Origin of the sequence: Streptomyces sp. NPDC005899, assembly GCF_040629645.1 — a bacterium.
Lineage (GTDB): Bacteria > Actinomycetota > Actinomycetes > Streptomycetales > Streptomycetaceae > Streptomyces.
Genome location: NZ_JBEXWB010000005.1, coordinates 1 through 55769, shown reverse-complemented (window position 1 = coordinate 55769; position 55769 = coordinate 1). Strand labels below are relative to the sequence as shown.

The 55769-nt window shown below is 68.8% G+C and carries 55 protein-coding genes, 4 tRNA genes and 1 pseudogene (1 of these 60 running past the window's edge); 35 read left to right on the top strand and 25 right to left on the bottom strand.

Annotated features, from left to right (window positions below; translation table 11 throughout):
* From nuoK to ABZ371_RS01545, 8 genes are all read left to right on the top strand, one after another.
* Positions 1–42 carry the 3' portion of an NADH-quinone oxidoreductase subunit NuoK gene (gene nuoK, locus ABZ371_RS01580; protein ID WP_358672562.1) on the top strand. The gene continues 372 nt to the left of window position 1, outside the view, so the window shows 42 of its 414 coding nt (coding positions 373–414); the start codon falls outside the window, past its left edge; the stop codon is at positions 40–42.
* On the top strand, positions 39–2039 hold the full coding sequence (locus ABZ371_RS01575; protein WP_358672561.1) for an NADH-quinone oxidoreductase subunit L: 2001 nt from the start codon (positions 39–41) through the stop codon (positions 2037–2039). The genes nuoK and ABZ371_RS01575 overlap by 4 nt, the downstream gene beginning before the upstream one ends.
* Positions 2040–2065: 26 nt before the next feature.
* The gene (locus ABZ371_RS01570; RefSeq protein WP_358672568.1) at positions 2066–3616 is read left to right on the top strand and encodes an NADH-quinone oxidoreductase subunit M; all 1551 of its coding nucleotides are present in this window, start codon (positions 2066–2068) and stop codon (positions 3614–3616) included.
* The gene (locus ABZ371_RS01565) at positions 3613–5160 is read left to right on the top strand and encodes an NADH-quinone oxidoreductase subunit N (protein WP_358672560.1); all 1548 of its coding nucleotides are present in this window, start codon (positions 3613–3615) and stop codon (positions 5158–5160) included. Before ABZ371_RS01570 ends, ABZ371_RS01565 begins: the two co-directional genes overlap by 4 nt.
* 135 nt (positions 5161–5295) lie before the next feature.
* A complete protein-coding gene (locus ABZ371_RS01560; RefSeq protein ID WP_358672559.1) occupies positions 5296–5760 on the top strand; it encodes an MscL family protein in 465 nt (154 codons plus the stop codon).
* Positions 5761–6085: 325 nt separating this feature from the next.
* Positions 6086–6949: a zinc metalloprotease HtpX gene (gene htpX, locus ABZ371_RS01555; RefSeq protein WP_358672558.1), complete on the top strand. Its 864-nt coding sequence runs from the start codon at positions 6086–6088 to the stop codon at positions 6947–6949.
* Positions 6946–7338: a YccF domain-containing protein gene (locus ABZ371_RS01550; RefSeq protein ID WP_358672557.1), complete on the top strand. Its 393-nt coding sequence runs from the start codon at positions 6946–6948 to the stop codon at positions 7336–7338. Before htpX ends, ABZ371_RS01550 begins: the two co-directional genes overlap by 4 nt.
* Positions 7339–7491: 153 nt before the next feature.
* Positions 7492–7764 carry a GlsB/YeaQ/YmgE family stress response membrane protein gene (locus tag ABZ371_RS01545; protein ID WP_307125491.1) on the top strand — a complete coding sequence of 91 codons (273 nt, stop codon included), beginning with the start codon at positions 7492–7494 and terminating at the stop codon, positions 7762–7764.
* Between the two features lie 223 nt (positions 7765–7987).
* Here ABZ371_RS01545 and ABZ371_RS01540 read toward each other — a convergent pair whose 3' ends face one another.
* Positions 7988–8521, bottom strand: coding sequence for a methylated-DNA--[protein]-cysteine S-methyltransferase (locus ABZ371_RS01540; protein WP_358672556.1), 534 nt, complete (start codon positions 8519–8521; stop codon positions 7988–7990).
* A gap of 280 nt (positions 8522–8801) precedes the next feature.
* Positions 8802–9290 carry a YajQ family cyclic di-GMP-binding protein gene (locus ABZ371_RS01535; RefSeq protein WP_014154639.1) on the bottom strand — a complete coding sequence of 163 codons (489 nt, stop codon included), beginning with the start codon at positions 9288–9290 and terminating at the stop codon, positions 8802–8804.
* Between the two features lie 165 nt (positions 9291–9455).
* Here ABZ371_RS01535 and ABZ371_RS01530 point away from each other — a divergent pair.
* A tRNA-Tyr gene (locus ABZ371_RS01530) sits at positions 9456–9537 on the top strand.
* A gap of 175 nt (positions 9538–9712) precedes the next feature.
* On the opposite strand, the gene ABZ371_RS01525 is transcribed toward ABZ371_RS01530, so the two are convergent.
* The 5 genes from ABZ371_RS01525 to ABZ371_RS01505 all read right to left on the bottom strand — a co-directional run bounded on the left by ABZ371_RS01525 (position 9713) and on the right by ABZ371_RS01505 (position 15225).
* On the bottom strand, positions 9713–11092 hold the full coding sequence (locus ABZ371_RS01525) for a tyrosine-type recombinase/integrase (protein WP_358672555.1): 1380 nt from the start codon (positions 11090–11092) through the stop codon (positions 9713–9715).
* Positions 11093–11157: 65 nt separating this feature from the next.
* Entirely contained in the window at positions 11158–11343 is a 186-nt protein-coding gene (locus ABZ371_RS01520; RefSeq protein ID WP_358672554.1) for a helix-turn-helix domain-containing protein, read from the bottom strand.
* Positions 11344–11797: 454 nt separating this feature from the next.
* Positions 11798–13276: an ATP-binding protein gene (locus ABZ371_RS01515; protein WP_358672553.1), complete on the bottom strand. Its 1479-nt coding sequence runs from the start codon at positions 13274–13276 to the stop codon at positions 11798–11800.
* A 3-nt stretch (positions 13277–13279) separates the two neighbouring features.
* Positions 13280–14128, bottom strand: a complete 849-nt coding sequence (locus ABZ371_RS01510; protein ID WP_358672552.1) for a bifunctional DNA primase/polymerase — start codon at positions 14126–14128, stop codon at positions 13280–13282.
* Positions 14125–15225, bottom strand: a complete 1101-nt coding sequence (locus ABZ371_RS01505; RefSeq protein ID WP_358672551.1) for a DNA cytosine methyltransferase — start codon at positions 15223–15225, stop codon at positions 14125–14127. Before ABZ371_RS01505 ends, ABZ371_RS01510 begins: the two co-directional genes overlap by 4 nt.
* Before the next feature lie 101 nt (positions 15226–15326).
* On the opposite strand from ABZ371_RS01505, the gene ABZ371_RS01500 reads away from it, so the two are divergent.
* Positions 15327–16259, top strand: coding sequence for an HNH endonuclease (locus ABZ371_RS01500; RefSeq protein ID WP_358672550.1), 933 nt, complete (start codon positions 15327–15329; stop codon positions 16257–16259).
* Positions 16260–16286: 27 nt separating this feature from the next.
* Here the strand turns inward: ABZ371_RS01500 and ABZ371_RS01495 are convergent, their stop codons facing one another.
* The 10 genes from ABZ371_RS01495 to ABZ371_RS01450 form a co-directional block, all read right to left on the bottom strand.
* On the bottom strand, positions 16287–16718 hold the full coding sequence (locus ABZ371_RS01495) for a hypothetical protein (RefSeq protein WP_358672549.1): 432 nt from the start codon (positions 16716–16718) through the stop codon (positions 16287–16289).
* 13 nt (positions 16719–16731) lie between these two features.
* Positions 16732–16923 (bottom strand): hypothetical protein, encoded by a 192-nt coding sequence (locus ABZ371_RS01490; protein ID WP_358672548.1) that lies wholly within the window; start codon positions 16921–16923, stop codon positions 16732–16734.
* Positions 16920–17189: a hypothetical protein gene (locus ABZ371_RS01485; RefSeq protein WP_358672547.1), complete on the bottom strand. Its 270-nt coding sequence runs from the start codon at positions 17187–17189 to the stop codon at positions 16920–16922. The genes ABZ371_RS01490 and ABZ371_RS01485 overlap by 4 nt, the downstream gene beginning before the upstream one ends.
* Before the next feature lie 141 nt (positions 17190–17330).
* On the bottom strand, positions 17331–19511 hold the full coding sequence (locus tag ABZ371_RS01480; RefSeq protein ID WP_358672546.1) for a cell division protein FtsK: 2181 nt from the start codon (positions 19509–19511) through the stop codon (positions 17331–17333).
* An 82-nt stretch (positions 19512–19593) separates the two neighbouring features.
* Entirely contained in the window at positions 19594–19932 is a 339-nt protein-coding gene (locus tag ABZ371_RS01475; protein WP_358672545.1) for an RRQRL motif-containing zinc-binding protein, read from the bottom strand.
* The gene (locus ABZ371_RS01470) at positions 19929–20546 is read right to left on the bottom strand and encodes a GGDEF domain-containing protein (protein ID WP_358672544.1); all 618 of its coding nucleotides are present in this window, start codon (positions 20544–20546) and stop codon (positions 19929–19931) included. Before ABZ371_RS01470 ends, ABZ371_RS01475 begins: the two co-directional genes overlap by 4 nt.
* Complete coding sequence (locus tag ABZ371_RS01465; RefSeq protein WP_358672543.1) at positions 20543–21403, bottom strand: protein spdB; 861 nt, start codon at positions 21401–21403, stop codon at positions 20543–20545. The genes ABZ371_RS01470 and ABZ371_RS01465 overlap by 4 nt, the downstream gene beginning before the upstream one ends.
* Positions 21400–21744: a hypothetical protein gene (locus ABZ371_RS01460; RefSeq protein WP_358672542.1), complete on the bottom strand. Its 345-nt coding sequence runs from the start codon at positions 21742–21744 to the stop codon at positions 21400–21402. Before ABZ371_RS01460 ends, ABZ371_RS01465 begins: the two co-directional genes overlap by 4 nt.
* Entirely contained in the window at positions 21741–22190 is a 450-nt protein-coding gene (locus tag ABZ371_RS01455) for a Pycsar system effector family protein (RefSeq protein ID WP_358672541.1), read from the bottom strand. The genes ABZ371_RS01460 and ABZ371_RS01455 overlap by 4 nt, the downstream gene beginning before the upstream one ends.
* Complete coding sequence (locus tag ABZ371_RS01450; RefSeq protein ID WP_358672540.1) at positions 22187–22456, bottom strand: DUF6284 family protein; 270 nt, start codon at positions 22454–22456, stop codon at positions 22187–22189. Before ABZ371_RS01450 ends, ABZ371_RS01455 begins: the two co-directional genes overlap by 4 nt.
* Positions 22457–23017: 561 nt before the next feature.
* Between ABZ371_RS01450 and ABZ371_RS01445 the strand changes: the two genes are divergently transcribed.
* The 6 genes from ABZ371_RS01445 (at position 23018) to ABZ371_RS01420 (ending at position 30527) form a co-directional block, all read left to right on the top strand.
* The gene (locus tag ABZ371_RS01445) at positions 23018–23812 is read left to right on the top strand and encodes a GntR family transcriptional regulator (RefSeq protein WP_358672539.1); all 795 of its coding nucleotides are present in this window, start codon (positions 23018–23020) and stop codon (positions 23810–23812) included.
* A complete protein-coding gene (locus ABZ371_RS01440; protein ID WP_358672538.1) occupies positions 23809–24474 on the top strand; it encodes a YdcF family protein in 666 nt (221 codons plus the stop codon). The genes ABZ371_RS01445 and ABZ371_RS01440 overlap by 4 nt, the downstream gene beginning before the upstream one ends.
* Before the next feature lie 743 nt (positions 24475–25217).
* Positions 25218–26927, top strand: a complete 1710-nt coding sequence (locus ABZ371_RS01435) for an AAA family ATPase (protein WP_358672537.1) — start codon at positions 25218–25220, stop codon at positions 26925–26927.
* Positions 26928–27127: 200 nt separating this feature from the next.
* Positions 27128–28123: a hypothetical protein gene (locus ABZ371_RS01430; RefSeq protein ID WP_358672567.1), complete on the top strand. Its 996-nt coding sequence runs from the start codon at positions 27128–27130 to the stop codon at positions 28121–28123.
* A 152-nt stretch (positions 28124–28275) separates the two neighbouring features.
* Positions 28276–29442, top strand: coding sequence for a DNA cytosine methyltransferase (locus ABZ371_RS01425; RefSeq protein ID WP_358672536.1), 1167 nt, complete (start codon positions 28276–28278; stop codon positions 29440–29442).
* A complete protein-coding gene (locus tag ABZ371_RS01420) occupies positions 29439–30527 on the top strand; it encodes a DNA cytosine methyltransferase (RefSeq protein ID WP_358672535.1) in 1089 nt (362 codons plus the stop codon). The genes ABZ371_RS01425 and ABZ371_RS01420 overlap by 4 nt, the downstream gene beginning before the upstream one ends.
* 415 nt (positions 30528–30942) lie before the next feature.
* Here the strand turns inward: ABZ371_RS01420 and ABZ371_RS01415 are convergent, their stop codons facing one another.
* A complete protein-coding gene (locus tag ABZ371_RS01415; protein ID WP_358672534.1) occupies positions 30943–31257 on the bottom strand; it encodes a hypothetical protein in 315 nt (104 codons plus the stop codon).
* Positions 31258–31993: 736 nt separating this feature from the next.
* Here ABZ371_RS01415 and ABZ371_RS01410 point away from each other — a divergent pair.
* Both ABZ371_RS01410 and ABZ371_RS01405 read left to right on the top strand, forming a co-directional pair.
* Positions 31994–32341 (top strand): DUF1330 domain-containing protein, encoded by a 348-nt coding sequence (locus ABZ371_RS01410; RefSeq protein WP_358672533.1) that lies wholly within the window; start codon positions 31994–31996, stop codon positions 32339–32341.
* A 218-nt stretch (positions 32342–32559) separates the two neighbouring features.
* Complete coding sequence (locus ABZ371_RS01405) at positions 32560–32916, top strand: hypothetical protein (protein ID WP_358672532.1); 357 nt, start codon at positions 32560–32562, stop codon at positions 32914–32916.
* Positions 32917–32952: 36 nt separating this feature from the next.
* Here ABZ371_RS01405 and ABZ371_RS01400 read toward each other — a convergent pair whose 3' ends face one another.
* Both ABZ371_RS01400 and ABZ371_RS01395 read right to left on the bottom strand, forming a co-directional pair.
* Positions 32953–33609, bottom strand: a complete 657-nt coding sequence (locus tag ABZ371_RS01400) for an SDR family oxidoreductase (protein ID WP_358672531.1) — start codon at positions 33607–33609, stop codon at positions 32953–32955.
* 34 nt (positions 33610–33643) lie between these two features.
* The gene (locus ABZ371_RS01395) at positions 33644–34912 is read right to left on the bottom strand and encodes a hydrolase (protein ID WP_358672530.1); all 1269 of its coding nucleotides are present in this window, start codon (positions 34910–34912) and stop codon (positions 33644–33646) included.
* A 303-nt stretch (positions 34913–35215) separates the two neighbouring features.
* On the opposite strand from ABZ371_RS01395, the gene ABZ371_RS01390 reads away from it, so the two are divergent.
* The 6 genes from ABZ371_RS01390 (at position 35216) to ABZ371_RS01365 (ending at position 37965) form a co-directional block, all read left to right on the top strand.
* Positions 35216–35288: transfer RNA gene (locus ABZ371_RS01390), tRNA-Thr, on the top strand.
* A 45-nt stretch (positions 35289–35333) separates the two neighbouring features.
* Positions 35334–35406, top strand: a tRNA-Met gene (locus tag ABZ371_RS01385).
* Positions 35407–35495: 89 nt separating this feature from the next.
* A complete protein-coding gene (gene rpmG / locus ABZ371_RS01380) occupies positions 35496–35660 on the top strand; it encodes a 50S ribosomal protein L33 (protein WP_003956487.1) in 165 nt (54 codons plus the stop codon).
* A 103-nt stretch (positions 35661–35763) separates the two neighbouring features.
* The gene (locus tag ABZ371_RS01375) at positions 35764–36216 is read left to right on the top strand and encodes a MaoC family dehydratase N-terminal domain-containing protein (protein WP_358672529.1); all 453 of its coding nucleotides are present in this window, start codon (positions 35764–35766) and stop codon (positions 36214–36216) included.
* Positions 36216–36644: a MaoC family dehydratase gene (locus tag ABZ371_RS01370; protein ID WP_358672528.1), complete on the top strand. Its 429-nt coding sequence runs from the start codon at positions 36216–36218 to the stop codon at positions 36642–36644. The genes ABZ371_RS01375 and ABZ371_RS01370 overlap by 1 nt, the downstream gene beginning before the upstream one ends.
* Positions 36645–36909: 265 nt before the next feature.
* The gene (locus tag ABZ371_RS01365) at positions 36910–37965 is read left to right on the top strand and encodes a UDP-N-acetylmuramate dehydrogenase (protein ID WP_358672527.1); all 1056 of its coding nucleotides are present in this window, start codon (positions 36910–36912) and stop codon (positions 37963–37965) included.
* Between the two features lie 123 nt (positions 37966–38088).
* Here ABZ371_RS01365 and ABZ371_RS01360 read toward each other — a convergent pair whose 3' ends face one another.
* Together ABZ371_RS01360 and ABZ371_RS01355 are read right to left on the bottom strand one after the other, a co-directional pair.
* A complete protein-coding gene (locus ABZ371_RS01360) occupies positions 38089–39102 on the bottom strand; it encodes an adenosine deaminase (RefSeq protein ID WP_358672526.1) in 1014 nt (337 codons plus the stop codon).
* A 122-nt stretch (positions 39103–39224) separates the two neighbouring features.
* Positions 39225–40451: a pyridoxal phosphate-dependent aminotransferase gene (locus ABZ371_RS01355; RefSeq protein WP_358672525.1), complete on the bottom strand. Its 1227-nt coding sequence runs from the start codon at positions 40449–40451 to the stop codon at positions 39225–39227.
* A gap of 214 nt (positions 40452–40665) precedes the next feature.
* Between ABZ371_RS01355 and ABZ371_RS01350 the strand changes: the two genes are divergently transcribed.
* From ABZ371_RS01350 to ABZ371_RS01305, 10 genes are all read left to right on the top strand, one after another.
* A tRNA-Trp gene (locus ABZ371_RS01350) sits at positions 40666–40738 on the top strand.
* Positions 40739–40844: 106 nt separating this feature from the next.
* Entirely contained in the window at positions 40845–41132 is a 288-nt protein-coding gene (secE, locus tag ABZ371_RS01345) for a preprotein translocase subunit SecE (RefSeq protein ID WP_358672524.1), read from the top strand.
* A gap of 74 nt (positions 41133–41206) precedes the next feature.
* Complete coding sequence (gene nusG / locus ABZ371_RS01340; RefSeq protein ID WP_358672523.1) at positions 41207–42100, top strand: transcription termination/antitermination protein NusG; 894 nt, start codon at positions 41207–41209, stop codon at positions 42098–42100.
* Between the two features lie 176 nt (positions 42101–42276).
* The gene (rplK, locus tag ABZ371_RS01335) at positions 42277–42711 is read left to right on the top strand and encodes a 50S ribosomal protein L11 (protein ID WP_003967000.1); all 435 of its coding nucleotides are present in this window, start codon (positions 42277–42279) and stop codon (positions 42709–42711) included.
* A gap of 82 nt (positions 42712–42793) precedes the next feature.
* Positions 42794–43516: a 50S ribosomal protein L1 gene (rplA, locus tag ABZ371_RS01330; protein ID WP_069171193.1), complete on the top strand. Its 723-nt coding sequence runs from the start codon at positions 42794–42796 to the stop codon at positions 43514–43516.
* A 166-nt stretch (positions 43517–43682) separates the two neighbouring features.
* Positions 43683–44600, top strand: coding sequence for a hypothetical protein (locus ABZ371_RS01325; RefSeq protein WP_358672522.1), 918 nt, complete (start codon positions 43683–43685; stop codon positions 44598–44600).
* Between the two features lie 305 nt (positions 44601–44905).
* Positions 44906–45463 carry a 50S ribosomal protein L10 gene (rplJ, locus tag ABZ371_RS01320; protein ID WP_358672521.1) on the top strand — a complete coding sequence of 186 codons (558 nt, stop codon included), beginning with the start codon at positions 44906–44908 and terminating at the stop codon, positions 45461–45463.
* Between the two features lie 84 nt (positions 45464–45547).
* Complete coding sequence (gene rplL, locus ABZ371_RS01315) at positions 45548–45931, top strand: 50S ribosomal protein L7/L12 (RefSeq protein ID WP_069171190.1); 384 nt, start codon at positions 45548–45550, stop codon at positions 45929–45931.
* A 611-nt stretch (positions 45932–46542) separates the two neighbouring features.
* Positions 46543–50028 carry a DNA-directed RNA polymerase subunit beta gene (gene rpoB, locus ABZ371_RS01310; protein WP_358672520.1) on the top strand — a complete coding sequence of 1162 codons (3486 nt, stop codon included), beginning with the start codon at positions 46543–46545 and terminating at the stop codon, positions 50026–50028.
* Between the two features lie 128 nt (positions 50029–50156).
* A complete protein-coding gene (locus tag ABZ371_RS01305; RefSeq protein WP_358672519.1) occupies positions 50157–54056 on the top strand; it encodes a DNA-directed RNA polymerase subunit beta' in 3900 nt (1299 codons plus the stop codon).
* 89 nt (positions 54057–54145) lie between these two features.
* Here ABZ371_RS01305 and ABZ371_RS01300 read toward each other — a convergent pair whose 3' ends face one another.
* From ABZ371_RS01300 to ABZ371_RS01290, 3 genes are read right to left on the bottom strand one after another with little or no spacing between them, the layout of a single operon-like run.
* Complete coding sequence (locus tag ABZ371_RS01300) at positions 54146–54406, bottom strand: hypothetical protein (RefSeq protein ID WP_358672518.1); 261 nt, start codon at positions 54404–54406, stop codon at positions 54146–54148.
* Positions 54393–54644, bottom strand: coding sequence for a hypothetical protein (locus ABZ371_RS01295; RefSeq protein ID WP_358672517.1), 252 nt, complete (start codon positions 54642–54644; stop codon positions 54393–54395). The genes ABZ371_RS01300 and ABZ371_RS01295 overlap by 14 nt, the downstream gene beginning before the upstream one ends.
* A gap of 13 nt (positions 54645–54657) precedes the next feature.
* Positions 54658–55575: a peptidoglycan-binding protein gene (locus tag ABZ371_RS01290; RefSeq protein ID WP_358672516.1), complete on the bottom strand. Its 918-nt coding sequence runs from the start codon at positions 55573–55575 to the stop codon at positions 54658–54660.
* A 56-nt stretch (positions 55576–55631) separates the two neighbouring features.
* On the opposite strand from ABZ371_RS01290, the pseudogene ABZ371_RS01285 reads away from it, so the two are divergent.
* Positions 55632–55769: pseudogene (locus ABZ371_RS01285) on the top strand (hypothetical protein); the annotation flags it as partial.

Sequence of the window (55769 nt, the reverse complement as noted above, 5' to 3'; positions counted from 1 at the left end):
GCTCCGGCAGGGAAGGCAAAGAAGGCAGAGGCCACCGCGTGACCACCACGACCCTCGCCGTCCTCGTACCCCTCCTGCCCTTCCTGGGCGCGGCCGCCGGGCTCCTCCTCGGAAGGAGCGCCCCCCACTTCGTCCGGCCCCTCGCGGTGCTGCCCACCCTCGCCGCGGCCGTCATCGCCGTCCTCGTCGCCGTACGCCAGGGTGGCGGACGAGCCGTCGACGCCTCGACCGAGCTCACCCCGACCGGTTCGGTCCCCATCGACCTCGCGCTCCACCTCGACGGCTTCGCCGTCCTCGTCGCCGTCCTCGTCGGACTCGTCGCGACCTGCGTCCAGGTCTACTCGACGGCCTACCTCAAGGACGACGCCCGCTACCCCTCCTACGCGGCCCTCGTCTCCCTCTTCACCTCCGCGATGCTGCTCGTCGTCTACTCGGGCGACCTGATGGTGCTCCTGGTCGGCTGGGAGATCATGGGCATCTGCTCGTACTTCCTCGTCGGCCACTACTGGGAGACCCCCGAGGCGCGCGCCGCCTCCCTCAAGGCATTCCTCGTCACCAAGCTCGGCGACGTGCCCTTCCTCATCGGCCTCTTCGCGCTCGCCGCCGACGCCGGGACCTTCCGCATCACCGGCGTCCTGGCCGCCGTCGACAACGGCGGGCTCGACCACCCCACCCTCGTCGCCCTGCTGCTCCTCGCGGGCGTCGCCGGCAAGTCCGCGCAGTTCCCCCTGCACACCTGGCTGCCCGACGCGATGGCCGGTCCCACCCCCGTCTCCGCGCTCATCCACGCGGCCACCATGGTCGCCGCCGGCATCTACTTCGTCGCCCGCCTCCTCCCCGTCTTCGCCGCCTCCGGCGCGGCGCTCGTCGTCCTCGCCGTGATGGCGGCCGTCACCATGATCGGCTCCGGCCTCGCCGCCCTCGCACAGGACGACATCAAACGCGTCCTCGCCTACTCGACCATCGGCCAGCTCGGCTACATGGCCGGGGCCCTGGCCGTCGGTGACCGCGGGGCCGCCGTCTTCCACCTCATCTCGCACGGCGCGTTCAAAGCCGTCCTCTTCCTCGCCGCGGGCGTCGTCATCCACGCCGCGGGGACCAACTCGCTCGCCGCCATGTCCCGGATGGGCAACCTGACCAAGCGCATCCCCGACGCGTACTGGACGATGACGGTCGCCCTGCTCGCGCTCGCCGCCATCCCGCCGTTCGCCGGCTTCTTCTCCAAGGAAGCCGTGCTCGTCGCCGCCGAACACACCGCCCTCGGCGACCGGCACGTGGCCCCGGCGGCGGCCGGCTGGACGATCCTCGTCGCGGGACTCCTCGCCGCGCTGCTCACCGCCGCCTACGCCACGCGCCTCTGGCTCCTCGCCTTCCGCGGCCGCGGCACGGACGTGGCCGACCACGGCAGGCAGCCCGCCGCCATGACCTCGGTCCTCTGGGTCCTCGCCGTCCCCACCATCGCCTTCGGCCTCACGGCCGGAGCCATCACCGACTGGTTCGACGGGCACAGCCTCACCCCCACCCTCGCGACCGCCGTCCTGTCGACCGGCGTCGGTCTCGTCGGCGGACTCGTCACCTACGGGGCCTGGCGGCACACGACGGCCACGACCGCGCGCCCCCCGGTGGGCGCGGTCGCCGCCCACCCGGACGCCGAGCCCGCCCTCGTCGAGGCCGAGGCGATGACCTCCCACACCGCCGTCTACGGGACCATCGCGGGCGCACCCGACCCCTCCGACCCCGGACGGCTCCTGCTCGGCCCCCTGCACCGCCACGCGGTCACCGGATTCCACCTCGACGCCCTCTACACGACGCTGTTCGTCCGCCCCGTCCAGGCCGCCGCCCGGCTCGTCCGCTTCCTGGACCGCGAGGTCATCGACACGTACGTGCGCGGGTCGGCCGGCCTCGCCCGCGGCCTCGGCAACGCGGTCCGCCGCGCCCAGACGGGCAACGTGCAGACCTACCTCGGCGCGCTGCTCGCCGGAACCCTTGTCCTGGCGATCGCCGCCGTCGTCTTTGCCAACGTCAACGCCGGGGCGTGACCGTGTTCGATATCAGCGCATCCGTGATGCAGTTCCTTCTGGCGTTCGTCGTCGTCGCGCCGCTCCTCGGTGCGGCCGCCGCGCTCCTGCCCGCACCCCCGGGGCTCAAGGGGAGGAACCCCGGCCAGGCCGTGCTCCGCCACGGCGTGACCGTGACCGGCGCGGTCCTCGCGGCCGCGATCGTCCTGGCCGCGGGCTTCGACCACGACCACCCGTCGAGGATGCAGGCCACGACGGACATCAGCTGGATCCCGGCACTCGACGTACGGATCCACCTCGGTACCGACGGCATCTCCCTCCCCCTCCTCGTCCTGACCGCGCTGCTGACCTTCCTCTGCGCGCTCTACAGCTACTTCAAGCTCCCCGCAGGCCCCTCGGCGAAGGGCTTCGTCGCGCTCGTCCTCGTCCTCGAGTCCGGCACGCTGGCGACCTTCGCCGTCCTCGACCTGCTGCTGTTCTTCCTGGCCTTCGAGATGGTCCTCATCCCGATGTACTTCCTCATCGCCCGCTGGGGCGGCGACCGGAAGCAGCCCGCCGCCTGGAAGTTCATCCTCTACACGCTGCTCGGTTCCGTGGTCATGCTGCTGGGGCTGCTCCTCATCGGACTGAAGAGCGGCACCTTCGACATGGTGGCACTCGCCACTGACAACGGCCGGGGCCTCACCGCGTCCGTGCAGGTCACAGCCGTGCTGGCCGTCGGCGTCGGCCTCGCCGTGAAGACCCCGATGTGGCCCCTGCACAGCTGGCTCCCCGACGCGCACACGGCGGCGCCGACCGTCGGCTCCGTCCTCCTCGCCGGCGTCCTGCTGAAGATGGGCACGTACGGATTCGTCCGCATCCTGCTGCCCGTCGCACCGGACGGGATGCGGACCTTCGCGCCGTACCTCGCCGCGTTCGCCGTCGTCGGCATCGTCTACGGCTCCCTGGCCTGCCTCGCCCTCGCCCGCCCCGGCGCCAGGGGCGACCTCAAGCGCCTGATCGCCTACTCCTCGGTCGGCCACATGGGCTTCGTGCTCCTGGGCATCGCCACCATGACCCCCACCGGCGTGAACGGGGCGCTGTTCGCCAACATCGCCCACGGGCTCATCACCGGTCTGCTGTTCTTCCTGGTCGGCGCGATCAAGGACCGCCACGGCACCGCGGACCTGGACACCCTCTCCGGAGCCACCGGGGCCGCCCTCTACGGCCGTGCCCCCCGCCTGGGAGGCCTGCTCGCCTTCGCGGCCGTCGCCTCGCTCGGACTCCCCGGCCTCGCCGGTTTCTGGGGCGAGATGCTCACGCTCTTCGGTGCCTTCGACCCGGCGGACGGCCTCAACCGCCCCGCCTTCCTCACCTTCATGTCCATCGGCGCCCTCGGCACCCTGCTCACAGCCGCGTACATGCTCATCGTGGTGCGCCGCGTCTGCATGGGCGCACACCGGGAGCAGCCGCAGCCGGTCCCGGACATCCAGAGCTACGAGTTCGCCGCCTGGACACCGCTCGCCGCCCTCACCGTCCTCGCCGGGCTCTGGCCGGCCGTCCTCCTCGGCCTCACCGACCCGGCCGTGCAGAAGCTCCTCGCAGGAGGCAAGTCGTGACCGTGGCAGCCGACAGCGCAACCGGGGCGGCGAGCCTCGTCCAGTCCGTCGACTGGCTGGCCATCGCGCCCCCCGTCGCCGCGGCCTCGGTGGCACTCGTCGTGCTGGTGGCCGACCTGTTCGTCCCCGAACGGCGCAAGCCGCTCCTCGGCTACGGCGCCGTCGCCGGCCTGGCCGCCGCCCTCGCCCTGCTCGTCCCGCTGCGCGCCGGGGACCGCTCCACCTTCTGCCTCACCGGCACGGCCGGGGCATGCAGCTACACAGCCGACCACTTCGCCCTCGCCATCCAGGCCCTCGTGCTCGGCGGCGCCCTGCTCACCGCCCTGCTCTCGCTCGGGGACACCCGCAGGCTCCCGGCCGGCGAGTTCTGGTTCCTCCTGCTGTCCTCCGCGGCCGGCGCCGCCCTGCTGCCCGCGGCCCGCGACCTCGCCACCCTCGTCGTCGCCCTCGAAGTCGCCTCGCTCCCCGCCTTCGCCCTCGTCGGCATCAAACGCGGCGACCGGCGCTCCTCCGAGGCCGCACTCAAGTTCTTCCTGTCGTCCGTCGTCGCCACCACCGTCATGCTCCTGGGCGTCAGCTTCGTCTACGCGACGACCGGCACCCTGCACCTCACGGAGATCGCCGCCCGCCTCGACGACGTACCCGGCGAGTTCGACACCCTCGCCAAGGCGGGGGTCGTCCTCACGCTCGTCGGCTTCGCCTTCAAGACGGCCGCCGCACCGTTCCACTTCTGGGTCCCGGACACCTACGTCGGAGCACCGCTCCCCATCGCCGCCTACCTCTCGGTCGTCGGCAAGGCCGTCGGATTCTCCGGGCTGATCCTCGTCACCGTGATCGGCTTCCCGTCCTACGCCGACGTCTGGGGGCCCGCCCTCGCCGTGCTCGCCGCCCTCACCATGACCGTCGGGAACGTGGCGGCACTCCGGCAGAGCGCCACCCGCGCCCGCAGCGCCGTACGCCTCCTGGCCTGGTCGTCCGTGGGCCAGGCGGGCTACCTGCTCGTCCCGATCGCCGCCGCGGCGTACTCCAGTGACGAGCAGATCGGTTCGACGGTCGCCTACGCCCTGATGTACGCCGTCGTGAACCTGGGGGCCTTCGCCGTCGCGGCCCTCGTCGCCCGCACCCGCCCGGGCAACCGCCTCGCCGACTACCGCGGCCTGTACGCCACCCGCCCGGCGGCCGCACTCGCCCTGGGCTTCTTCCTGCTCTGCCTGGCCGGCCTGCCGCCGGGCGTCATCGGCCTCTTCGCCAAGGTCACGGTCTTCTCCGCGGCCGTCGACGCCGGGCTCGGCTGGCTGGCCGTGGTCATGGCCGTCAACGTGGTGATCGCGCTGTACTACTACCTCCGGTGGACCGCGGCACTCTTCCGCGCCCCGGAGGACGTGCCCGGCGGCGGCCCCGCCCCCGGCCCCACCGCCGCTCCGCGCAAGCACCGCGTCCCCGCCCCCCTGACCACCGCGATCGTGCTCACCGGGCTCGCCGCCGTCGCCCTCTCGGGGGCGCCGCAGCTGATCCTGCGCTTCGCCGCTGTCAGCCTCTTCTGATCCGGCGTCCGCGGGCCGGATTCCGGCGCACCAAGGCTCCTGGGCCGCCGGAAGATCGGTTTGCCCGCGCCCGCGCGCGCAGGGCAAGGTCTTGCGTGCACGTGTCATCTGAACAGAGCAATGAGGAGCAAAGCGGTGCTGAACGGGTTCAAAGACTTCATACTGCGCGGAAACGTCATCTCGATGGCCATCGGCCTCGCCGTCGGAGCCGCGTTCACCGCAGTCGTCACCGGTTTCAGCAACGCCTTCATCGTCCCCCTGATCGGCCTCTTCACCCGTGGGACCGGTGACTTCAGCAAGGCCGTCTTCACGGTCGACGGCGTGAAGTTCCCCTACGGCCTCTTCGTCAGCGCCGCCATCGCCTTCGTCATCACCGCCGCGGTGCTGTACTTCCTGGTCGTCGTCCCCATGGCCCAGGTGCACAACCGCTTCACGACCAAGGAGGACGAGAAGAAGGCCGACATCAAGGCCGCGCTCCGCGACTGCCCCCGCTGCTTCACCGAGATCCCGGCCATCGCCACCCGCTGCGGCCACTGCACCAGCGACGTCGAGCCGGACCCGGAGGCCCGGGCGCTCGCGAACCTCCCCACCCAGCGCTGACGCGCACGCGGCGACAGGTCGCGCACCGGCGCGGAGGGACGGGAGCGGGCGGACGGGGCGGACCGCCAGGAGCGGACCGGGCAGCCACACGCGCCCGCCCGGCACGCGCTGGACGACCCGCACGGCCCAAGGGCGCGTCGAGCCGGCACCGCCGGGGGAGCCACCCGGGAAGCCTTCCGGGTCCGCCCCTTCGGCCGCCGCCCGGGCGGCCTCGCACAAGGGAACTAGCGCCCGCCGCCTCGCGTTGACCTGTACGGGAGGCTCCACTGGGGAGTGGAGCACCACCGAGCAAGGGTTCCCCTGCTGCACCACTTGGAGGGCGTCCGTGCACCGCCGGCACAACGGGCTGAAGACCGCAGTTCTCCTCGGGGGACTGTCCGCGCTCATCATCGTCATCGGCAGCATCTTCGGACGCACCGGTCTGATCGTCGCCCTGCTCGTCGCACTCGCCACCAACGCCTACGCGTACTGGAACAGCGACAAGCTGGCCCTGCGGGCCATGCGGGCCCGGCCGGTCAGCGAATTCGAGGCGCCGCAGCTCTTCCGCATCGTCAGGGAGCTGTCGACGGCCGCCCGTCAGCCCATGCCCCGGCTCTACATCTCCCCGACGCAGGCGCCCAACGCCTTCGCCACCGGACGCAACCCGCGCAACGCCGCCGTCTGCTGCACCGAGGGCATCCTCCAGATCCTCGACGAGCGTGAGCTGCGCGGCGTCCTCGGCCACGAGCTCAGCCACGTCTACAACCGGGACATCCTCATCTCGTCCGTCGCGGGAGCACTGGCCTCCGTGGTCATGTTCCTGGTCAACTTCGCCTGGCTCATCCCGGTCGGCCGGTCGGACGACGAGGAGGGCCCCGGCATCATCGGGATGCTGCTGGTGATGATCCTCGGGCCGCTCGCCGCCTCCGTCATCCAGCTCGCCGTGAGCCGCTCCCGGGAGTTCGAGGCCGACGCCTCCGGTGCGCAGCTCACCGGCGACCCGCTCGCCCTCGCCGGCGCCCTCCGCAAGCTGGAGGCCGGCACCAGACAACTCCCGCTGCCGCCCGAACCGAGGATCGAGACCGCGAGCCACATGATGATCGCGAACCCGTTCCGCCCCGGCCAGGGCATGTCCAAGATGTTCTCCACCCACCCGCCCATGGCGGAACGCATCGCCCGACTCGAGCAGATGGCAGGGTATCGACCGTGAAGACAATCCTGAACGTCATTTGGCTGATCCTGTGCGGCTTCTGGATGTTCCTCGGCTACGTCGCCGCGGGCCTCCTGCTGTGCATCACGATCATCGGCATCCCCTTCGGGGTGGCGGCGTTCCGCATCGGTGTCTACGCCCTCTGGCCCTTCGGCTACACGGTGGTCGACCGCCACGATTCCGGGAGCCCGTCCCTCGTCGGGAACGTCCTGTGGGTGATCCTCGCCGGATGGTGGCTCGCCCTCGGCCACATCTTCACCGGCATCGCCCTGTGCGTCACGATCATCGGGATCCCGCTGGGCATAGCCAACTTCAAGCTGATCCCGGTCTCCCTGATGCCCTTCGGCAAGGAGATCGTCCGCAGCGACCAGCCGTTCGCCACCCGATAGCCCGGTAGCCCGGTAGCCCGGTAGCCCGGTAGCCCGGTGGCCCGGTGGCCCGGTGGCCCGGTGGCCCGGGTAGCCGGGACGAGCGGACGGCAACCACGGCCGAGCGGCCCGCGTCTTGACCTACAGGATCAAGCGACGGGTAGGTTCATGATCATGAGCATCATCAGCTGGATCATCCTCGGTCTCCTGGCCGGCGCCATAGCCAAGCTCCTCCTCCCGGGCCGCGACCCGGGAGGCATCGTGGGCACCACGCTCATCGGCATCGTGGGCGCGTTCCTCGGCGGCTGGCTCTCGTCGCGCTTCCTCGACCGCCCCGTGTCGACCGACTTCTACGACACGGCCACGTGGGTCGCGGCGATCGCCGGATCCCTCGTCCTGCTGATCGCCTACCGGCTGCTCTTCGGCAACTCCCGAGACCGCCGCTGACCTCGACCTCCGGGGCCGTCCAGCCGGACCGCCAGGACCCACAGCGCGACACCCGCCCCGAGGCCGACCTACGCCACGAGGGAGCGGCCTGCGCCACGAGGAGGCGGCCGACCACGAGGGAGCGGCCTGCGCCACGAGGAGGCGGTCCGCGCCACGGCGAGGCCGCCGGACACGAAGTCCTTAGCCCTCGCCAGGGAGGACCCGGCACACCCTCACGGTCCCGTCAGAAGGCCGGCAGAGCGCCCTCCAGGCTCAGCAACCGCTCCTTGCGCCCCACCCCGGCGGCGTAACCGCGCAGCGTCCCGTCCGCACCGATGACCCGGTGACACGGCCGGACGACCAGCAGCGGATTGCGCCCGATCGCCGTCCCGACGGCTCGCACCCCGGCCCCCGAGGAGCCCACCCGCGCGGCGATCTGCCCGTACGACACCGTCTCCCCGTACGGAACGGCGTCCAGGGCCTCCCAGACACGCTGCTGGAACGCGGTGCGCACGCCGTCCGCGTAGGTGATGTCGAAGCGTGTCAGCCGCCCCTCGAAGTAGTCCGCCAGCTGCCGGACGATCCCGTCGAACGCTTGCGGGGCATGACGCCAGTCCTCCCGCACGACGGCGGCACCCTTCTGCTCCGGCAAGGACAAGGAGACCAGCGCCACGCCGCCCACGGCATCCGCCCGCTCCTCGCCGGCCAGGAGCAGCTCACCCAGCGGGCTGTCGACCCTCGCGTACACCGTCGTCGTCTTCACGGTCGTCGTCACCACGCCTCACGCTTCTTCCCTGCCCGTGGACCACGGCACCGGTCCGCCCACCATTCCGTACGTCCGAGTCTGCGACCTGGGAAGCGGCACGACCGGCGGTATTCGGACATCGCGCACGCGGCCGCCGGCGGTCGCCGACAGCCATGGGCCGGACCGCAGCACGGACGAGGACGGACCACCACCCCACGAACACGACCGGTCCCACCACGCGGACACAGGGCGGACCACACCGTCGACGTGCTCCGCCCCGCTCACGACCCCGCTGCACACGGCAGCGACCCACCTACCGGTAGTTGGCGAACTGCACGGCGAAGTCGAGGTCCTTGCCCTTGATCAGCGCCTGCACCGCCTGCAGGTCGTCCCGGCTCTTCGAGCTGACCCGCAGCTCCTCGCCCTGGACCTGCGCCTTGACGCCCTTCGGGCCCTCGTCGCGGATGATCTTCGCCACCTTCTTGGCGTTCTCCTGGGAGATGCCCTCCTCGATCGTGGCGAAGATCTTGTACTCCTTGCCGGACAGCTGGGGCTCGCCCGCGTCCAGCGACTTCAGGGAGATCCCGCGCTTGATCAGCTTGGACTGGAAGATGTCGAGGATCGCCTTGACCCGCTCCTCGCCGTTCGCCTCCATGAGGATCTTCTCGCCGGACCACGAGATCGAGGCCCCCGTGCCCTTGAAGTCGTAGCGCTGGGAGATCTCCTTGGCGGCCTGGTTGAGGGCGTTGTCGACCTCCTGCCGCTCGACCTTCGAGACGATGTCGAAACTGGAGTCGGCCATGACGTGTGGCTCCTTGTGTCGTATGCGTTGGGTACGGCACAAAGCCTAGCCACCCCCGCCGGTCCCGAGCACTGATCAATCAGGTGGCGGAGCACCCCTGAGCATCGGGTATCGTTTACGTCGTCGCCGAGAAGCCCCGTAACGGAGCTTCCACGCGTCGTTCGAGGCGGTGTGCCCGAGTGGCCAAAGGGAGCAGACTGTAAATCTGCCGGCTCAGCCTTCCCAGGTTCGAATCCTGGCGCCGCCACAACGGGTAAGACCCCCTCCGACCAGCCATCACGGCAGGTCGGAGGGGGTTTTTCGTTGCTGATCCCCGTTCGATTCGTCGCGGACGGGACGCGGACGTGTCTCACCTCGTACCGCGTGTATTCCAATGTCGATCAGTGCGCGTCCCCCAGGTGTCCCCCCGGGGGAGAGCAGGATCACTCCGGCTCGTTCCACTCCCGGAGTGCCGCATCGATCTGGCTGTTGGCACGCTCGCGTGTCTGGTCAAGCACCTTGGCGTACACCTTGTGCAGCACTGCGATGCTGTGGCCGGCGCGGCGGGCGCACTCCATCGCGTCCACGCCGGAACTGAGCCAGAACGACACTCCAGCGTGCCGAAGGTCGTAGGGGCGACGGGCCAGCAGTGAGGCTGTCTCTGCCTCACTCAGCGCCTCCCGGCGGGCCTTCGCCCATACCTTCCCATAGCCGGTCTCTTGTAGCAGACCGTTGCGATTCGTCTGAAAGAGTCGGCCGTCAGGTGCCGTGCCCTGCTCTGCGATGTGCTGCCGCAGCATGCGGACGAAGTGCGGAGGGATGGGCACCGGTCGGGAATCCTTTTCGGCACGGGCCTTGAGGTGGCGCATCTCGTGAGCCGTCCCGTCGTTCGTCCAGCTCCGTCCGGCACGGACGATGCCCTGCCGCAGAGTGAGCATGCCCCATCCCGTTTCCGGGAGGTGGCACTGATCCGCGCGCAGTCCGGCGGCTTCGGCCGGCCGCATGGCCGCGTAGTACAGGCAGCCGAAGAATGCCTCCAGATGCCGCCCGCGGGGCCCCTGCCCGCGGACTCCCGCCAGGAGGGCGCGCACCTGCCGCGGATTGGCGACGCTCTCGGGGTCCACCGCCTCCACCGACTTCGGCGCGGTCCACTTCACGGCCGCGAGCGGGTTGACCGGGATGGTGAAGTACTTCTCCTCCACGGCGAGCCCCAGAACGTCACTCAGGCACGCGCGCTTCCTCTTCGCGGTGCGCGGCGACGCTGTCTTCCCATCCAGCCGCAGGGAGAGGGCGTCCAGGGCCAGACGTACGGTTGCGGAATCCTCCAGCGCGGACACCGGCACAGAGTTCTTGGCGACCCAAGCAAGGGCGCGGGCAACGTCGTCCGGCGGGGTCTCGTTCCAGCGGTTCCGGTTGTACGCCCACCCGTAGAGCGCTCGCCGCATGAGCGCGGCATCCGGCATGCCGGCCCTTGTCTTCACGAGCGCGGGAGTGATGGTGGCCAGCGCGTCGGCGTAGTTCCGCCGTGACTTCGCTGGGGCTTGCGCCCATTTACGGTCGACGTAAGCGCGACTGTGCTCGTACCAGGTGACCGAGCCCTGTTTGGCGCGCAGCTCGGAGACGGGGAGGCCCGTTTCCTCGTCGAACTGGTCACCGCGTCGCACGGCGGACATGAGTTCCGAGCGGCGCCCCTCTGCCTGCACCTTGAGCGCGTAGCTCTTGGAGTGCTTGCGCTCCCCGACCAGCCAACGGAGGCGGTACGGCTTCGGTCGGTCCTTGCGGATTTCGATGGAGTAGAGGCGGACGTCGTACGTGAGTGACATGCAAACTCCAGAGGGGCCCGGCGGAACCGGGCCCCTCGTGTCTCGTGTGTGCGGGTGGGGGTCGATCAGGCGGCGTCTTCCATCGACGCCCACCAGGCGTCGAGGTCGCTGCGGCGGCAGCGAAGCTGTCCGTTGGGGAGCTTGATGAGCTTCGGGGCCTTGCCGCGGGCGCGCATGCGGTAGAAGGCGGTGCGGCTCATCTCGATCTCTTCGAGGACTTCCGGGAGCTTGAGCATCTTGGGGGCAGCCAAGGCGAAGACTCCTTCTCAGGATTCGGAGGGGGAGGGGACCCGCGTCTGTCCGAGGTGCGGATTTCTGCGTCACCGCGTCATTCGCGTCACTCGCGGCTTTGACCTGCTGGTTTGAGTGACACAGGGGGTTGCGGGGTGTGTCATTGGTGACGGAGGCTCTCGTCATCGGGTGACGCTGGTGACGTGGGGTGACGCACCCGCCGCCCGTCTGCGTCACCGCTGTCTTGGCAGGCCACGGGCCGTTTGCCGCCCGTGGGTGACACGGGTGACGCAGCGTCTCTTTCCTTCGGACAAAGGAGGGGGTGGTGTCTGTTGTGATGCGCGGCTCAGGGCGTGAAGAAGGAGCCGCTTCGCGGCGCGACCATCGCAGGGCGGCGCCGCCGCCGACCAGCAAGAGGAGCACGCGCCGCCGGGTGCTCCTCTTGCTTGTATCGACCGGCAGGGCGGCCGGCGGTCAGAACGCCGGTTCCTGCTCGTGTCCAGGCGGCGCCGCCGGGGGCCGGGCCATTTCGATGTACCGGGCCGCCTTGGTGCGCCCCCAGTCCACGAGGACGCCCCGCGCCGCGAGGGTGGGCTGAAGGCGCTTGAGGCGGTCTGAGAGCACCTTGCCGGTGGTCGGCCAGCCCTTGGGAAGGGGGCGGCAGTCCTCGCCCGCGTAGAGGCCCGTGAGGGCGTGCAGCCACTCGGAAGAGGTCATCCGCTCCTCTCCTCCCGGGGCGAGGCCGGCGGCGTACTTCAGCACCGTCTGCGCCAGCAAGTCGCCTTCGATGACGTCGTCGTTCAGGTCGTCCAGACTCGCCCGGTAGGCGGCGAGCGACCCGAACCCGGTCGCCGCGTCGAGCTGCGCGCACAGGTGCGCGAAGTCCGCCATCCGCAGGTCGGTGGGAATGTCCGCCTCAGCCGCACGCACCTTCACCGTGAGGTCGAGCAGCGACCCGAGGATGACCGGCAGGGCCTGTGCGTACTCCGCCCACAGCTCCGCTTCCGTCCGCCGGACCTTGGGGCGTTCCAGCCGCAGCGGCAGCAGCCGTTCGGCGAGGTCGGGCCGGATCACGCCGACGTCGATACCCGTCAGCAGCAGGGGGCGCCGGTAGCGGGCGCGGACCACGTCGCCATCGGTGTACAGGGCGCGTTTGACGGTCTCGGCGCCGGTGACGATGCAGCACATCGCGTCGGACAGGTCCGGGGCGAGGTGGGAGAGGTTGTCCAGGGCGGTGACCCATCCGGCGGCCACGGCCGCGATCAGGTTTTCCTCATCCTTGGGGGCGCGGCGCAGGTCCCCGCTCATGCCCTCGATGATCCGTACGAGCATCCGCCCGCCGGTCGACTTCCCCGCGCCCTGGGGGCCGGTGAGGAACGGGGCGGGGACGGGCACGGACGGGCCGAGGCAGCCGATCAGCCACGCGATGGCGAGGCACTCGGTCTCGGCGTTGGCGAAGTTGCACAGCCTGAGCAGCAGATCGATGCCCTTGCCGTTGGTGTCCTTGGCCGGCATGGGCAGCTCGCCGGTGAGCTGGGTGCGGCGCCAGCAGACCTCTTGCGGGTCGGGGGTACGGATGTCCCATCCGGTGGGGTGGATGCGGACCGACTGTCCGTCGTCGCGCCCGAGGTCCAGCCAAGTGGCCCCGTCGAATCCGGGGGCGACGCGGATGTGTACGGGCTGGACGTCCTGGCTCAGCGCCAACGCTTCGATCAAGTCGAGTGCCTCCTTCAAGGCGGTGCCGTTGAACACGCCGTGCCCGTCGTGGAAAAGTCCGACCATGAGTTCCTGCCGGTGACTGCCCGACGTCCCTTGTGAGCGGATCGGGCGAGCCACGGGGTGGCCGTTCTTCTGCGCGTACACGGTTCCGTCAGCGGTGCGGAAGTAGCGGAAGTGCGTCTGTGCGTAGTCCGCGATGACGTCGCGGGCGGGGGTCTTGTTGTCGTCGGACATGGGTCACAGTCCCAGCGTGGTGCGGGCGTTGGTCCACGCGTCCGTGCAGTGCCGCAGGGTCTCGCCCTTGGTCTGCGCGGCGCTAAACAGTCGCGTGATGTGGGTGTCGGTGAGGCAGCCGCACCGGCCGTGCGTGGACAGCACGGCCAGGAACGTGCGGTACACGGTCGCGTGGATCCCACTGCGGGCCTCGGTGATGCGCTGCTCTGCCATGGCGATGCCCCGCTCCAGATAGGCGGGCGTGCGGTGCGGGCACTCCTCGTTCCCGGCACCTGTGGGCACGGTGACCGCATGCGGCGCCGGCCGAGCCTGGGAGGGCTCCTTCACCACCAAGGCGCGCACGGCGTCCGGCAGGTCGGCCATCACGCCGGTGCCGGGGCCGAGGTAGCGGGCGTAGGACATGGACGACTTGATGTCCACGCCGGGGCGGACCGCGTTCACGGAGCGCATGGCGCCCCGGTAGATCCAGTGCTCACCGCGCGTCGTCGGCACGGCCCGCGTGGCGGGCAGGGCGGTACGGGCCCAGGCGATGGCGTCCGCGTCGTCCAGGTCGACCACGGTCAGCCCGGCGTCGCCGGGGTGGTAGCCGACGCACACCGCCCGCCGCCACGCCGCCGCCCACGAGGGCGAGACGATGACGGCCGGGTCGGTGGTGGCGGCGGCCCAGGCGTGGCAGACGCCGGGGCACCGGCACGGGCCCGGGGTCTTCATGTTCGGCCGGCCGCCGCACGCGTTGTCCGCGCACGCCGTGCAGTTGCCGAACGGCACCTTGCCCCGGCGCAGGGGCAGCACGGGCACGCCGGACGCGGCGAGGCTCACCGCGGTGCGCTGGGGGTGCAGCGTCTCGCTCATGCCGCCACCCCCCATGCGGGCCTGGCCGTGGCGGTGCCGAGCAGCAGGCCGTAGGCGTGGTGCGCCTGACGGGGTACGACGCCGTTGCCGAGGATCTTCAGTTGTTCCTTGCGGGGGATGCCGGGCACGGCGGTGACCCATCCTTCGGGCAGGCCCATCATCCATTCGGTGAACAGCGGTGACAGGCGCCGGTTGCCGCGTGTGCCCGGTTCGGTCGGGCAGGGCGCCGTCCGTCCGGTGATGTGCTCCCAGCGGCGGATGGCGGGACCGTAGTCGGTGCCGTCGGCGGCCACCCACCGCTCGTCCAGTGGGACCGGCCCGGACGGCGTGGTGTCGACGCCGGCGAGCAGGTTCACGGCCACCTCGTTCAGCGGCCGGGCGTTGCGTTCCAGCAGGTTCGACGCACCGGACTTCCAGTCGCGTGCCGCCGGTGTGGGCAGCAGACTCACGACTCCCGGGGCGGCGGGAGCTTCGTCACCGCGGTGCGCAGGTTCATCCCGCCCTTGCGCTTCGGCGAGGTGCCGGGGCCGCCAGTGCCGTCCGAGCTGGTGGGGGTCGGCATCAGCGGGATGGGCAACTGCGAACCAGCGGTCGCGCTCGTGCGGGGCGCCGGTTTCGGGGTCACCAGCGCGTACACATGTCCACCGGACGTCATACCCGAGCGCGGCCAGGTCCGCGGCGACGACGTCCAGCCCCCGCGAGCGGAGCGCCGCCACGTTTTCCAGGAAGACGAGGCGCGGTCGAAGGTGGCCCACAGCCTCAGCGACGTTTTTCCAGACTCGCGACCACTGCCCATTGATCCCGTCCCTTCGTCCAGCGTTGGAGGTGTTGCGGCAGGGGAAACCGGCGCCGATCACATCCGGCCGGAACACGTCCCGGACGCGCTCCCAGTCGACGTGGCGGATGTCCCCGAGGTTGGGCACAGCGGGGTGCCGGTGGGTGAACACGGTGGCGGCGTGCGGGTCGTTCTCGGCGAAGGCGGCGACCTGGCCGCCGATGCGGGCCCGGATCGCGGCCTCTAAGCCGCCGTAGCCGGCGCACAGCGACAGGATGTGCGGCGAGTCAGGTGCTCGCCGAATGTCGGTGGGTTGGGTCATGCTGGGGTGTCTCCAGTTCTCTTGTTGGGTGCTGGTTGACGGGGCGGTCGCGGTCTTTGGCGAGAGGCGACCGCCCCGAGTCATGACAACTTGGGGGTGAAATGACGACTGCGTGGCTGGTGCTGGCTCTGGGGGACAGACGAGAGCACGCCGGGAACGACGGGTACGACGACAACCCGGCGGAGCACTACAGCTGGGACAGCACGGTTCCCAATCACGCGCGCCTGGCAGAGGGAGACGTGATCGCCCTCTGGGACAGGAAGGAACTGATCGGCGTCTCGGTCATCGAGGCCATCGAGACGGACACTCGCGAGAAACCGCTGTATTTCTGCCCGCATTGCGACAAGGCAGCGATCAAACGGAGACAGCAGAAGGCGCCCCAGTACCGGTGTTACGACTGCGGAGCGTCGTTCGACGTCCCCGGTCGCACAACCAAGCAGGTAACGACTTACCAGTCACGCCATGGCAAGGCATGGATGGAGGCGCGAGGGCTGCTATCCGGGGCGGAACTACGGGCCCTGTGTGACTCGCCGCGATCGCAGCACAGCATGCGACCCGCGCGGTGGGAGAAGCTACGCAACGCCCTGGCCGCTGTCACGGGCGATGTCGTTGAACTCGACGTGCTGGAAGAGACGCGCTTGGCCATTCCCGGAGGACACCGGGAGTCGGTCGTACGGGTTCGTATAGGGCAAGGCGCCTTCCGTAAGCGGCTGCTGGCCGACCAAGGCGAGCTGTGTGCTTTCACAGGCCCTGCGCCCGCCACAGCCCTGGAAGCTGCCCACCTTTACAGCTATGCCCAGAGCGGCGAGCACCACGAGCACGGCGGGCTGCTCCTGCGCCGCGATATCCACCGTCTCTTCGACTTGGGCGAGATTGCGGTGAATCCCACGACAGGCACGCTCGACATCTCCGCGGAGATGCTCGCGTATCCGCTGTATGCGAGCTTGCAGGGAAAACCGGTGGCAGTCCCCCTGCAAAGAGAACACCGCACCTGGCTCGGTAGGCACTGGTGTCTCCATCGACCGGAGTCCTAGCCGGCCCAGCCCACGGACACCTGGGTCTCAGCCGTGGAAGTGGTTGCGCTTGAAGACGGCCCGGCGGATGTTCACGGTCGTGCCGCCGCGGTGGCTACTGGTCCCGAGGACCTGGACGGCGATCCATCCGCCGAAGACGACGGCGGCGAGGATGACGAGCTGCGTGACGAACGCGGTGAGGGCGGCGATGAACGAGGTGAGCAGCAGCAGCCCGCCGCAGACCGCGAGGAAGCCGACGCCCCCGAGGGCGACGTTCACCGCCGCGCGGGAGATGGCCGGCTTGGCGGTGACCGGTTCGGGCTGAGCCGGGGCCACGGCGTAGCCGGTGACGACCCGGCCGTCCGGCAGGACGATGCTCGCCACCGCTGGCGTCGTGTGCGGCTGGACGGGGACGACGGTTGCCGGGTGGACGGCGGCGGGGGTGATGGGGGTCGGCCGGTGGATGGTGGGTTCGTTCACGGGTGGCCTCCGGTCAGCCGAGGTCGGAAAGGGCGGCGGCGCACGCGCTCATCACGTCGTGGATGGGGCCGTACGCGCCGGTTCCGGCGGTGAAGAACCCGAACAGGAACAGGACGAGGGCGGCGCCGCCGCCGGCGGAGCGGGTCTTGACCGCGAAGACGGAGGCGGCGCCGAACAGCAGCACGGCGGAGATGTCGAGAATCATCGGGAGCCTCCCGGGGTGTGGGTGCCGGCGCGGTGGACGCGGGCCCACCGGTTGTAGAGCCAGCGGCCGGTGCGGATGCGCTTGCCGGTGGCGTGGCAGCGGCGGCAGTCCTTGCCGCGCTTCATGCGGCCCTTGCGGTCCGTGGTGATGGCGTGGCCCATGCCACGGCAGCGGCGGCAGTCACCGAACGGCGACACCGCACACACCCCGACGTAACAGAGCGTGATGCCGAGTATGAGAGTGATGGCGAGCAGGGCGGAGGTCATGAAGGGCCCTCCCAGGCAGGTTTCAGGGGTTTGCGCAGGTGGGCCGCTATCCGCTAGCGGCCTGATCAAAGGCGGTTTGGGGCGCTAGCGGGGCCGCTAACGTTAGCGGGGGCTGCCGCTATCGTTAGCGGCCCCGCAGGCTCAGCCCGCGTCCCGCTTTCCGTCACGCTCCGCAATCGCGGTGGTGATGTGAGAGCGGTCGACGCCACGCCGGTTGACGACCTTGCCGTTCACCCGGCGCCCGACCTGGATCGTGGCGATGCCGTGCGGCTTGAGCGCGGCGGCCAGCGCGTCGGGGTCCCATCCGTCGTAGACCTCGGGGCGCAGGTCCGCGAGCCGGGCCGTGATGGTCTCCGACCACGCCTTGGCCTCCTTCGCGGGGACCACGGCGAGGATGTCCGCCAGCAGGTCATAGGCCGCCGTGGTCGGCTCCGGCGCCTCCCCGAGGGCGTGACCGGCGAGCAGTCCGGCCTTCTCCCGGACCCGGCGGGCGCGGCCGGCGATGGCTTCGGCGCCGCCAGCGTCCACGTAGACGGAGCGGACGATCCGGGCGTCGGAGCCCTCGCCCACGAAGTAGTGGATGCCCTTGTCTCCCCAGGCGAACATGGTCGCCCGCACGCCGCGCTTGTAGGCGGAGGTGCCCAGGACCATGTCGTTCTCCAGCTGGCCCATGACCTTCAGGCACCACCGGGCGGACGCGTTCGCGCTGATGCCGGTGGGCAGCGACTTGGCGTCGGGGCGCTGCGTGGCCAGCAGGACGACGATGCCGGTGGCGGGGCCGCGCTTGACCAGGTCGGTGATGATCTCCTCGAATTCCTTGCCGTGTTCGGCGTGCTCGAACAGGACCTGGCACTCGTCCACCCCGACCACGATGGGGTGCAGCCCGAGCGACCGTTTGTCCGCGAGCGCGGACGTGACCTTGGACTCGGGGCAGATGTCCCGGGGCAGGAACCGGATGACCTTGGTGCGGCGGCGCAGTTCCTCGCGCAGGGCCCGGAAGTCGTCCAGGGCGTACTGGACGGATTCGTCGTCGTCGCCGGCGGCGTGCCGGTAGCCGACCGCGTTGCCCACCGGGTCCAGGTCGCCGGTGCCCTTCATGTCGTAGGTGTGCAGCTCAGCGCGCGGATCGAGGGCCGCGATCAGCAACAGCAACCGCAGAAGGAACGTCTTTCCCATGCGGGGGATGGCGCCGATGACGCCCGCGATGTACATGAGCGTCACCTCGGTCCACCGGCCACGCTGGTCGGTGCCGTAGGCCACCGGCTTGAACAGGTCCACCTGCCCGGACTTCAGCAGCGGCCACGCCGGCTGAGCGGCGCGGGACATGTCCTGGTCCCCGACCCACAGCACCAGGTGCCCGGTGTGTTCATCCGGTACCGCTTCGGGCCACACGCAGCCCAGCGGGCGGCGCAGACCGGACGCGAGCCGCTCGCGCCGCTCGATGATGTCCGTGACCGTGACGCCGTAGGGGAGGTTGCCTTCCGCGCGCCAGCCGGGGCCGTCGCGGGTGATGGGGGCGGTGAACTCGAACCCGTCCCGGCCCTTGCCCTGCGCCTGATTGATCGCGGGAATGCCGAGTGCCCCGAGGGCCCGAAGGACGATGTCACTGGTGAGCTTGGTTGCCTTGGGCAGTTCCACGGCCCGGTGCACGACCGGGGCGTCCGCCTTGCGGCCGGCCGTCCCCAGGGCGAGAACGACCGCGCTCACGGAGACGGCTTGCAGCCAGTCGGGGGCCAGCACGTAGATGGCGAGGGCGGCCCCGAGACCGATGAACGTCGCCAGGGCGGCGACCAGGGTCCGCAGCCGGACCCGTCCGTCCCGCTGCCGCGACAGCTTGAGGTACTCGGCGGCGTCCTCGCGGCGCACGGCGGCCAGGCGAACCGGTTCGCCCTCGCGGTCGGCCACCCACCGCATCGTGCCTCCGACGAACCGGGCGGCACCGGCCGGGGCCTGGAAGGCGAGGCGGGCGGCGTAGACCGGGGCACGGAGCGCGTGGTAGCCGGCGGCGTGGGTGTAGTGGCGGGCCACCCACACCGACGCGGTGCGCAGTTCGGCCACGGACTTCAGCCAGAGGGGGACGACCGCGCGGCGGCGGGCGCCGGCGAGCCGTCCGAGATAGCCGGGACTGGTAGCCGCGGGGGCGGGCTGGTCGACCATGACCGGGGTGTCCGGGTCGGCCGGTACAGGCTCCGGGACGGTGACGGGGGCCGGTTCGCGGGCGGCGCGGGCCTTGTCCAGGTCGACCACATCCGCGCCGGCGTCGGTGGCCATTTCGGCTTCCAGGCGGTTGAACAGTTCATTGTCGTCGTCGGGGTGCTTCACTATGAGACTTCCTTCTCTCGCAGGAGGAAGGCGGGGCCCGGTCCGTCGCTGTAGGAGGTGGGCGGACGGGCCCCGCCGGATGTCAGGCGGCGTTCTGCTCGGGGCAGGCGCAGGGCACGCACGTGCCGAGTGAGGTCGGGATGACGTAACCGGCATCCGTGCGGCACTGCGGGCAGATGCGGCGGGCGGCGTTGGCCTTGGCGAGCGCCGCCCACCGGCCCGGAGTCATCGGCCGGACCGGTTTGGCGAGGTCGACGCGGTAGAGGTAGGCGACCAGGGGCGGGCGGCCCCGCCGCCGGGGCCGTTCGAGCTGAGCGGCCACGTCCTGACCACCGGGCCGCAGCCCGCGCGCCCTGAGCTGGCGGCGGGTGGCGTAGCCGTCCGGGGCGAGGTGCCACCGGTAGACGGGCAGCGTGCTCACGCCGCGCCGCGCCGTCCGGGGCGGCGACCGGCGACCGATCCGAGCAGCCGCCCCAGACGGGCCCGGCGCGGACCAGGCCGACCGGACCGCTTGGCCGCGTACATGGCTTCATCGGCGCGGCGCAGCAGCGCGGACAGGTCCTCGCCGGGGTGGTCGGCGGCCCGCACCCAACCCAGGGACACCGTGGTGTGCACCTGGGGCGCGGTGTCGACGGGCCGGGCGAGGACGCGGGCGAGGGTGTGTAGCCGGTCGGCCATCGTGCCGTCGCGGTCGACGACGACGGCGGCGAACTCGTCCCCGCCGAGCCGCCCCGCCACCCCGCCGGGCGTGGTGCCGTGGGCGAGGCGGGCGGCGACCGCCTTCAGCAGCGCGTCGCCGGCGGCGTGGCCGTGGGTGTCGTTGATCTGCTTGAAGTGGTCGACGTCCGCCAGCACGACCACGGCGCGCTGGTCGCGCAGCAGGCGGCGGGCCCGGCGGGTGAAGGCGTCCCGCGTCCACAACCCGGTGAGCGGGTCGCGGCGGGCGGTGGTCAGCCGTGTGTGCAGCCATCGGGCGTGGACCGCCCACCCGAGGGCGGGCGGCACGGCCGGTAAGAGCGCGGCGAGGGTGTTCACGCGGCCACCCGCTTCCACGCGGCCCGCAACCGGACCTCACTGGCGGAGTGGCCGGCGGCCCGGAAACGGGCAGCCATGTCCCGGTACGAGAGGGGCGGGGTCTGGCTGTGCCGGATCTCGTGCACGAGCGTGTCCAGCGCGTCATCCGACAGCGCGGGAGCTCCCGGTTCCAGCGCGGGCACTGGTTCGGTGGGGCCCCATACGGGCAGTTCCCAGCGGGGTGTGACGCCGGGTGTGACGGGGGCCGTCACGCTGGTCAGCGCCCGTCCGGTCTCCTCGCCCTTACGGGCCGTCTCTAGCGTCGACCACGCCCCCGCGAGCCTCTGCGCGGTGGCGGCCTGGACGCGTGCGACGCGCGCCCCGGCTTCCGTCACAGCCGCAAGCCGGGTTTCCTCGGTGGCCGCTTCCGCTCGCAGCCGGGCACGCGCCACGGCCGCTTCGTCTCGCGCTTCCTGCTGGATTCCCCGGATGGCGTCCAGGGCGAGCGGGGTCAGCGCGGTGCGCTCCCACAGGCTGTGCACCAGCCACAGCGCCTTGGCCGCGATCGGCAGCCACGCCACCGCGAGCCACGCCCCGGCGGCGTGGTCGGCGCTCAGGGCGTGCGCTACGAGGACGCCGGCAGCGAGGACGCCGAAGGACCAGCCGACGGCGGTGACGGCGCGGTTGTGGTCGCCTTGGGCGGCCAGGCGCCGTTCGTAGGCGAGGGTGGCCAGCCATCCGCCGTCGATGCCGAGACCGACGACCAGGGCGACCGGCCACGGCACCGCCGCCCCCAGCCACATCATGACCACCGCGAGGGTGAGCACCATCGACACGGCCGTCATCGCGACCGCGGGAAGTACCGTCTTCGCCTTCACCGCACGCCCCCCGCCTGTCCCGCCGGGGCCGGGTTGCTCACGGGGACGTCCGCGAAGGCGGTCAGCATGATGACCGCCCCCGCGAAGTCGCCTTCAGCCTTCAGCACGCGGGTGCGGCCGTCGCTCTGCGTGCCGTAGCCGACCGCGTCCGGAGCGATCCCCAGGGCGGTGCGCCACTGCTCGAACGCGGCCAGGCTCTCCCCCGAGGTGCCGTGGAAGGACAGCCGCAGCCACTTCGGGAAGACGCGGGACACGTCCACGTCGGGGGCGGGCAGGTGACCGAAGTCCACGGCCAGCAGCCGCAGCGCCCGCAGGGGGACCGTGCGGTCGTCCAGCGTCATGCCGCACCCCCTGCCGTGATCAGCGCGGCGAGGACGAGCAGGGCGCCGCCGGCGGCGGTCAGGTCGACCGCGCGACGCAGACAGGTGAACTTGGCGACCGCCAGCCGCGACAGACCGGCGATGTCGGCGGCCATGTCCCTGTCGACCGCCGCCGTGATCTCCTCGGCCGTGAGCGTGGCCCACAGCGGGAAGCCGTGCCGGCCGGACAGGTTCGGCCGCACCGACCGCAGCAGCAGACCGGCCGCGCCGACCAGCAGCGCCAGACCAGCGCCCCCGGCGATACAGGCGGGGACGTTGAGGGGGAGGTCGCGGGCGACCGTCCACGATCCGGCGAGGACGGCGCCGACGAACGCCAGCAGCAGCGCCGTCTTCGCGTCCGTCCGCGCGATCTCCGCCTTCACCTCCGCGTGCGCGGCGGTCAGGTTCTTCTCCGTCGCGGTACTCACGCGGCACCCCCGGGCAGGCTCGTACCGGCCGTGCGGTTGACCAGCGCGGCCCGGGCGGCGAGCGCCCGGCGTCGGGCCCGGCGGATACGCCGCTCGTCCAGCTCACTCGGGGTGCGGTCCAGGGTGGTGATGTGTGCGTCCAGGAGGTCGACGTCCGCCAGGATGACGGGCATCTCCTGCTCGATCGCGTCCAGCTCAGCGGGGGTCGGCTCGATGAAGTCGGCGAACGCCGTGATGGCGTCCTGAAGTGTGACAACGTGGTTCATGGGTCGTGGTTCCTTCCAGCGAGGAACGGCCCGAACAGAGCCCCCGGTGTTCCCGCACCGGGGGCTCGCGCCGTTGGAGTCGATTCCGCCTCCCCGCACTCCCGTCCGTACGTCGCCACGCAGTGCGCGGAACGGACGGGCGGGAGAGGCAGCCGGCCGCAGCGTGACGTGCTGCGAGCCGTGGTGGACTGTGCTTGCTGTCCATGCGCCGCTGATCGGTCCGTAACGGGCGGCGCTCAGGGTCTTCGTCGGTGCATCGGATGTCCTTCCGGCGAGGTCAACGAGGGTGAATCACTGCAAGGGGGACCGCGTCCCCACTCTCCGGCCGTTGCTCGCGGTCACCGGGCCACCTCGCCAGTACGGGCCGAAACCCTGTTCCACCTGGCCTTTAGCGGGATTGCAGCGTCCCCGCCCTGTGCATCAGCGCAGCCCAAAGAAGGCCACTAACTCGCCGCTGTCCTGGGACTGCGGTTCGCTTGAGAAGACAATGGCACGCAGTCCCAGGACAGTCAACAGTCCTGGGACTGTGCTTCACTGGTCGATGTCGACGGGAGGTTCTGCATGGCGCCGAAGTGGCGAGAACTTGCAGACCGGATTGCAGAGAAGATCCGGTCTGGCGAATACGCCCCCAATCAACAGTTGCCGCAGATCAGGGACTTGGTGGAGGCCGGTGAAGGCTCCAAGTCCACTGTTCACGCGGCCTACAAGGCGCTGGAGGCCGAAGGGCTGGTGACGTCTTCCCGTGGGCACGGCACGGTCGTCCGCGATCGGCCACCGCTCAAACGGCTCGGAATCGAGCGGTATGACAAAGCCAAGTGGAGAGACGGCGATGAAGTCGCCTTCATCGCTGACCGGGTGGCGTCCGGGCGCTCGTACCGGCGTAACGAGCAGACTCAGACGGTCAGCAAGGTTCCGGCGCCGCCAGTAGTGGCTGCCGCGCATGGCTTGCCCGAGGGGGCTGACGTCTACGCCCGTGCACGGTTGGTCAAGGAAGGGACGCAGCCCACTCACGCCCTGACCAGCTACTACCGCCCGGAGCACGTTGAAGGAACGCGCATTGTCGACCCGACTCCGGGTCCGGCCGGCAGGGGCGGTGGCTTCCGCGTGCTGTACGACGCGGGATACGAGATCGATCACATGCGGGAGACGCTGTTCGCCCGGGTGCCCACCCCTGACGAAGTGCAGCTCTTGCAGCTCTCTCCTGGGGAATGGGTCGTAGAACTGCATCGAACGACATTCACGGCCGATGGCACGGTGGTCGAGTTCGCGCTTGGCGTGCACGCGGCTACGCGCTTTTCATGGACGTACGACTTCGAGGTGCCCGACTCGGCGGCGGAAGGTGGAGCGGAGAAGTGATCTCGCAGCAGTCATGGGAGGACGCGCGTCGACTCTGGGACTTCCAGCAGATGGGCCACGAAGTGCGCCCATGTTCGGTCGCCATCGGCCTAGGGAGTCATGATCTCGGGGTCGCTGACACTACGGCGGCCCTGTACCACGACGGCATGGTGCCACTGATCGTTTTCACGGGAGCGACCAGCCGGACCACCCGTGAGCGGATGCCGCGCGGCGAGGCGGAGCACTACCGGGAGAGGGCCGTCGAACTCGGCGTGCCGCCGGACGCCATCCTCGTGGAGCCAGACGCCCGGAACACTGGAGAGAACGTCAGGTTCTCACGCGCGCTGCTTGCTGATCAGGACGTCGCCGTGTCGTCGGTCCTGCTTGTCTGCAAGCCTTACGAGGAACGGCGCGCGTACGCGACGGCGCGCAAGCTGTGGCCCGATGTGGAGTGGATCTGCGCTTCAGCGTCGATGACCTTCGCGGAGTACATCGCTTCGATCGGTGACGAACGCCTAGTCATTGACATGCTGGTTGGAGCCCAGCAGCGGCTGATGATCTATCCGGATGAAGGGTTCATGATTCGTCTGGAGATCCCGGCGGACGTCGATGCGGCGTATCGGCGTCTTGTCGCGGATGGCTTCACGAGCCGTCTTGTTCCGACTATGGCGGCACGCGACTGAGGGGCCCTGCGGCCAACCTGTGGTCAGGAATCAGCCTGTCGGGCCCTGAAGAACCTCAAAGATGCTGGTCAGAGGCCGGTTCCTCCCGCGGTAGGGGACGCTCTTGAAAACCGTTGGGCTTTCGCGCGGTACAACTTTCTCTACCTCATCAAGCACCCGGCTCCGCTCCGCTCCGCCGGGCGGGCTCCCGGCTCCGCTCGGGGCGCCGCTCCTGCCTTCGGCCCGCTCCGCCCCGGCTGCGCCGACGCCCGCCCACTGTGGATAGGCCCGGAGGTCATGAGTCGAGCGCCCGACACGTTCGCGGCTCACGGTCACAGACGATGCCTCCGGCGGGGGATCGGCCGGCACCGGGTGGGAGGGGGCGCCGTTCCCGGCCGCGGGCACATCGTGGCGAGCGTGGTGGGCTCCCATCCCGTCCACCGTCGCCCCAGGCAGAGCCGAGCAGACGCGGCCCATGGCGTCCAGGTCGTTCGTACAGTGGCGCGCTCCACCTGGACGCCATGAACCACGCCCGCTCCACGGTGTGTGGGTCGACGGCGGACGGGATGGGAGCAGGACAAGGTGGGGGTCCAAGTGAGACGCGGGTGCCAGCTTGATATCCATGGCGTCGACGGATACCAGCCGAGCTGCGATCCTCGCCGCCAACACCGACCCCTGGGTAGGGGTGGCCGCAGTGTCCAGCTGACAGCTTCAGTCCTCAGCAACCCACCACGCGAAGATCCTCCGCATGGCAACCTACGTCCATGCAAGAACACTGGGATCTTTCGGGACGTGATGTCGTACCAGACCTACGTGCCACGGCACGTCCAGCTGATGTAGGTGCAGCCGCCCTTCACGCGATGCTGAGTGCGTCGGGAACACGTTGGGCACCGCCTTACGAAGAAGTGCGCAAGAACTTGCAGATCAGAAGCAAGCAGGTGGCGCCCGAGTTGCAAGATCAAGCAGACCAACGCTTCAGAACATACATGGCTTTGTTCCGGGGAATCGGCCTTCTATACGAAGAAAGCGGTGTGCTGGAGTCTACAGACATCGGCAAAAATCTACTCGCCATCCTCAATGACCAATATCAGCGCATCGATGACTTCAGCCAGCAGATTTATGGCACCTACCGCGCTCAACTCGCCCAGATGGTGGCCCCTACCCTCGCTAGGTACCAACTCGCAAACCCACTCACACGTGATGCATATCCGCCGGGAACCGACATCAGACCCCTGTTGGCCATCTGGCGCGCGATGAGGAAATTGGACAACAAACTACATTGGGAAGAGATGGGGCGGTGTCTCACAACGTGCTTGATGGAATCAGAGATCGATTCGGCAATCGACCGGATTGCAAGTGCTCGTACGCAGGCCGGCTACGATCCGAATGACCCTGCAATCATGGATCAGGTCCTCGGCCCTCGTCGCCCCGACAAGGGAGCCAACCAGTCCGACAGGCTGGACACATGGTTTTCTCGTGCAGCTTTTAAAAACCTCCTACTTGAATATCGCGATCGATCGGATGGCTACCGCTACCTAAACCCAGAGTTTATTTCTCTAATCGACGAAACGATTGATGCCTCCCCTGAGCCGCGACAGTTTACTGACCGAGGGGAGTACGTACGCTGGCTCGGAGAAGCTCCGGAGAAGCCAACACTCGCGCTGTCCCGATCCGACGATAAGCTCCGAAACTTCATCGTTGAGAAATGCCGTCGCTATGGCGATCGCCAGATTATGGCACTCGTAGGCCCAGCCGGGACAGGGAAGACAAGAGTGGCGCAGGAAGTCGCCATGGCCTTGGCGGAAGAAGACCTCAGTCGCATTTTGACAGTGCAATTCCATGCCGCATTCACCTATGAGGAGTTCGTGGGCGGACTCGCCCCGAGCCACGGTGGCGGCTTTGAGCCTTCACCTGGTGCCCTTGTGCAGATAAACGAGGCAGCTCTGGCCTCTCCAGACAAGACACACGTTCTCATCGTCGACGAGTTGAGCAGAGCCGATGTCGCCAATGTCCTAGGCGAGCTCCTCACCTACATCGAGTACAGAAACCGCCCATTCCTAGTCCCTGGACTGAATGAACGAGTAGCAATCGCTCCGAACCTGGTGATCATTGCAACCATGAATCCTGCTGACCGAAGCGTTATCAACATGGACGACGCATTGGTAAGAAGGCTGAGGCAGATTGAAATCCCACCCAGTCGCGAGGCTCTCGAGGCAATCCTGACGGATTCGGGAATGGCAAATGATCTTCGAGGCCAAGTGGTTCGGTGGTTCGACGGCTTGCCAGCAGATGCCCCCTTCGGGCACGGCCTATTCGTTGGCATGCGCGACGAACACGACCTACATGACCTTTGGAACGAATCACTACGATACTTCCTTCGCCGCGGCGGTATCACAACATACCCTAATCCGGAACAGATCGAGAACGGTTATGTCTGGAAAAGCCCTACTTATAGCGCAACATCCGAGGAATAGTTGTGAGAGCCACCACATACGGACGCGTTCAACTCACACATGAGGAAGCTGGATACTCCCTCGAAGAGCTGTCTAAGCTTTCATGGGTTCGAGCCAGAGTGGCCTCCGTGCGGCCAAATCGTTTCGGCTACGACCTCGAAATCGGCCCCTACGCTGGCACTCTTGTCGTCCACGAAAACCTCGTTATCACTATCGAGGAAATGGTTCCTGGAACTGTCGATGCGTGTCTCAGCTTGTCCTCCAGTGGCCGACGACAAGCCTCACAAGCGGCACAACCCGGATCAACGCTGCCTCCACTTGCTTCCGTTGCGCGAGCATTTTCCGACATGATCGAGAAGGAGTTGGCACTAGGACCACAGAAGCAGTACACCGCGACCTCTGCCTACAGCAATCGCGTCAGAGGAAAAATCCATGTCGGCGAAACAGTCCGCAATTTGTGGAGCCGCGGACGACACGACATGCTGGCAATACGCTATCGCAATCTAACTGAAGATACAGAAATAAATAGGTATCTACTGGCAGCTTGCCTCCGGGCCGAGCATCTGCTGAATGAGCACGATGAGGAAAGAGTGGCCGTACAGCGATGCATCCAAATGCTTTCGGGAGCGAAGATGCTTCTCGAACCAACTCTTACGTCGCCTTCTCTCAACGTCAGCGCAAGCCTGAAAGAAACCTTGGAAGTAGCTAGGACCCTGATCCGTGGTGTGCCATTCAACTTCCGAGATACAGGGAATTCGCCGTTCAGCGCTTGGGTGAACATCGACCGAATCTTCGAGGAAGCAGTGCGCACCATCTGTCGGAATTCGATACCAACCGACTTCACGGTGACGGATGGGAGAGCACAGAAAATTCCCTTGTTTCACGCGCTAGAGGGAGATCCACTACCTGTAGCAAAAAGAGCCGATCCCGACATCGTAATCCGGGGCGCGACTATGACCGGACTACTCGATGCAAAGTATAGGAAGTCAGGAGAAAAGGTCACCGAAGACGCTATATATCAACTGATCTCTCACGCTGGAGCATTCGCGGCCGACGCTGCCGCACTGGTGGCTCCAGCTCTACATGGCCCGCCAGGCATCCGCAGACTAGGTCGCATCAGCACAGGGTGCTCTGTCGACGTCATCGCAGTCGACCCCACGCGGGCGGATCTGATGAGCGACCTGATCGGTCAGTGGACTGCGAGACTGAGGCAGTGATTTAGCTCACGTCGGGATGATCGGTGAGGCATGCTGTGTTACCAACACGCCGTCATGTCCCCATGACTGTACCGGCTCACCCTCGAGGTCCGATGGTCTCAGATGGTGCGCCAGAGACCGCGCTGTCAGTCCGAGCTCTTAGGATCTATCCCATGGACAAGGGTGAACCCGGTTGGGCATACGCCGACCTCTTCAGCGGTTGTGGCGGCATGTCGGCCGGCCTGGCAGCAACAGGCCAGTTTGAGGCGGTCTACGCCGCGGACAACGACCGTTGGGCCAACGCTACTTACGCTGCCAACCTCGGCCACACGCCAGACGACATGGACCTGCTGACGCTGCAGGACCCAGCCGCTCGGCGTTCGTGGGCAGCCCAAATCCGCGAATCAGTCGGTTCCCGGTCGTTCCTGCTCTCTGGAGGACCGCCTTGCCAGGGCTTCTCGTCGCACGTCAAAACGCGTGGCGACCGCAAGGGGCGGAACCAACTCTTCAGCGTTTTCGGTGATTTGGCGGTCACACTTAAACCAGATGTCGTTATGGTTGAAAACGTCGCTGACCTCGTCTCGGCTCGCTCATGGGATTTGTTCGACGAATTTCGTTCAAAGCTGGAAACGGTGGGCTACCACGTTCGAGCGCGGATTATGAATATGGCTCAGCTTGGCGTCCCACAAGAACGCTTCCGGACCGTGGTGCTGGCCTCTTTGCATCAAATGCCAACGTTTCCTTCGATTCGAAACACGCCAGAAACGTTTGCCACCGTCAAGGAATGGATTGGCCAGCTACCCCATATTTCCAGCGGTGAGGCAAATCCCGACGACCCGATGCATGTCACATCACGACACCGGCCCTCCACGATCGAGATTTTGAAGCAGGTGCCTCACGACGGCGGATCGCGACCCCCTGGGGTCGGTCCGGAGTGCTTGGATCGCACGCGTGGGTCCCACGGTGGGTATACGGATGTGTATGGCCGTCTTCCTTGGTCTGGCCCGGCGCCGACCATCACTGCTCGATGCCGAACGCCTAGTTGCGGACGATTCGCCCACCCTGAGCAAGACCGTGGGTTGACTGCACGGGAAGCCGGACTCCTACAGACGTTCCCGGCCACCTGGCAGTTCAAGGGGCCTTTCGACGACCGTTACAAGCAGATCGGAAACGCAGTGCCTCCGCTGGCTGCTCAGGCTTTCGGTGAACATATCGCAGCAGGTATGCCGCCTGTGGAATCCGAGGTAGGTCTATTCGAGGTGGCTGACAAGCCAGTTGGTAGCAGCTTCTCGGTGCTGATCCCGGGTATCCGCAGGCGCGGAGGGTTGCTGACTCAGTGACGCTTACTGCGATCGATGCATTCGCTGGCGCGGGTGGGCTCAGCCTAGGGCTTACACGCGCCGGGTATTCAGTACGCCTGGCTTTCGATAACAGCCAGATCGCCGTAGACACTCATCGCAAGAATCTTTCATGCCGTGCAGAAACACTTGACGCCGCCACTACCAGCGGGAGTGAGCTTCTCGATCTTGCTGGGCTAAAGCGCGGCCAAGTCGATTTGCTCGCTGGAGGACCTCCGTGCCAGGGCTTCTCCCTTCAGCGCAGGGGAGATCGAGATGACCCAAGAAATCTCCTCGTCCTTCGGTATCTCGACTGGCTCGAAGAGATGCGGCCTCGTGCATTTCTTATGGAAAATGTCGCCGCCATCCAAAGTGTGCGCGGGAAGCATATTTTGAGGGCCGTGGAAGAGGCCGCACAGGATCTCGGATTTCAGGTTCATGCAACAATTCTTGACGCTTCTCAATATGGCGTTCCCCAGAAACGTCGGAGAGCATTCCTAGTAGGGCTTCCGGCCGGCACAAATTTCTCTTGGCCTGCGGCGATTACCCCTTCCCCACGCACAGTGGGGGATGCCATTCGAGACCTTCCGTCGCCACCCGCAGATGGGTCGAGTCATCCGTCTCTAGCGAACCACTACAGGGAAGCTAGGCTGAGCGACCTCAACATCGAACGGATCAAGCACGTCCCACCTGGGGGCGGCCGGGAGTACCTTCCAAAGCACCTCCAGCTCGCATGCCACCAGGGGAACCACCGCCACCTTGACACGTACGGACGCCTGTCGTGGGATGAGCCGGCGGTGACGATTACGGCACGGTTCGACAGTTTCACCCGCGGCAAGTTCGGCCATCCGGAAGAGCATCGGACTATCACTCTTCGCGAAGGGGCCCGCCTTCAGTCATTTCCAGATGATTTTGTCTTCCTTGGAAATCGCGAGGAAGGCGCAAGATTGATCGGCAATGCGGTGCCCCCCTTGCTCGCACAAGCGATTGGGCAGAGCATCAAGTCAGCCCTTTCCGGAAATCAGACGCCTGGCGACTCCGAACCGGTACAGATGTCCTTGTGGGGTGCTGGCGTCGCTGCTGTTTAAGCAGGTTTTGAGCTCTGAAGCGTCAGCACGATCCGTGGACTATATGTGGACAGAGGGAGTTAGTCGCAAGATTCACATCCGTCTGACCAGTGTTTACGAGTGATGCAGTTGAGGCCTCCGGAGCCGTGTGCCGCTCCGCTCGCCGCGGAAGGACTGACCGCCGACACCCGATAGCGTGGCTGAGGTTGGTGGGGGTGCGGCGAGGCATACGCGCGCCTGGTCGGTCGGCGCACCTGCCGTCGTGGCTGACTTTCGTCGGCTGGGGTTCGTGCCATAACCGTGCCAGATGCAGGGGTCGGCCACGGTCAACATCGGTGCCCCGCAGTCGAGTCCCCGTCCGCAACCTCGGTCGGCGAAGCCCCAGCTCAGGCACGAGATCTCCCGCCCTCTCTCCTAAAGTGGTTGTCCAGACCGCTCACCGAGTCCACACGCGCTGGAACTCTTCGGCCGGGATGGCCTCCAGCGGATCCTGTTCAGGATCGATTGCTTGGTCTGTCAGGCCGCCGTGCTCGTCCTCCAGGTGCTCCCAGCTGTATCGGTGGAGCTGGCCGGCCGCGGTCAGCTCGGCCTGCTTGATGACGATCAACTCGCCGCGATCGGGTACGGCCTCGATGTACCAGAGGCCGCCTTCTTCGTCAGTGTGGCGGAAGTGGTGCCGCTGAGTGGCGCACTCGTCGAGTGCTCGGTAGTACGCCGTGATCTCTGCCGCGATGCGCTCCAGGTCGTCCACGGAACCATCGTGCCAACGAACGCAGGTAGTTGGGACGTTGTGACATCCACAAGTGAAATCAACGGCGCCGGACGCCAGCATTCCCAGGCAGCCTGGCATGGCCAGCGTGGCCGTGTCGTTCCCCAGTGGTCCCGAGGAGCGATCGAACTCCTAAAGCGGTGATCATCCAGCCGCCATAGCTGTCTGCGCAGGCCCTTGCTCTGACTCTGCTTCCCCAGGTGTCCCCCGACAGGGGACGGCACACAGAAGGCCGCAGGTCATAGATGGTGAACCGGGCCCGCTGTAAATCTGCCGGCTCAGCCTACCCAGGTTCGAACCCTGGCGCCGCCACAGGACGGGAAACCCCGTCCGACCTGCTTAAACCGCAGGTCGGACGGGGTTTCTGCATGTGTGGACGCGTGCTGCGGGCCGTGCCGGTCGGTCCCGTATCCCGCTTCGGGCCGCCCGAGTCCCACCCGCGCTCAGAGGGTGTTCCCCCGCTGTTCCCCGGGGCCCTCCATGGCTGCCCCGGGGCCCCCGGCAGGGCTCCGGGACAGTCCGGCGCCGGTCGCTGTTCGGCGCCCGACCGCCCGGCACCCGCGGCGAGGGCCGGCCAGTCCGGCGCCGGTCGCTGTTCGGCGCCCGACCGCCCGGCATCCGCGGCGAGGGCCGGCCGGTCACTCCCAGGACATCGACCCCGGCGCACCCGCGTGCCAGGATCGGCGGCGTACGGAGCCCGATCGACCGGAAGGACGCCATGCCCGCCTACGCCATAGCCCACCTCCAGGACGCCACCCCGCACCCGGACATCGTCGAGTACGTCGAGCGCATCCCCGCCACCTTCGAGCCCTACGGCGGCCGCTTCCTCGTGCACTTCGCGCAGCACGAGGTGAAGGAGGGCACGTGGCCCGGCAGCGTGGTGCTGATCGGCTTCCCGGGCATCGCGGAGGCGCGGGCCTGGTGGGACTCGCCCGCCTACCAGGAGATCGCGCCGCTGCGGTCACGGCACATCCAGGGCGACATCATCCTGGTCGACGGCGTTCCTCCGGGTTATGACCCGGCGAACAGCGCCAAGGCGATGCGGGAAGCCCTGTCCGCCGAGTAGTCACCGGGCCGGGCCGGCTGCGAGGACGGGGTGACGCGTGAGCCCGAGCGGGAAAGGGCAGGACGGCCCCTCACGCGGCCGGCTACCGTGCACGCGGTCACCGAGCGGCACCCACGGCGGAGCCGGTGCGCAGGAGCAGATACCGGGGAGCCGATACGGCGGAGCCGGTACCGAGGAACCGATACCGAAGGCCGACGAGGAAGGCGGGCCGGTCGCCCATGTACGTACGCACCTTGGACTTCGGTCTGTACGCGGACGATCAGGGACTGGCGTGGGCCAGAGGTCTCGTCCATCGGGCGGTGGCGTCCCGCAGCGCCCGGATCGTCGGCGAGACCGTCTCGCACACCCTCGACGGGGACGGGTCGACGACCGCCGACGTGTACGACTTCCTGGCGGAGCAGTGGGCCTGGGAGCATCCCGGAGAGGGCGCCGGGGAGCGGGAAGCGGTCAAGGTGCGGGTCCGCCTGGTGTGCTCGCTGCGGACCTGGCGGGCGGTCCGCGAGGCCGTGATCAGGGCCCTCTGCCCGGAGGGCGCGGCTCCGCACGCCTGCCGTGTGCCCTGGATCGCCGGCTGACCCGGCCGGCCGGACGTTCCCACCCGGCCCACGGGCTCAGTTGCCCGCCACGTCCTTCACCGCCACCGTCACGGGCACCTGCCCCGAGATCAGCTCCAGGGTGAGACCCGCCGTCGCCGGGGTGTCCAGCAACTCCAGGAGGGCCGCGGCCACATCGTCGCGCGGGACCGGACCGCGGCCCGTCGAGGAGGCGAGCAGCACCTGACCCGTGCCGGCGTCGTTGACCAGCATTCCGGGGCGCAGGATCGTCCAGTCGAGGTTCGGCCGCGACCGTACGTACGCGTCCGCCTCGCCCTTGGCGCGCAGGTAGGCGTCGAAGACCTCGTGGCCGGGGTGGTCGGGGTCGGCTCCCATGGAGGACACGACGAGATAGCGGCGTACGCCCGCCTGTTCCGCCGCGTCCGCGAAGAGGACGGCCGCACCGCGGTCCACGGTGTCCTTGCGTTCCGTGCCGCTGTTGGGCCCGGCACCGGCCGCGAAGACCGCCGCGTCGGCGCCGCGGAGCACCTCGGCGACCTCCTCCGTCGTGGCCGACTCGAGGTCGAGGACCACGGGTTCGGTGCCGGCTTCGCGCAGATCCTCGCTCTGCTCCGGCTTGCGGATGATGCCGATCGCCTCGTCGCCGCGCGCGGCGAGCAGCCGCCCGAGCCGGAGCGCGATCTGACCGTGTCCTCCTGCAATGACAATGCGCATGCCTACGACCGTACGCCGCTGCGCTCGCCGGTGCTCAAGGCCCGCCGCCCGGACCGGAATCGGTGCGCCCCTGGCGGGGGACGTCCAGTGCGGCGGCCGCTTCGGAGGCGCAGTACTCGCGCACGGCGCTCGTCCGTGCGACCACGCGTCCGCGGTGGATCACGATCCTGCTGTACGCGAGGGAGAGCGCCCCGGACAGCCGGTCGCCGCGTACGGCGAGCAGTTCGGCCGGGAAGCCCGCCTCGATGCGTACGCCGGGCAGGCCCATGACCGCCCTGGCGGTGGCCGACACGGCGTCGTAGGCGTGTTCGGGGCCGAGTCCGCTCTGGGAGGCCAGGAGGTAGGCGGCTTCCAGGGGGTCGCCGCGTCCCACGGGGTTGGCGGCGTCACGCAGCGCGCCGCTGCCCGCCGCCACACGCACGCCGGCGGCCCGCAGCAGGTCCACCGGCGCCGTCCCGCGGACGAGGGCGCCGGCGCAGGCGCCCTGGGGGAGGCAGACCACCGTCACCGCGGCGGCGGCCAGTTGGTCGGCGGTGCGGGCGGCCGCGTCTTCGGGGAGCCGGGACAGGCCCGCGCACGGGCCGAGGCTGACACCGGGGCGCAGCCCGCCCGCCATGGCGGCGAGCCGGGCGAGGCGGGCGGGGTCCTCGCCGTCGGTGTGGAGGTCGACGGGGCGGCCGTGGGCGGCGGCGAGGTCCAGGACGGCCTCGCCGTAACCGGCCGGGTCGGGATCGAGGTCGGGGCAGCCGCCGACCACCCCCGCGCCCATCTCCACGGCCTCGCGCAGCATGGCGAGCCCGTCGGCGCCCGCGATGCCGGTGAGGAGCCGGGGCACGGCGACGGCGGTCACGTCGACGAGGCCGCGCAGGGAGCGGCGGGCGTCGAGGACGGCTTCCAGTGAGGCCAGGCCCTGTACGTCTCCGACGCGCACGTGGGCGCGGACGGCGGTGGCGCCGTGGCTGAGCTGGAGGAGAGCCGCTTCGGTGGCTCGGCGCCGGATGTCCTCGGGGCGGCGGGAGGCCGGTCCGGCCCCCTCCGTGACGGCGGTGAGGGCGGTGTCGCCGTGCGCGTGGGGTTCGGCGGGGGCCGGCAGGAGCAGGTAGCCGCGCAGGTCGAGGCGGGTGCCGTGGGTGGTGAGGCTGCCCGCGGTGCCGACGGCCTCGATGCGCCCGTCGCTGATCCGTACGTCGACGGCGCGCCCGTCCGCGAGCCTGGCGCCGCCCATCAGGAGTGCGGAGGTGTCGGCCGGGGCGCCGGGGCCGGGCGCGTCGTCGTCTGGCCGCCGCGGCCGGTTGTCGGGCATGGCGCTCCTGGGAGGGGGACAAGATCACTCGGAGTGGGCCGAGCTTAGGGGGGCGCCGGCTCCGCACCGAGGAGGAGCGGAATAGTCGTACGAATGTGGTGTTGTGTGACGCCTGGGACGGGCCGGCCGCAGGGAGCCTCCTGGGCGGTGGGGGAGGGGGCCGCGTGACGGAGCATGGCCTGCTCAGAGGCTCTTGGGAGGGTCCGGGGCGGGTGCCCGGAGGGGGCCGATCAAGGCCCGGCCAGGGGCGACGGAAACGGATTTGGGCGATCGGCGACAGACCGTGTAATGTCTTCCTCGCTCGCCCCAATAGCTCAGTCGGTAGAGCGTCTCCATGGTAAGGAGAAGGTCTGCGGTTCGATTCCGCATTGGGGCTCTGGTGATCGGGTGACCCCGCTTCGGCGGGGAAGCTCGTCATCAAAGCGGTGTAGCTCAGTCGGTAGAGCAAGCGGCTCATAATCGCTGTGTCACCGGTTCAAGTCCGGTCACCGCTACTTACGGTAGCCGATTGTGGGGTCGGTCCTTCGATCGGCTACTCTTTTTTGCGTTCATCCGTCCATCCGTCCGTCCAAGGAGCACTCACGTGGCTGCCACCGACGTCCGCCCGAAGATCACGCTGGCCTGCGTGGAGTGCAAGGAGCGGAACTACATCACCAAGAAGAACCGGCGTAACAACCCGGACCGTCTTGAGATGAAGAAGCACTGCCCGCGCTGCAACTCGCACACGGCGCACCGCGAAACGCGCTGAATCAGGCTCGTACACGAGGCCGTCCCCACTGGGGGCGGCCTCGTGTCGTTGTACGGGGTTGTTCCTCGCCCCTTTCGACTTCTACATAGGAGGTAGCGGGCTCATGGCGCTCGACCAGTCCTTCGTGGGGCGGACCTATCCGCCCACCCCGGCGTACGAGGTCGGCCGGGAGAAGATCCGGGAGTTCGCGGAGGCGGTGGGGGACGACAACCCCGCCTATGTGGACCCGGAGGCCGCCAAGGCCCTGGGGCACCCGGACGTGATCGCCCCGCCCACGTTCGTCTTCTCGGTCACCTTCAAGGCCGCCGGCGAGGTGGTGCGGGACCCGCAGCTGGGCCTGGACTACAGCCGTGTGGTGCACGGCGACCAGAAGTTCGCTTACACACGCCCGGTGCGCGCGGGGGACCGGCTGACGGTCACCTCGACGATCGAGTCGATCAAGTCGCTGGCGGGCAACGACGTCGTGGACGTCAGGGGCGAGGTGCACGACGAGTCCGGTGAGCACGTCGTGACCGCGTGGACGAAGCTGGTGGCACGTGCCGCCGAGGAGGCGTGATGGCTGCGGGAATCGCGTACGGGGACGTCGAGGTCGGTACGGAGCTGCCGGCGCGGACGTTTCCCGTGACACGGGCGACGCTGGTGCAGTACGCGGGTGCGTCGGGTGACTTCAACCCCATTCACTGGAACGAGAAGTTCGCCCGTGAGGTCGGCCTGCCGGATGTGATCGCGCACGGCATGTTCACGATGGCCGAGGCGATCAGGGTGGTCACGGACTGGGTCGGCGACCCGGGCGCGGTCGTCGAGTACGGAGTGCGCTTCACCAAGCCGGTCGTCGTGCCGAACGACGAGACGGGTGCCTCGGTCGAGGTCAGCGCCAAGGTCGCCGCGCTGCTGGACGACAACCGGGTGCGGGTGGACCTGCTCGCGATGAGCGACGGCAAGAAGGTGCTCGGCATGTCCCGCGCCGTGGTCCAGCTCGCCTGAGCCGCCGGCGGAGGCCCGGGGCCGCCGCGGTGCTGCTGTGCAGGGGCGCTTCCCCCCCCGAAGCGCCCCGAAGCGCCCCAAGCCTCGAAGTGCCCGGGAAGCTCTCGTCCCTGCCCTGAGGGCCGGTCGGCCGACCGCTCCTCCTCGGTCCCCTCCCCGCCGGGGCACGCCCGGGCCGCGCCCGCCGCGGCGCTGCCCGGCCCGCCGCGCGAGGGGGCCCGTGGCCCCGCCCGGGCGTCGCGGCCACGGACCGTACTCTTGTCCCGTGCAGGAACTCCACGACGCCCCCCTCGCCCCACTGACCACCTTCCGGCTCGGCGGTCCCGCCGACCGCCTCCTGACGGCCACCACCGACGCCGAGGTGGTCGAGGCCGTCCGCGAGGCCGACGGCAGCGGCACCCCGCTGCTGGTCATCGGCGGCGGCTCCAACCTGGTCATCGGCGACAAGGGCTTCGACGGCACCGCCCTGCGCATCGCGACCGAGGGCTTCGAGCTCTCCGGTACGACGCTGGAGCTGGCCGCCGGAGAGGTCTGGACCGACGCCGTGGCCCGCACCGTCGAGTCGGGCCTGGCGGGGATCGAGTGCCTCGCCGGGATCCCGGGGTCCGCCGGTGCCACACCCATCCAGAACGTGGGGGCGTACGGCCAGGAGGTGTCCTCGGTCATCACCGAGGTCGTCGCCTACGACCGGCACGCCCGGGAGACGGTCACCCTCTCGAACGAGGAGTGCGCGTTCTCCTACCGCCACAGCCGCTTCAAGGCGGAGCCCGACCGCTTCGTGGTCCTGCGCGTCCGCTTCGCGCTGGAGGACGCGGGCGGCCGGTCCGCGCCCCTGCGGTACCCCGAGACGGCCCGTGCCATGGGCGTCGAACAGGGTGACCGGGTGCCGGCCGAGGCGGCCCGCGAGACGGTCCTGCGCCTACGGGCCGGCAAGGGCATGGTGCTGGACCCGGAGGACCACGACACGTGGTCGGCCGGTTCGTTCTTCACCAACCCGATCCTGGACGAGGCCGCGCACGCGGCCTTCCTCGCGCGCGCGCGGGAGCGCCTCGGCGAGGACGTCACACCCCCCGCCTTCCCCGCGGGTGACGGCCTGGTGAAGACCTCCGCCGCCTGGCTCATCGACAAGGCGGGCTTCACCAAGGGCTACGGCACGGGCCCCGCCCGCATCTCCACCAAGCACACGCTCGCCCTCACCAACCGGGGCCACGCGACCACCGAGGACCTGCTCGCCCTGGCCCGGGAAGTCGTCGCGGGCGTCCACAGCGCCTTCGGGATCACCCTCGTCAACGAACCGGTGACGGTCGGCGTCAGCCTGTAATCGGCGGGACGCCCCCCGAGGCCGGCCCTCGGCCCGGGGCACTCCCGGCCCGGGGGGCCGTGCGCGGCGGGGCACCGCCCACCGTGGCGACGGCTCCGCGTGGCCGGCCGGCGCCGGCCCGCGTCAGTCGTCGAGCCAGTCGTCGATCCCGCTCAGAAGCCTCTTCCGGACGTCGTCGGGCGCCGCCGACCCCCGGACGGACTGCCGTGCCAGCTCGGCCAGCTCCGTGTCGTCGAAACCGTGGTGCTGGCGGACCAGCTCGTACTGGGCGGCCAGCCGGGAGCCGAAGAGCAACGGGTCGTCCGCGCCGAGCGCCATGGGGACGCCCGCGTCGAACAGGGTGCGCAGGGGGACGTCCGCGGGCTTCTCGTAGACGCCGAGCGCCACGTTCGAGGCGGGGCACACCTCGCAGGTCACCCCGCGTTCGGCCAGTCGGCGCATCAGCCCGGGGTCCTCGGCCGCGCGCACACCGTGGCCGATCCGGGCCGCGTCGAGGTCGTCCAGGCAGTCCCGCACGCTGGAGGGGCCGGCGAGTTCGCCGCCGTGGGGCGCCGCGAGCAGGCCGCCCTCGCGGGCGATGGCGAAGGCGCGGTCGAAGTCGCGGGCCAGGCCACGGCGCTCGTCGTTGGAGAGCCCGAAGCCGATGACACCGCGGTCGGCGTACCGCACGGCGAGCCGGGCCAGCGTCCGGGCGTCCAGCGGATGCTTCATGCGGTTCGCCGCGATCAGGACCCGGATGCCGAGCCCCGTCTCGCGGGAGGCGGCGTCCACGGCGTCCAGGATGATCTCGATGGCCGGGATGAGCCCGCCGAGCAGGGGGGCGTACGAGGTGGGGTCGACCTGGATCTCCAGCCACCCCGAACCGTCGGCGACGTCCTCCATGGCCGCCTCGCGCACCAGCCGCTGGATGTCCTCGGGGGCCCGCAGACAGGAGCGGGCGATGTCGTAGAGGCGCTGGAAGCGGAACCAGCCGCGCTCGTCGGTCGCCCGCAGCTCCGGTGGCTCCCCGCCGGTCAGCGCGTCGGGCAGGTGGACCCCGTACTTGTCCGCGAGCTCCAGCAGGGTCGACGGCCGCATCGACCCGGTGAAGTGCAGGTGCAGGTGGGCCTTGGGCAACAGCCGTACGTCACGCTCCATTGCAGGATCTTGCCGCAGACACCCCCGCGAGCGGTAGCCGGATTCCCCCCTGAGTTGTCCGTCGAACAGAAAAACGGCCCCCGGCCGGAGCCGGGGGCCGATCAGCGAGGGGAGCGCGCCGGTCAGTCGCGGGCCTCGCCCAGCAGCTTCTGGATGCGCGAGACGCCTTCCGCGAGGTCGTCGTCGCCCAGGGCGTACGACAGCCGCAGGTAACCGGGCGTACCGAACGCCTCGCCGGGCACGACGGCGACCTCCGCCTCGTCCAGGACGAGGGCGGCGAGCTCGACGGAGTCGGCCGGGCGCTTGCCGCGGATCTCCTTGCCCAGCAGGCCCTTGACCGACGGGTACACGTAGAACGCGCCCTCGGGCTCGGGGCAGTAGACGCCCTCGATCTCGTTGAGCATCCGCACGATCGTCCTGCGGCGGCGGTCGAAGGCGGTCCGCATCTCGGCGACCGCGTCCAGCGGGCCGGAGACGGCGGCGAGCGCGGCGACCTGCGCGACGTTGCTCACGTTGGAGGTGGCGTGCGACTGGAGGTTGGTCGCGGCCTTCACGACGTCCTTGGGGCCGACGATCCAGCCCACCCGCCAGCCGGTCATGGCGTACGTCTTCGCGACCCCGTTGACCACGATGCACTTGTCGCGCAGCTCGGGCACGACCGCCGGGAGCGAGGTGAACGTCGCGTCCCCGTAGACCAGGTGCTCGTAGATCTCGTCGGTCATGACCCACAGGCCGTGCTCGACGGCCCAGCGGCCGATGGCCTCGGTGTCGGCCTCGCTGTAGACCGCGCCGGTCGGGTTGGACGGCGAGACGAACAGGACGACCTTGGTGCGCTCGGTGCGGGCGGCCTCGAGCTGCTCGACGGTGACCCGGTAGCCGGTGGTCTCGTCGGCGACGACGTCGACCGGGACGCCGCCCGCCAGACGGATGGACTCGGGGTAGGTCGTCCAGTAGGGGGCGGGGACGATGACCTCGTCGCCCGGGTCGAGGATCGCGGCGAACGCCTCGTAGATGGCCTGCTTGCCGCCGTTGGTCACCAGGATCTGCGAGGCGTCGACCTCGTAGCCCGAGTCGCGCAGCGTCTTCTCCGCGATGGCGGCCTTGAGCTCGGGGAGCCCGCCCGCCGGCGTGTAGCGGTGGTACTTCGGGTTGCGGCAGGCCTCGACGGCGGCCTCGACGATGTACCCGGGGGTCGGGAAGTCGGGCTCACCGGCGCCGAAGCCGATCACCGGGCGCCCGGCGGCCTTGAGGGCCTTCGCCTTGGCGTCGACGGCGAGGGTGGCGGACTCGGAGATCGCACCGATGCGGGCGGAGACCCGGCGCTCGGTGGGAGAAGTTGCAGCGCTCATGCCCCCCATGCTCGCAGACCGGAATCGGCCCGGGTACACGGGTTTCAGGGTCCGGACAGGAGCCGGACAGCATCCGGACAGCACCGGTCGGTAGTTGTCTGTTCGACGCGGCGCCCCTGAGCACGTACACTCACCTGTCGTTGGCCTTCATCAGCCGCACCGTTTTCCCACCCGGCCCACCGGGGAGGATGCGGTAGGTTGGTGGATACCACAAAGGGTCGTAGCTCAATTGGTAGAGCACTGGTCTCCAAAACCAGCGGTTGGGGGTTCAAGTCCCTCCGGCCCTGCTACACACTCCTTCGCCAGGATGTGTGCGCATGTACGTACTTCAATGCACCGCCGTGCGGCTCCACCGGGCGCGGCACGGCCATGACCCGGAATCAGGTGAGTAGCGTGACGGACGCCGTGGGCTCCATCGACATGCCTGATGCCGAGGACGAAGCCCCCGAGTCGAAGAAGAAGAACCGCAAGGGTGGCAAGCGCGGCAAGAAGGGCCCGCTGGGCCGCCTCGCGTTGTTCTACCGCCAGATCGTCGCCGAGCTCCGCAAGGTCGTATGGCCGACGCGCAGCCAGCTCACCACGTACACGGCCGTCGTGATCGCGTTCGTGGTCGTCATGATCGGTCTCGTCACCGTGATTGACTTCGGTTTTGCGCGGGTCATCAAGTACGTCTTCGGCTGATCCCCGCGGAGGGCGCCTCGTCGGCGCCCCTTTCGCATGTTCCACCCATATGTATCCAGGAAGAAGCAGCCATCGTGTCTGACCCGAACCTGAACGACGACGCCGAGCCCACGGCGAGCGCCGTCGAGTCCGCCGAGGACCAGCTCGACATCGTCGAGGCGGCGGATGCCGTGGCCCCGGACCAGGTCGAAGCTGCTGACGCCGCCGCGGGCGAGCCCGCCGAGCAGGACGCCGTGCACGTCGGGTCCGACGAGGAGGCGGAGGCCGAGGAGGCCGCCGCGTCCGGCGAGCCGGAGGCCGAGGACGCCGAGGGTGACGAGGACGAGGAGCTCGCCGAGCCGGCCGCCCCCGTCGACGCCGTCACCGCCCTGCGCGAAGAGCTGCGCGGCCTCCCCGGTGAGTGGTACGTCATCCACACCTACGCCGGCTACGAGAAGCGCGTGAAGGCGAACCTGGAGCAGCGCGCCGTCTCGCTCAACGTCGAGGACTTCATCTACCAGGCCGAGGTGCCCGAGGAAGAGATCGTCCAGATCAAGAACGGCGAGCGGAAGAACGTCCGTCAGAACAAGCTCCCGGGTTACGTCCTGGTGCGTATGGACCTGACGAACGAGTCGTGGGGTGTCGTGCGCAACACGCCCGGCGTCACCGGCTTCGTGGGCAACGCCTACGACCCGTACCCGCTGACCCTGGACGAGATCGTCAAGATGCTCGCCCCCGAGGCCGAGGAGAAGGCGGCCCGCGAGGCGGCCGAGGCCGAGGGCAAGCCGGCTCCGGCCCGCAAGGTCGAGGTGCAGGTGCTGGACTTCGAGGTGGGCGACTCGGTCACGGTCACCGACGGCCCGTTCGCGACGCTGCAGGCGACGATCAACGAGATCAACGCCGACTCGAAGAAGGTCAAGGGCCTCGTCGAGATCTTCGGTCGCGAGACCCCGGTCGAGCTCAGCTTCGACCAGATCCAGAAGAACTAGCGGCTTCCGCCCGCTTCTGGACACATGCCTACCGAGCAGGTCAGACCGGCTTCGCAGCTGGTCTGACCTGCTCGGTTTTTGGTCGCGCAGCTATACCCGTTATCGTTGCGCGGTATGCCTCCGTCCGGACGACCGGACTGGCGGCGAAACACTCTCACTAGGACCCGGAGAGAGCAATGCCTCCCAAGAAGAAGAAGGTCACGGGGCTTATCAAGCTCCAGATCAACGCCGGTGCGGCCAACCCGGCTCCGCCGGTCGGCCCCGCGCTGGGCCAGCACGGCGTCAACATCATGGAGTTCTGCAAGGCCTACAACGCCGCGACCGAGTCGCAGCGTGGCATGGTCGTGCCGGTGGAGATCACGGTCTACGAGGACCGCTCCTTCACCTTCGTCACGAAGACTCCGCCGGCCGCCAAGCTGATCCTCAAGGCCGCGGGCGTGGACAAGGGCTCCGGCGAGCCGCACAAGACCAAGGTCGCCAAGCTGACGGCCGCCCAGGTCCGCGAGATCGCCACGACGAAGCTCCCCGACCTGAACGCCAACGACCTCGACGCCGCGTCGAAGATCATCGCTGGCACCGCCCGTTCCATGGGCATCACGGTCGAAGGCTGATTCAGCCCCGTAAGCCCTCAGTGGTAGGACCAAGCGCTGGTCCGCACCACGACTCCACACTCGCAAACCATCAGGAGTAGAAGTGAAGCGCAGCAAGAACCTCCGCGCTGCGGACGCGAAGATCGACCGGGAGCGCACCTACGCCCCGCTCGAGGCCGTCCGTCTCGCCAAGGACACCGCCACCACGAAGTTCGACGGCACCGTCGAGGTCGCGTTCTGCCTGGGTGTAGACCCGCGCAAGGCCGACCAGATGGTCCGTGGCACCGTGAACCTCCCGCACGGCACCGGCAAGACCGCCCGGGTCCTGGTCTTCGCGACCGGTGACCGTGCTGCGGCCGCGGAAGCCGCGGGCGCCGACATCGTCGGCGCCGACGAGCTCATCGACGAGGTGGCGAAGGGCCGTCTGGACTTCGACGCCGTCGTCGCCACGCCGGACCTCATGGGCAAGGTCGGCCGCCTGGGCCGCGTGCTCGGTCCGCGTGGTCTGATGCCGAACCCGAAGACCGGCACCGTCACCCCCGATGTCGTCAAGGCCGTCAACGACATCAAGGGCGGAAAGATCGAGTTCCGCGTCGACAAGCACTCGAACCTGCACTTCATCATCGGCAAGACGTCGTTCGACGACACGAAGCTGGTCGAGAACTACGGCGCGGCGCTGGAGGAGATCCTCCGTCTGAAGCCGTCCGCCGCGAAGGGCCGCTTCATCAAGAAGGCGACCCTGAGCACCACGATGGGCCCCGGCATCCCGCTGGACGCCAACCGTGTGCGCAACCTCCTCGTCGAGGAGGACCCGGCCGCCGTCTGAGCCCCCGCGCTCACCCGGTAGCCGTTTCTCACGGCATGTGACGGGCCCCGCAACCTTTCGAGGTGCGGGGCCCGTCCTCGTACGTGCGGGAGGAACGCGAACGCGCGGAACGACGCGCACAACGATCGGGCGGGGCGAAGCTGTGCAGCGAGGGGTGGAGACTCACATGACGACGACAACGGCGCGCCGGGCGGGGATCGCGGTCGCGGCAGCGGCGGCACTGGTGTCGGTGGCCGCCTGCGGAGGGCCGGAGGACTCCACGGGGGCGGACGACGGCGGCAGGACCGCCGGGCAAGGAGTGGTGCGGGCCGACGCGGTCGCCGCGCTGCGCCTGGTGCAGAAGGAGACCGGGGGCGCGCAGTCGGCCGAGGTGGAGGGCACCACGACCATGGGCAGCACGATGTCCATGGAGCAGTCCGGTGTCATCGACTGGTCGGACGGGATGACCGGCGCCCTCACGATCACGTACACCGGCGGGACCATGGGGGACGCGCTGAAGCAGTCCGGCGGTGACGGCTCGATGCGGGCCCGCTACCTCGAGGACGAGTACTACGCCGACATGGGCGAGGCCTTCGCGGCCGAGGTGGGCGGCAAGCGCTGGATCCGCTACGCCTACGCCGACCTGGCCGAGCTCGGGGGCGCGTCGGGGGAGGTCCTCGCGGAGCAGATGCGCAACAGCACCCCGCAGCAGGGCGTGGACGCCCTGCTGGCCTCCGGCGACGTCGAGGAGGTGGGCCGGGAGCACGTACGGGGCGTCGCCACGACCCACTACTCCGGGACCGTGGACGTGGCCGAGCTGACCGCGAGGACCTCCGCTCCGGACGCCCGTCAGTTGGCCGCCTTCAAGGAGCAGCTCGGCCGGCTCGGCATCAGCAGGGAGACGGTCGACATCTGGGTCGACAGGGACGACCTGCTGGTGAAGAAGACCGAGAAGGCCACCACGAAGACCGGAGCGCTCAACTCGACGGTCTTCTACAGCCACTACGGCACCGACGTGTCGGTCGAGAAGCCGGCGGCCGGCGACACGGTCGACTTCAAGGAGCTGCTGGGGCAGCGGGGCGGCACGGCGGGAACCGCCTCCTGACCTCCGCGCCGACCCGTCAGGGCAGGCCGTAAACCTCTCGCACCGGTCGAACCGGGACGGATTTGCTCCGCACGGGTCCGGTCGCGTACGCTCCACAGGAAGCCAAAGACCGCTGGTCGTCACCGTGCCCTCGTGAGAGGCCGGTGACCGAAGGATCCGTCGAGAACGGGCGACCTGCGCAGGTGACTGTGGAAAGCTCCCGGACCTCGTCCGGTCGAGCTACGCCCTGGCGCCTGCGCCGGGGCGTTTCGTCTTTACCGGCCCCTTCTGAGCGGTCCTCATCACCCGGAAGGAGGCCGACGCTCATGGCAAGGCCCGACAAGGCTGCCGCGGTAGCCGAGCTGACGGACCAGTTCCGCAGCTCGAACGCCGCCGTGCTGACCGAGTACCGGGGTCTCACCGTGGCACAGCTCAAGCAGCTGCGCCGTTCGCTCGGTGAGAACGCCCAGTACGCCGTGGTGAAGAACACGCTGACCAAGATTGCGGCCAACGAGGCCGGGATCAACGCGCTGGACGACCTGTTCTCGGGTCCGACGGCGGTTGCCTTCGTCACCGGTGACCCGGTGGAGTCGGCGAAGGGTCTTCGTGACTTCGCCAAGGACAACCCCAACCTCATCATCAAGGGCGGTGTCCTTGACGGTAAGGCGCTGTCCGCCGATGAGATCAAGAAGCTCGCGGACCTCGAGTCCCGCGAGGTTCTGCTCTCCAAGTTGGCCGGTGCCATGAAGGGCAAGCAGTCGCAGGCTGCCGCACTCTTCCAGGCGCTGCCCTCGAAGTTCGTCCGCACCGCGGAAGCGCTTCGTGCCAAGAAGGAAGAGCAGGGCGGTGCCGGTACTCCGGCTCCCGCCGAGGCCGCCGAGTAATTTCGCTCAGCGGTCCAGCGGGCTCCACGTACGCCCGCCGACATATACATCCGGCACCTGCCGAATAGTGGAAGGACGCCTGTCATGGCGAAGCTGTCCCAGGACGACCTGCTCGCGCAGTTCGAAGAGATGACCCTCATCGAGCTCTCCGAGTTCGTGAAGGCCTTCGAGGAGAAGTTCGACGTCACCGCCGCCGCCCCGGTCGCCGCCGCCGGCGTTGCCGCGCCCGGCGCCCCGGCCGAGGCCGCTGCCGAGCAGGACGAGTTCGACGTCATCCTCACGGGTGCCGGCGAGAAGAAGATCCAGGTCATCAAGGTCGTGCGTGAGCTGACCTCGCTGGGCCTCAAGGAGGCCAAGGACCTCGTGGACGGCGCCCCGAAGCCCGTCCTCGAGAAGGTCGCCAAGGAGGCCGCCGAGAAGGCTGCCGAGTCCCTCAAGGGCGCCGGCGCCTCCGTCGAGGTCAAGTGACCCTGCGAGTCCTCTGACTCCTCAGGACCGTCTCTGCCGCGAGGCTGAGATGTCACATCGCGAAGGGCGATCACCCATCCGGGTGGTCGCCCTTCGGCGTGCGCCCGGAGGGCGCCTTGATCTTCCGTCGGCGGCGAGTAGGGTGATCTTTCGCCGTGCGTTTCTCCGGGGCGCAGTGAGGCGTCAACCCGCGTCCTCCGGGCGCAGGTGAAGATCGTCGGTCGTCCGCAGCGCCCCTCGGGGCCTTGACGAACCGCACGCGGCGCGCAATTCTCAGGACGCGTCGTCATCTCGATCCGCATCCGAGGCATGGATCGAGAGCGAAGAGGGCAGTAAAGAAGAGCGCACACCGCGCGAGGGCTATTCATAGGTGTTGAGAACAGCTGTTGAGAGCAACGTGGGTCTCTGAGAACCGCGACTGGACATCAGTGTGGCGTTTGGCTACACTGACCCTTTGCGCTGCCTGTTAGCTGCCTCCTGCCCGTCACCAGGGGCATGCCCACGCCCAGCACCGATGACCGGACCTTCCCTGATCTTGGGATCCCTGTCTCTGTGTACGGCTTGGGGCCGGTACGCGCGTAGTGAGTCCGAGCCCTCGGAAGGACCCCCTCTTGGCCGCCTCGCGCAACGCCTCGACCTCGAATACGAACAACGGTGCCAGCACCGCCCCGCTGCGCATCTCTTTTGCAAAGATCAAGGAGCCCCTCGAGGTTCCGAACCTCCTCGCGCTGCAGACCGAGAGCTTTGACTGGCTCCTCGGCAACGCCGCGTGGAAGGCTCGCGTCGAGGCTGCTCTGGACAGTGGACAAGACGTCCCCACCAAGTCCGGCCTGGAGGAAATCTTCGAGGAGATCTCCCCGATCGAGGACTTCTCCGGGTCGATGTCGCTCACCTTCCGCGACCACCGCTTCGAGCCCCCGAAGAACTCGATCGACGAGTGCAAGGAGCGCGACTTCACGTTCGCCGCGCCGCTCTTCGTCACGGCCGAGTTCACCAACAACGAGACCGGCGAGATCAAGTCCCAGACGGTCTTCATGGGCGACTTCCCGCTCATGACCAACAAGGGCACCTTCGTCATCAACGGCACCGAGCGTGTCGTGGTGTCGCAGCTCGTGCGCTCGCCGGGCGTCTACTTCGACTCCTCCATCGACAAGACGTCCGACAAGGACATCTTCTCCGCCAAGATCATCCCGTCCCGGGGTGCCTGGCTGGAGATGGAGATCGACAAGCGCGACATGGTCGGTGTCCGCATCGACCGCAAGCGCAAGCAGTCCGTCACCGTCCTCCTGAAGGCTCTCGGCTGGACCACCGAGCAGATCCTCGAGGAGTTCGGCGAGTACGAGTCCATGCGCGCCACCCTGGAGAAGGACCACACCCAGGGCCAGGACGACGCGCTGCTCGACATCTACCGCAAGCTGCGCCCGGGCGAGCCGCCCACGCGCGAGGCCGCTCAGACGCTGCTCGAGAACCTCTACTTCAACCCGAAGCGCTACGACCTCGCGAAGGTCGGCCGCTACAAGGTGAACAAGAAGCTCGGCGCCGACGAGCCGCTCGACGCGGGTGTGCTCACCAGCGACGACATCATCGCCACCATCAAGTACCTGGTGAAGCTGCACGCCGGTGAGACCGAGACGGTCGGCGAGTCCGGCCGTTCGATCATGGTCGAGACCGACGACATCGACCACTTCGGCAACCGCCGTATCCGTAACGTCGGTGAGCTGATCCAGAACCAGGTCCGTACGGGTCTCGCCCGCATGGAGCGCGTCGTGCGCGAGCGCATGACCACCCAGGACGTCGAGGCGATCACGCCGCAGACCCTGATCAACATCCGGCCGGTCGTCGCCTCCATCAAGGAGTTCTTCGGCACCAGCCAGCTGTCCCAGTTCATGGACCAGAACAACCCGCTGTCGGGCCTGACGCACAAGCGTCGTCTCAACGCCCTCGGCCCGGGTGGTCTCTCCCGTGAGCGGGCCGGCTTCGAGGTCCGTGACGTCCACCCGTCGCACTACGGCCGCATGTGCCCGATCGAGACGCCGGAAGGCCCGAACATCGGTCTGATCGGTTCGCTGGCCTCGTACGGGCGCATCAACCCGTTCGGTTTCATCGAGACGCCGTACCGCAAGGTCGTCGAGGGCGTCGTCACCGACGACGTCGACTACCTCACGGCCGACGAGGAAGACCGCTTCGTGATCGCCCAGGCGAACGCGACGCTGTCGGAGGACATGCGCTTCACCGAGGCGCGCGTCCTGGTCCGCCGTCGTGGCGGGGAGATCGACTACATCCCCGGTGACGACGTCGACTACATGGACGTCTCGCCGCGCCAGATGGTGTCGGTCGCCACCGCGATGATCCCGTTCCTGGAGCACGACGACGCCAACCGCGCCCTCATGGGCGCGAACATGATGCGTCAGGCCGTCCCGCTCATCAAGAGCGAGGCGCCCCTGGTCGGTACCGGCATGGAGTACCGCTGTGCCACCGACGCCGGCGACGTGCTCAAGGCCGAGAAGTCGGGTGTGGTCCAGGAGGTCTCCGCGGACTACATCACCGTGACGAACGACGACGGCACGTACACCACGTACCGCATCGCCAAGTTCATGCGGTCCAACCAGGGCACCTCGGTCAACCAGAAGGTCGTCGTCTCCGAGGGCGACCGGGTCGTCGAGAGCCAGGTGCTCGCCGACGGTCCGGCCACCGAGGACGGCGAGATGGCCCTCGGCAAGAACCTGCTCGTCGCGTTCATGCCGTGGGAGGGTCACAACTACGAGGACGCGATCATCCTGTCGCAGCGCCTCGTGCAGGACGACGTCCTCTCCTCGATCCACATCGAGGAGCACGAGGTCGACGCCCGTGACACCAAGCTCGGCCCGGAGGAGATCACCCGGGACATCCCGAACGTCTCCGAGGAGGTCCTCGCCGACCTCGACGAGCGCGGCATCATCCGCATCGGTGCCGAGGTCGTCGCCGGCGACATCCTCGTCGGCAAGGTCACGCCCAAGGGTGAGACCGAGCTGACCCCGGAGGAGCGCCTGCTCCGTGCGATCTTCGGTGAGAAGGCGCGCGAGGTGCGCGACACCTCGCTGAAGGTCCCGCACGGCGAGATCGGCAAGGTCATCGGCGTCCGCGTCTTCGACCGCGAAGAGGGCGACGAGCTGCCGCCGGGCGTGAACCAGCTGGTCCGCGTCTACGTCGCGCAGAAGCGCAAGATCACCGATGGTGACAAGCTCGCCGGCCGTCACGGCAACAAGGGCGTCATCTCCAAGATCCTGCCGATCGAGGACATGCCGTTCCTGGAGGACGGCACCCCGGTCGACATCATCCTCAACCCGCTGGGTGTCCCGTCCCGAATGAACCCGGGACAGGTCCTGGAGATCCACCTCGGCTGGCTCGCCAGCCGTGGCTGGGACGTCTCCGGCCTCGGTGACGAGTGGGCCCAGCGCCTGCAGGCCATCGGCGCCGACAAGGTCGCCCCCGGCACCAACGTCGCCACGCCCGTCTTCGACGGCGCCCGCGAGGACGAGATCACCGGCCTCTTCCAGGCCACGATCCCGAACCGCGACGGCGACCGGCTGGTCCAGCCCTCGGGCAAGGCCAACCTGTTCGACGGCCGCTCCGGCGAGCCGTTCCCGGACCCGGTCTCGGTCGGGTACATGTACATCCTCAAGCTGCACCACCTGGTCGACGACAAGCTCCACGCGCGTTCGACCGGCCCGTACTCCATGATCACGCAGCAGCCGCTGGGTGGTAAGGCGCAGTTCGGTGGTCAGCGATTCGGTGAGATGGAGGTGTGGGCCCTTGAGGCTTACGGCGCCGCATACGCCCTCCAGGAGCTCCTGACGATCAAGTCCGACGACGTCACCGGCCGCGTGAAGGTCTACGAGGCGATCGTCAAGGGCGAGAACATCCCCGAGCCCGGCATCCCCGAGTCCTTCAAGGTGCTCATCAAGGAGATGCAGTCGCTCTGCCTCAACGTGGAGGTGCTCTCCTCGGACGGCATGTCCATCGAGATGCGCGACACGGACGAGGACGTCTTCCGCGCGGCGGAGGAGCTCGGTATCGACCTGTCCCGGCGAGAGCCGAGCAGCGTCGAAGAGGTCTGACGGGTTGGCCGGCCGGATCCCCGTGATCCGGCCGGCTCTCCCCGGACCCGTTCAGACCATTGCTGAAGTGCCCCGATTTCTCGCGTGAGCGAGGGGGCTCGAACCCCCGAAAGAGGGATTGACGACAAGTGCTCGACGTCAACTTCTTCGACGAGCTGCGGATCGGCCTTGCCACCGCGGACGACATCCGGACCTGGTCCCACGGCGAAGTGAAGAAGCCGGAGACCATCAACTACCGCACGCTCAAGCCCGAGAAGGACGGACTCTTCTGCGAGAAGATCTTCGGTCCCACCCGGGACTGGGAGTGCTACTGCGGCAAGTACAAGCGTGTCCGCTTCAAGGGCATCATCTGTGAGCGCTGTGGCGTCGAGGTCACGCGCGCCAAGGTGCGCCGTGAGCGGATGGGCCACATCGAGCTTGCCGCTCCCGTCACCCACATCTGGTACTTCAAGGGCGTCCCGTCGCGCCTCGGCTACCTGCTGGACCTCGCGCCGAAGGACCTCGAGAAGGTCATCTACTTCGCCGCGTACATGATCACGTTCGTCGACGAGGAGCGCCGCACGCGCGACCTCCCGTCGCTGGAGGCGCACGTCTCCGTCGAGCGTCAGCAGGTCGAGAACCGCCGTGACTCGGACCTCGAGAACCGTGCCAAGAAGCTCGAGACCGACCTGGCCGAGCTCGAGGCCGAGGGTGCCAAGGCCGACGTGCGCCGCAAGGTGCGCGAAGGTGCCGAGCGCGAGATGAAGCAGCTGCGCGACCGTGCGCAGCGCGAGATCGACCGTCTCGACGAGGTGTGGAGCCGCTTCAAGAACCTCAAGGTCCAGGACCTCGAGGGCGACGAGCTGCTCTACCGCGAGCTGCGTGACCGCTTCGGCACGTACTTCGACGGCTGCATGGGCGCCGCCGCGCTGCAGAAGCGCCTGGAGTCCTTCGACCTCGACGAGGAGGCCGAGCGCCTCCGCGAGATCATCCGCACCGGCAAGGGCCAGAAGAAGACCCGTGCGCTCAAGCGCCTCAAGGTCGTCTCCGCGTTCCTGCAGACCAGCAACAAGCCCAAGGGCATGGTGCTCGACTGCGTGCCGGTCATCCCGCCGGACCTGCGTCCGATGGTGCAGCTGGACGGTGGCCGCTTCGCGACCTCCGACCTGAACGACCTGTACCGCCGTGTGATCAACCGCAACAACCGCCTCAAGCGTCTCCTCGACCTCGGTGCCCCCGAGATCATCGTGAACAACGAGAAGCGGATGCTGCAGGAGGCCGTCGACGCGCTGTTCGACAACGGCCGCCGCGGTCGCCCGGTCACCGGTCCCGGTAACCGCCCCCTGAAGTCCCTCAGCGACATGCTGAAGGGCAAGCAGGGCCGTTTCCGCCAGAACCTCCTCGGCAAGCGCGTGGACTACTCCGCGCGTTCCGTGATCGTCGTCGGTCCGCAGCTCAAGCTGCACCAGTGCGGTCTGCCGAAGGCGATGGCGCTGGAGCTCTTCAAGCCGTTCGTGATGAAGCGCCTGGTGGACCTGAACCACGCGCAGAACATCAAGTCGGCCAAGCGCATGGTCGAGCGTGGCCGCACCGTCGTGTACGACGTCCTCGAAGAGGTCATCGCCGAGCACCCGGTGCTGCTGAACCGTGCGCCCACCCTGCACCGCCTCGGCATCCAGGCATTCGAGCCGCAGCTGGTCGAGGGCAAGGCCATCCAGATCCACCCGCTCGTCTGCACCGCGTTCAACGCGGACTTCGACGGTGACCAGATGGCCGTGCACCTGCCGCTCTCCGCGGAGGCGCAGGCCGAGGCCCGCATCCTGATGCTGTCCTCGAACAACATCCTCAAGCCGGCCGACGGCCGTCCGGTCACCATGCCGACCCAGGACATGGTGCTGGGCCTCTTCTTCCTCACCACGGACGAAGAGGGCCGCAACGTCAAGGGCACCGACCGCTCCTTCGGCTCCACGGCCGAGGCGATCATGGCCTTCGACGCCCGCGAGCTGTCGCTCCAGGCGAAGGTCGACATCCGCTTCCCGGTGGGCACCATCCCGCCGCGTGGCTGGGTGCCGCCGGTCGCCGAGGAGGGCGAGCCCGAGTACCAGCCGGGTGACACCTTCCGGCTGCGTACGAGCCTGGGCCGCGCGCTCTTCAACGAGCTGCTGCCCGAGGACTACCCGTTCGTCGACTACTCGGTGGGCAAGAAGCAGCTCTCCGAGATCGTCAACGACCTGGCCGAGCGCTACCCCAAGGTCATCGTGGCGGCGACGCTCGACAACCTGAAGGCGGCCGGTTTCCACTGGGCGACCCGCTCCGGTGTGACCGTGGCCATCTCCGACGTCGTCGTGCCCGAGGCCAAGAAGGCCATCGTCAAGGGCTACGAGGAGCAGGACGAGAAGGTCCAGAAGCAGTACGAGCGCGGTCTGATCACCAAGGACGAGCGCACGCAGGAGCTCATCGCGATCTGGACCAAGGCGACCAACGAGGTCGCCGAGGCGATGAACGCGAACTTCCCGAAGACGAACCCCATCTTCATGATGGTCGACTCGGGTGCCCGAGGAAACATGATGCAGATGCGTCAGATCGCGGGTATGCGTGGTCTGGTGTCGAACGCGAAGAACGAGACCATCCCGCGTCCGATCAAGGCGTCCTTCCGCGAGGGCCTCACCGTTCTGGAGTACTTCATCTCCACGCACGGTGCCCGTAAGGGTCTGGCGGACACCGCCCTGCGTACCGCCGACTCGGGTTACCTGACCCGTCGTCTGGTGGACGTCTCGCAGGACGTGATCATCCGCGAGGAGGACTGCGGCACCGACCGCGGCCTCAAGCTGAAGATCGCCGTCAAGGGTGCCGACGGAGTCCTGCGCAAGACGGACGACGTCGAGACCTCGGTCTACGCCCGGATGCTCGCCGAGGACGTCGTCGTCGACGGCAAGGTCATCGCGCCTGCCAACGTCGACCTCGGTGACGTCCTGATCGACGCCCTCGTGGGCGCCGGCGTCGAGGAGGTCAAGACCCGCTCGGTCCTGACCTGTGAGTCCGCGGTCGGCACCTGTGCCTTCTGCTACGGGCGCTCGCTCGCCACCGGCAAGCTGGTTGACATCGGTGAGGCGGTCGGCATCATCGCCGCCCAGTCCATCGGTGAGCCCGGCACCCAGCTGACGATGCGTACCTTCCACACCGGTGGTGTGGCCGGTGACGACATCACCCAGGGTCTGCCGCGTGTCGTCGAGCTCTTCGAGGCGCGTACCCCCAAGGGTGTCGCCCCGATCTCGGAGGCGGCCGGCCGCGTCCGGATCGAGGAGACCGAGAAGACCAAGAAGCTCGTCGTCACCCCGGACGACGGCAGCGAGGAGACGGCGTTCCCGATCTCCAAGCGTGCCCGTCTCCTGGTCGGCGAGGGCGACGCGGTCGAGGTGGGCCAGAAGCTCACCGTCGGTGCCACCAACCCGCACGACGTGCTGCGGATCCTCGGTCAGCGCGCGGTCCAGGTCCACCTGGTCGGCGAGGTCCAGAAGGTCTACAACTCGCAGGGTGTGTCGATCCACGACAAGCACATCGAGATCATCATCCGGCAGATGCTGCGCCGCGTGACGATCATCGAGTCCGGCGACGCGGAGCTGCTGCCGGGCGAGCTCGTCGAGCGCTCGAAGTTCGAGACCGAGAACCGTCGTGTGGTCACCGAGGGCGGTCACCCCGCCTCCGGCCGTCCGCAGCTGATGGGTATCACCAAGGCCTCGCTGGCGACGGAGTCCTGGCTGTCGGCCGCCTCCTTCCAGGAGACGACCCGAGTGCTGACGGACGCGGCGATCAACGCCAAGTCCGACTCGCTCATCGGCCTCAAGGAGAACGTCATCATCGGTAAGCTCATCCCGGCCGGTACGGGTCTGTCCCGCTACCGCAACATCCGGGTCGAGCCGACCGAGGAGGCCAAGGCCGCGATGTACTCGGCCGTCGGCTACGACGACATCGACTACTCGCCGTTCGGCACGGGCTCCGGCCAGGCCGTTCCGCTGGAGGACTACGACTACGGTCCGTACAACCAGTAGCAGTGAGTGAGAAGGGCGCCCACCCCCGCCGAGTACCGGCGTACGGGGGTGGGCGCCCTTCCGCGTGCGGTGGGCCCGCCCCCGGCGGGTCAGCGCACGTTCTCCCACAGGGCCAGGGCGAGGGCGAACATCGCGGTGAGCGCGCCGACGCTCGCCAGCGGCCAGCGGGAGCGTTCCAGCGCGTCGAGGCGGGCCTCGTGGTCCGCCAGTTGCTTGTCGGTCTGGTCGCTGCGCTGCACCAGCAGCGCCAGCTGGCCGTCGGCCCGGGCGAAGCCGGCCTCCAGCGAACCGCGCAGGCGCTCCAGCTCCAGGGCGACGGCGACCGGGTTGTTCGGATCAGTCTCGGTCATGGGCGGCTCCCACGGTCTCGTGTCCGGGCGGCTCGGTACGGAGCCAGGCCGGAAGAAGTCCCTGCACTCCCGGTACGGCCATCACCCGGGTCAGCGCCCCCGCGACGGCCAGGGTCCCGGCGACCCAGGGCAGGGCCGCCGGGAGCCCGGACGCGTCGACAAGCGCGGGCAGAAGCACGGCAAGGGAGAGGGCGGTCTGGACCAGGGTCCGGGTGGTGCGGCGGGTGGCGTCGGACATGGTTGCGGGTTCCTCATCTCGTGTGCGGGACCTTGAGGGCGTTCCAGGAGGCGCGGCCCGGCACCCCGTCCGCGTCGCTGCCCCGGAAGCCGAGCTTGCGCTGCCAGGCGGCGTACGAACGGCGGTCGGCGTCGGTCCAGCGGGGGCCCGGCCCCGTGGCGTAGGCCGAGCAGCCTTCGGCGACCAGCCGGCGGCCCATCGCGGTGATCACCGGCGAGCTGGTGCGGGCGGTGAAGAACGGGGCACCGGGGAACGGCTGGTAGCGGGGGGTGGGCGTGCCGCCGGAAGGCCGGTCCGCGGGCCGGCCGCTCGCCGGGGCACTCAGCCGGGCGGTGACGCGGTCCCGCAGTGACGGCATGGTGAAGCCGCGCGGGTCGACCTTCCGGTCGGACCACTCCAGGTGGCCCACGACACTGCGCGCGGTCCAGCCGTGGGCCCGGCAGAGGGCCGCCGAGACGCGCTCGATCGCGTCGAGCTGGGCGGCCGGCCAGGGGTCCTCGCCGTCGCCGAGGTTGACGCACTCGAAACCGTAGAAGCGGGCGTTGCCGTCGACGGCCCCCGCGCTGCCCTCGTGCTCCCGGGGAGCGGGTGGGCGGTCGCCGTAGTCCTCCGTGAGCACCCGGCGCAGCACGGCCGGATCGCCGCCGCCGGCGTGGTTGGCGCGGCCGTTGCCGACGAGGTGGACGGTGCCGGCCTTGTCGATGACTCCGTGGCAGAGCGGGCCGGGCAGGGCGGCGTGGCCGTCGTAGCAGAGCTCCACGGACGCGTCGGTGCCTTTGCTGACGGTGTGGTGGATCATCACGCCGTTCAGCGGGCCCCAGGCGCCCTTGTGGTTGCGGTTGTGGGTGCGCCAGCTCCTGTGCTCGACGACGTCGACGCCTTCGGCGCGCAGCGCGGCGAGCAGGGCTGATGCGGACAGGGGTGTGGCCATGGGAGTCCTTCGGTGGTGGTTCGGCCGGGGAGGGCGCGCGGGGTGCGGCAGCGGATGACGCCATGATCGGCCAGGACGCGGTCAACACCGCCGAGGCATTCCGCGACGGTGTCGGCTTCGACGGCGTGGTGCTCTCCAAGCTCGACAGGACGCGAAGTACACGTTCCTCAAGGTCACGGCCCCGCCGGTGGAAC

What these genes read in the sequence shown, in the direction of transcription:
- ABZ371_RS01570 (WP_358672568.1), top strand. Translation starts at nt 2,066, where the DNA reads ATGCAGTTCCTTCTGGCGTTCGTCGTCGTCGCGCCGCTCCTCGGTGCG.
- ABZ371_RS01545 (WP_307125491.1), top strand. Translation starts at nt 7,492, where the DNA reads ATGAGCATCATCAGCTGGATCATCCTCGGTCTCCTGGCCGGCGCCATA.
- ABZ371_RS01535 (WP_014154639.1), bottom strand. Translation starts at nt 9,290, where the DNA reads ATGGCCGACTCCAGTTTCGACATCGTCTCGAAGGTCGAGCGGCAGGAG.
- ABZ371_RS01525 (WP_358672555.1), bottom strand. Translation starts at nt 11,092, where the DNA reads ATGTCACTCACGTACGACGTCCGCCTCTACTCCATCGAAATCCGCAAG.
- ABZ371_RS01515 (WP_358672553.1), bottom strand. Translation starts at nt 13,276, where the DNA reads ATGTCCGACGACAACAAGACCCCCGCCCGCGACGTCATCGCGGACTAC.
- ABZ371_RS01510 (WP_358672552.1), bottom strand. Translation starts at nt 14,128, where the DNA reads ATGAGCGAGACGCTGCACCCCCAGCGCACCGCGGTGAGCCTCGCCGCG.
- ABZ371_RS01505 (WP_358672551.1), bottom strand. Translation starts at nt 15,225, where the DNA reads ATGACCCAACCCACCGACATTCGGCGAGCACCTGACTCGCCGCACATC.
- ABZ371_RS01500 (WP_358672550.1), top strand. Translation starts at nt 15,327, where the DNA reads ATGACGACTGCGTGGCTGGTGCTGGCTCTGGGGGACAGACGAGAGCAC.
- ABZ371_RS01490 (WP_358672548.1), bottom strand. Translation starts at nt 16,923, where the DNA reads ATGATTCTCGACATCTCCGCCGTGCTGCTGTTCGGCGCCGCCTCCGTC.
- ABZ371_RS01485 (WP_358672547.1), bottom strand. Translation starts at nt 17,189, where the DNA reads ATGACCTCCGCCCTGCTCGCCATCACTCTCATACTCGGCATCACGCTC.
- ABZ371_RS01460 (WP_358672542.1), bottom strand. Translation starts at nt 21,744, where the DNA reads ATGACGCTGGACGACCGCACGGTCCCCCTGCGGGCGCTGCGGCTGCTG.
- ABZ371_RS01450 (WP_358672540.1), bottom strand. Translation starts at nt 22,456, where the DNA reads ATGAACCACGTTGTCACACTTCAGGACGCCATCACGGCGTTCGCCGAC.
- ABZ371_RS01445 (WP_358672539.1), top strand. Translation starts at nt 23,018, where the DNA reads ATGGCGCCGAAGTGGCGAGAACTTGCAGACCGGATTGCAGAGAAGATC.
- ABZ371_RS01435 (WP_358672537.1), top strand. Translation starts at nt 25,218, where the DNA reads ATGCAAGAACACTGGGATCTTTCGGGACGTGATGTCGTACCAGACCTA.
- ABZ371_RS01430 (WP_358672567.1), top strand. Translation starts at nt 27,128, where the DNA reads ATGGTTCCTGGAACTGTCGATGCGTGTCTCAGCTTGTCCTCCAGTGGC.
- ABZ371_RS01425 (WP_358672536.1), top strand. Translation starts at nt 28,276, where the DNA reads ATGGACAAGGGTGAACCCGGTTGGGCATACGCCGACCTCTTCAGCGGT.
- ABZ371_RS01410 (WP_358672533.1), top strand. Translation starts at nt 31,994, where the DNA reads ATGCCCGCCTACGCCATAGCCCACCTCCAGGACGCCACCCCGCACCCG.
- ABZ371_RS01405 (WP_358672532.1), top strand. Translation starts at nt 32,560, where the DNA reads ATGTACGTACGCACCTTGGACTTCGGTCTGTACGCGGACGATCAGGGA.
- ABZ371_RS01400 (WP_358672531.1), bottom strand. Translation starts at nt 33,609, where the DNA reads ATGCGCATTGTCATTGCAGGAGGACACGGTCAGATCGCGCTCCGGCTC.
- ABZ371_RS01395 (WP_358672530.1), bottom strand. Translation starts at nt 34,912, where the DNA reads ATGCCCGACAACCGGCCGCGGCGGCCAGACGACGACGCGCCCGGCCCC.
- ABZ371_RS01375 (WP_358672529.1), top strand. Translation starts at nt 35,764, where the DNA reads ATGGCGCTCGACCAGTCCTTCGTGGGGCGGACCTATCCGCCCACCCCG.
- ABZ371_RS01370 (WP_358672528.1), top strand. Translation starts at nt 36,216, where the DNA reads ATGGCTGCGGGAATCGCGTACGGGGACGTCGAGGTCGGTACGGAGCTG.
- ABZ371_RS01360 (WP_358672526.1), bottom strand. Translation starts at nt 39,102, where the DNA reads ATGGAGCGTGACGTACGGCTGTTGCCCAAGGCCCACCTGCACCTGCAC.
- ABZ371_RS01355 (WP_358672525.1), bottom strand. Translation starts at nt 40,451, where the DNA reads ATGAGCGCTGCAACTTCTCCCACCGAGCGCCGGGTCTCCGCCCGCATC.
- rplK (WP_003967000.1), top strand. Translation starts at nt 42,277, where the DNA reads ATGCCTCCCAAGAAGAAGAAGGTCACGGGGCTTATCAAGCTCCAGATC.
- ABZ371_RS01325 (WP_358672522.1), top strand. Translation starts at nt 43,683, where the DNA reads ATGACGACGACAACGGCGCGCCGGGCGGGGATCGCGGTCGCGGCAGCG.
- rplJ (WP_358672521.1), top strand. Translation starts at nt 44,906, where the DNA reads ATGGCAAGGCCCGACAAGGCTGCCGCGGTAGCCGAGCTGACGGACCAG.
- rplL (WP_069171190.1), top strand. Translation starts at nt 45,548, where the DNA reads ATGGCGAAGCTGTCCCAGGACGACCTGCTCGCGCAGTTCGAAGAGATG.
- ABZ371_RS01300 (WP_358672518.1), bottom strand. Translation starts at nt 54,406, where the DNA reads ATGACCGAGACTGATCCGAACAACCCGGTCGCCGTCGCCCTGGAGCTG.
- ABZ371_RS01295 (WP_358672517.1), bottom strand. Translation starts at nt 54,644, where the DNA reads ATGTCCGACGCCACCCGCCGCACCACCCGGACCCTGGTCCAGACCGCC.
- ABZ371_RS01290 (WP_358672516.1), bottom strand. Translation starts at nt 55,575, where the DNA reads ATGGCCACACCCCTGTCCGCATCAGCCCTGCTCGCCGCGCTGCGCGCC.